Source organism: Erwinia typographi, assembly GCF_000773975.1.
In the GTDB taxonomy this organism is placed as follows: Bacteria; Pseudomonadota; Gammaproteobacteria; order Enterobacterales; family Enterobacteriaceae; genus Erwinia; species Erwinia typographi.
Genome location: NZ_JRUQ01000027.1, coordinates 229443 through 287113, shown reverse-complemented (window position 1 = coordinate 287113; position 57671 = coordinate 229443). Strand labels below are relative to the sequence as shown.

Here is a 57671-nt window from a genome sequence, read left to right as displayed (position 1 = left end):
AAGTCCTGGCCGCCCTTTTCATCCTGCTCAATCTGCTGGATCGAGTAACGCACCCCGTAGGTGCCGTCCGTCATGACTATCGGCGGAATACCCAGCCTCGCATTGGCTTCGGTTTTCCACATGCCGTGGCCGCTAAGGATGTCGCCCAATTCTTCTGGCGTCATGGCTTTGGCCAGAGATAAAAATTCCCCGTGCTGAAATAACGCAGTGCTCATGCCTTTAGTATTCCTGTCAGGTAGGTGCGGCGACCGGTGCGCCACAGAATTCGCTGGCATTCACTATGGACCCGGCGGAAACGGCGAGGAAAGAAGTAATTTTCTTGCCACTGGAGTTAAAAAAACTATGCAAGGCGGCAACAGCTCAATAATTAAGAGAGGCTACGCCAATGATCCCGGCGGTCGGACAACACGCACTGCAATAGCGCGCACGTCAGGGGAATCAGGCAATCATTGCACACTGAAAGGGCAGCGACGGGGTGTTAAAGAATCGTAACTGGGATTTTGCGCTGATTTTGCGTGGCATGGATATTGCTACTATTCCGCTACATCGCTTTTATATCGCCAAAGAAAGCTCTTGCCTAACCAAATACTAATCAGAGAGAGTCCCTGCACATGGCCCATTTCACCCTGAGACAGCTGAAATATTTTATCACCGTCGTCGAACATCGCAGCATTGCAGAGGCTTCGCGCCATTTGCATATTGCCCAGCCGTCGATTTCTACCGCGATAAAAAGCCTTGAAGAGAGCTTCGAGCAGCAGCTTTTTATTCGTCATCACGCTCAGGGCGTATCGCTGACGCCGGGGGGCCGCCGTTTTTATGACAAGGCCGCTGAGCTGCTAAGAATGTCGCGGCAGTTTGAGCAGAACGCCCGTGCGGACAACGATCTGGTGGCTGGCACGCTGTCGGTTGGCTGCTTTGAAACCGCCGCGCCGCTCTATATGCCCAAGCTGATTGCCGGCTTTAAAAAGCTCTACCCCAATATTGAGGTGCAGATTTACGACGGCGAGCAGCACGAGCTGACGGATGGCCTGCATCGCGGACGTTTTGATATGGCAATCCTCTACCGCCACGAGCTGGACAGCAGCATCCACGCCGAGCAGCTGAAAGCCCCGCAAAAACCCTACGCGCTGCTACCCGCCGATCATCCGCTGACCCTGCGCAGCAGCGTAAGTCTGGAAGAGCTGAGCAGGGAACCGATGATCCTGCTGGACGTGGTGCCAAGCCGGAACTATTTCCTCGATATCTTCAAAACGAAAGGGCTGAAGCCTAACGTTGCGTTCAGTTCGCCCTCGATTGAGATGGTGCGCTGTATGGTCGGCCAGGGATTCGGTTTTTCTCTACTGGTGACGCGCCCGTTCCCGGACTTTACCTATGACGGCAAGCGCGTTAAGCGGGTAACGATCCGCGATGAGATGGAAGGATCCTGTCTGGTGATGGCCCATCTGCGCCACGCCGAGCCAACGCGACCGACCCAGCTATTCATGGATTATTGCCGTAGCCAGGAACTGACGCCGGAGCATCTCAGCGAGGCCGAGATACACCCGCTGTCAGTGGCCTGAAAGGCCTTACGCCCGGAGCCAGCGGCACAGGCGTATTAAAAAATCATCGCACAGGGCAAGCTGATCGAGGCTGACAAACTCATCCGGCTTGTGTCCCTGAGCCATGGCTCCCGGACCGCACACCAGCGTGGGAATGCCGTGCTGTTGAAACAGGCCGCCCTCGGTGCCAAACGCTACGGTGCTTAGCGCTTCTGGCGGCGGCAGCAGGGTCAGCAATTGGTCAATGGTGGTTGTCGCGCAGGTTTCCAGCCCCGGATAGTGGCTTAGCGGGCTGAAGGTAATAGCACATACAGGCGAACGGCGTTGCATCTCCGGCAGCAGCTCGCGCTGGCACCACGCCTCCAGTTCAGCCATCATCGGCTGCACTTCCACGCCCGGCAGCATACGGATTTCAAAGTCGAACTGGCAATGAGCAGGCACGATGTTTAACGCCTCTCCCCCGCGGATAACCCCGGTCTGCAAGGTAGAATAAGGCGGATCGAAGGCCAGGTTTTGCTGTAGCCTGAGCTTTTCCGCCAGCGCCATCAGCCGCTGAATAATGCGAACCGCCACTTCAATGGCGTTGACGCCCTGCGGCGTATAGGCCGAGTGGCTGGCAAGACCGGTTACCGTACAGCGCAGTGCAATCTTACCTTTATGCCCAAGGATCGGACGCATCTCAGTTGGCTCGCCAACAATACAGGCGGCAGGACGCACCGGCAGGCTGTCGAGATGCTCAAGCAGCCCCGGCACGCCCTTGCAGCCGACCTCTTCGTCGTGGCTGAACGCCAGCCAGACGGGCAGGCGCAGAGGCTGGGCCACCAGCTGCGGCACCAGCGCCAGCACCGCCGCCAGCCAGCTTTTCATATCCGCCGCGCCGCGACCGTACAGCTTCCCTTCCCTCTCCTGCAACAGGAAAGGATCGCTTTGCCACTGCTGCCCGTCGACCGGCACCACGTCGGTGTGGCCGGAAAGCACGATACCAGGAATCTCCTGCGGGCCAATCACCGCCAGCAGGTTAGCCTTCTCTCCGCTGGCGTCAGGCAGCAGCTGGCTACTGACTCCGTAGCTGGCGAGGTAACGCTGTACCCAGTCCATTAGCGCCAGATTGCTGTGACGGCTGACGGTATCGAAGGCGATAAGATCCGCCAGGAGCTCGCGCGTCGTGGGATTATTCATCGCCGGGCACGCCATAGCTTGGGGCTTCCGCTGGGTTGATGGCGCGGGTCAGATAGGCTTCGCTCTGCGGCTGCCAGCGCTGCCAGTGGCTCGCCAGCTCGCCGATGGCATCCTGCTCATGCCAGTCAACCCGCAGGTCGGTCAATGGCCAACTCTCACTGCTGACGATCTTCATTCCGGCGGAGTAGATCGGGCCGGCCTCGCCGCCCGCCTGGAGCCCGGCCTGTAACGCGGCAATCAGACGGTTGCCAAGCGCCAGCGACGGGTCGGCGCAGAACTGGCTGACCATCGCCTCAATCACCTGCTTGCTCGCCAGCATATTGCCCGCCGCCACGCAGTTCAGCCCTTCGCGCTGATGGTTAATCCCTAACGAGCGCCCGCCGGAAAATACGGCGGTTTGCCCCTGATTATCCACCACCGTGACCTGACGCCAATCGGCGAAGGGCTCCTCGTTCATCACCGCTTTTAGCGCAGCAGCGGCACTTTCGCCCTGGCGCAGGCGCTCAAGAATTTTGGGGCCAAGGGCCGGTAAGGTGACATTCTGGCTGGAGACGGCGCCGACGCCGCTCATCAGCCACGGACAGCGGGCCGCCACGGCCATGCTGGATGAGCTGAGCGCAACGCCAAACTGGCCGCTGCGCGGGCAAAATCCGGCAATCGAGAAGGTCATGTTATGCCTCCGGGATCACGGCGATCACGTCGATCTCGACCAGCCACTGCGGTTGCGCCAGCCCGGAAACCACCAGTCCGGTGGAGATCGGGAACACGCCCTTTAGCCATTTGCCCACTTCCAGATAAACCGGCTCGCGATAGCGCGGATCGACAATGTAGGTGGTGGTTTTAACGATATGGCTGAGGTCGCTTCCGGCCTCTTCCAGCAGCTGTTTGATATTTTTCATCGCCTGTTCAGCCTGCAAACCTGCATCGCCCAGCCCCACTAACTTGCCATCAAAATCGGTTCCCACCTGACCACGAACATAAACCGTATTGCCCGCGCGAACGGCCTGGCAGAGATCGTTATTCAGCGCCTGATTAGGGTAGGTGTCTTTAGTATTAAACATGCGGATACGGGTATGGGTCGGTTGACTCATGGAAAGTTCCTTCAGTGGCAATGGGATGAACAGCGCCAGCCGGCTTTTTTCGCGCGCGACCAACTCAGGATAGCAGCCCTATTTTTGAAGCCTGGCGAAAAGAAAATAAATTAGGATTTTTATCGGTAAAGAATAAGGAAAAACTGGCCTTACCGAGGCTCGTTTTTTTGATGTCATAGCCTAAAAAAATACGCATTTATCTTTACCTGCCCGCATGGACATACTCAGGCTGACAAATTGAGGAGCTGGCTATGGCCCCCACGGTTCAGGAATTGCCATTAATGACGCGTAACGCCTTTATTCATGCGCTGGAAAGCGGCGTTACGGGCATAAATATTATTGCTACGGCGGGTTCGGCTGGCAGAGCAGGCGCCGTCGTCGACACCCTGACCTCGGTCTCTGCCGACCGCAAGCTGCTGATGATTTGCCTGCACCGCGATCATCCACTGTGCCCGATTATTGAAGAAAATCGCCGCTTCAGTATTAACGTGCTGTCTGAAATGCAAAAACCGATAGCCCAGGCATTTTCCGGGCCGGATGCGCAAAAGGAAGGCTTTGAGCGCGGCCACTGGACGGAAAGCGCAGCAGGGAATCTGCTGCTGCACGGCGCTATCGCCGGTTTTGACTGCCAGCTTTACCACCAGCTGGCGCTGGACAGCCACGTACTGCTGGTGGGCGAAGTGCAAACCGTCCATCGCCATCCCGGTATGCCGCTGGCAAAGCAGGCGCGCCACTATGTGCTGATCCAGCGCGACCAGCCCTGAGGCCAGTTTTTGCTACGGCCAGGCTCGGTTCTGGCCTGCTAATAAAAATAAACAACTCACTCATCAGAAGCTAAACACCTGCACCGGAGATTGATCATGACTGCAACACTGCGGATTAATAACATCGCGAAAGGTATTACTCTCACGCTGTCGCTGTTCTTAGCGGCCTATGCTCAGGCCAGCGTCATGACGCCGGGCAAACTCACCGTAGGTAGCGATATCACCTTCCCGCCTTATGAGTATCTGGATGGCAAAACGCCTGCCGGTTTCGATATTGAATTCATTAATGGCGTGGCGCAGGCAATGAAGCTGGAGCCGCATTATGTGGACACCCGCTTTACCAGCCTGATCCCTGGCCTACAGGCGAAGCGCTATGAGCTTATCGCCTCCGCGCTGTTTATCACGCCCGAGCGCAGCAAAGTGATCGATCTGATCCCCTACCTGAAAACCGGCGAATCGTTAATCACCCTCAGCAGCAGCACCTTTAAGCCGAAAAAGCCGGAGGAGCTGTGCGGCCACAAAGTCGGTTCGATGCAGGGCACTTACTGGCTGGAAAAACTTCACGCGCTGTCTACCGACTACTGCGCCAAACAGGGTCTGAAGCCGATTGTCGTCAGCGAGTTCTCGACCGATCCGCAGGTGACTCAGGCGATGCTTTCCCGTGCGGTAGAAGTGCAGATGACCGATGCCGCCGTTGCCAGCCAGGTGGTGGAGAAGATGAAGGGCCGCCTGACGCTAACCTCCGATACGCTGCTGTATCCGGTGCTGGTTGGCCTGGGAGTGAGCAAAACCAATACGGAATTCAGGCAGCAGCTCACCGACGGCATTGCCGCGTTTAAAGCCAGCGGTCAGTACGCCGCCCTGCTGAAGAAATATCATCTGGCTGAGCCGGAAGAGGCAGACATTCAGGCGCTTAAACAGTAACGGCGAGGGGCGGGAGCAAACGGATGACTTTTGACTGGAACTACTTACTGAGCCTGCTGAGCGATGCGGACTTCTGGCTGGCGACCTGGACCGTGGTCAAACTGAGCCTGGCAAGCTGGGCGATCGGTATAGTGCTGGGCTTTGTGCTGGCGCTGGGTAAGCAGGCTTCGCAGCCGTGGCTGTCGATCCCCGCCCGCCTGTACATCTGGCTGTTTCGCAGCCTGCCGCTGCTGGTGCTGCTGATTTTTGTCTTTAACCTGCCACAGGCGCTGCCCGCCACCTCCGCCCTGCTCAGCGATCCCTTCTGGGCAGGCCTGATCGCGCTGGTGCTGAGCGAGACGGCTTATATCGCTGAAATCCATCGCGGCGGTCTGCTGTCAGTCCCCAAAGGCCAGCGCGAGGCGGCGCGGGCGCTGGGGTTACGCTATGCGGGCATTCAGTGGCGAGTAGTGATCCCGCAGGCGCTACGCGTGGCGCTGCCCTCGCTGGCTAACGAATATATTTCTATCGTCAAGCTCAGCTCGCTGGTGTCGGTGATCTCGCTGACCGAAATCCTGATGGTCGGCCAGCGCCTCTACTCGCAGAACTTCCTGGTGATGGAAACCATGGCCGCCGTGGCATTTTACTATGTGTTTATCGTCACCCTGTTCGACTTTCTGCTCAAGCAGCTGGAGCGCTACCTCGACGTCACTCAGCGCAACACGGCGAAGACAGTCGATCCAATGCTGTTACAGCTAGCCAGCCAGCCGCTGCCCGAGGTCCCACGCCCGGCAAGAGTCGCTGGCGTTCCTGCCCTGCACGCCGCTAAGCTGCATAAGGCCTATAACAATGTTGAAGTGCTGGGCGCGGTCAATCTGCACATTCAGCCGGGTGAAGTGGTTTCGGTTATCGGCCCCTCGGGATCGGGGAAAACCACGCTGATCCGCCTGCTGAACGGCCTGGAGCAGATCGACAACGGCGAGATCCAGGTCAACGGCCAGCCGTTTATCCAGCTCAGCCAGCAGGGTTCACAGAAGCCGCGTTTTATTGAGCACGGCGAGCATCGCCTGAACATCGGCATGGTGTTCCAGAGCTTCAATCTGTTCCCGAACCTGACGGTAATGGACAACTTGCTGCTGGCACCGCGCTATCATCGGCTGGCGCCGCTGCGGGAGCTTAAGCACCATGCCTGCGTCCTGCTGCAAAAGGTCGGTATGCTGGAGCATGCGACGAAGTATCCTCACCAGCTTTCCGGCGGCCAGCAGCAGCGAGTGGCGATTGCCCGGGCGATGATGATGCGACCGCAAATCATGCTGTTTGACGAGCCGACTTCAGCGCTGGACCCTGAAAAAGTGAATGAAGTGTTGCAGGTGATTGAGGCGCTGGCGCAGGAAGGGATCACCATGATCATTGTGACCCACGAGATGAACTTTGCCTTTAAGGTTTCCCATCGTATTGTCTTTATGGAGAAAGGCCGCGTGGTTTGCGATGATTCACCAGACGAGCTGCGTCTGGGCCAGTATCCACGCATTAAGGCTTTTTTGAAGGACGTGAATTTTTCCGCCTGACCGATCAGCGAGCAGAGAACGATGAGAAAAATAATTTTCGATACCGATATCGGCGTAGACGATGCGTTTGCACTGGCCTACGCGGCTAAAACGCAAACTATCCTTGGTATTACCACGGTGTTTGGCAATGTGTCCGTCGGCCAGGCGGTCAAAAATGCCCGGCTGTTTTCGCAGCAGATCGGCCTGAAAGCGCCGGTGTTTCGCGGCTGCTCCCGTCCCGTGGGCTTAGCCCAGGTGACTAACAGCGCTTTGGTGCACGGCAGCGACGGGCTGGGCGACGCTCTGCACAATCCCTTTGATGAACAGGCGGATAACGCCATCAGCTTTATTATCGACACGGTAAAATCGCTGCCTGGCGAGGTAACGCTGGTGGCCATCGGGCCGCTGAGCAATATCGCCACCGCCATTAATCTGGCCCCGGAAATTATCCCGCTGATTAAAGAAGTGGTGATCATGGGCGGAGCGTTTGGCACCCATGGTCACGCCGGAAACGTCACGCCACAAAGCGAATTTAATATCTGGAAAGACCCGCACGCCGCCGATCTGGTGCTCTCTTCGGCGCTGCCAGTGGTGGTGTTGCCGCTGGACGTGACGCATGAAGTGCTGATTACCGGTGAGGATATTCGCCAGCTGAACGTGCCGGTTTTAACCCAAATTTCCAAAGGCTATTTGCAGTACAGCCTGGAGCGGGAAGGTTTTGAGGGCATGGCGCTGCACGACACGCTGACGATTTCGTGGCTGAATCACCCTGAATTTTTCACCACGGTGAAATCACCGGTACGGGTTGTGACTGAAGGGATCACCCTCGGGCAAACGCTGCGCAGGCTCACCCAACTGGCGTCCCGTTTTAATCCGTTTGCCAACTGCGCCGAGCAGACGCTGTGCCTGGAAGTTGATGCGCAGAAGGTGAAGCAAGCTTTCCTGACCAGCTTACAGAACTGAATCAGGACGGCGGGCGATAAAACCCGCCATTTATAACAACGGTTTGCTGGCGATCTGCTGGCTGAGGAAGTCGAGGAAACAGCTGATCCGCACCGACAGCGTCGCGCTGCGGTAATACACCGCGTGGATCGGATGATACATCTCCCGCGTCACCTCTTCCAGCACCGGCACCAGCCTGCCGCTGGCGCGATCTTCCCGGCTCAGGAAGTCCGAGAGCCGGGCAATTCCCTGCCCGTAGACCGCCATTTGCCGCAGCGTTTCTCCGCTAGAGGCGGAAAGCGTCGGCTTGATGTGCAGCGGTTCCCCTTCGCTTTGCCAGACCGGCCAGACGTTGTGACGATCCATCTGGCTGAAGCCCAGCAGGCGATGCCTGGACAGCTCAGCCACGCTTTTCGGCGTGCCGTGCTTCGCCAGATAGGCCGGGCTGGCCATCAGCCTGAGTCGACTACAGCCAAGGGAGCGCGCGTGAATGCTGGAATCGCTCAGTTCGCCAATGCGGATAGCGATATCCGTCTGCTGCTCCAGCAGGTCGATCACCACATCATCGGTATTCAGCTCCAGCTGGATCAGCGGATAGCGTGCTGAGAACTCATCCATCAGCGGCACAATAACGTGCAGCATAAATGGCGCGGCCGCATTAACCCGCAGGCGGCCCGACGGGATTTCGCGGCGCTGAGCAATCTGCTCTTCCGCCATCTCTACCGAACGCAGGATTTGCCGCGCATGTTCCAGGAAGATCTGCCCTTCCTCGGTCAGCGCAATGCGTCGGGTGGTGCGGTGCAGCAGCGTGGTTTGCAGCTTATTCTCAAGCCTGCTCAGGGCGCGGCTGATGCCGGAAGTGGTCTGGCTCAGCTGCCCGGCGGCAGCGGTGATCGAGCCTGTATCGACCACCACCACCCAGGCCCGCAGTTCTTCAAGGGTGATTTTCAAGGGTTACCTTAACGGTAGCGCGCATTGGCAGATTATATGGCAGATTCACCGCTGGCATTGTATAAACCGTTTAAAACGGCATCACACCTCGATTTCAGCGGTGTGACCATTCTCCTGGAGCCAGTTGCGACGGTCTTCAGAGCGCTTCTTCGCCAGCAGCATATCCATCACCGCCATCGTTTTATCCACTTCTTCATCGTCAACCGTCAGCTGAACCAGACGACGGGTATTTGGATCGAGGGTCGTTTCCCGCAGCTGTAGCGGGTTCATCTCGCCCAGTCCTTTGAATCGCTGGACGCCAGGCTTGCCCTTTTTGCGCTTCAGCTGGTCGAGAATGCCGGTCTTCTCTTCCTCATCCAGCGCGTAATAGACCTCTTTGCCTAAGTCGATACGGTAAAGCGGCGGCATGGCGACGTAGACGTGACCATTTTTTACCAGCGTGCGGAAGTGGCGAACAAACAGCGCGCACAGCAGCGTGGCAATGTGCAGACCATCGGAGTCCGCATCCGCAAGGATACAGATCTTGCCGTAGCGTAGCTGGCTGAGATCTTCGCTGTCGGGATCGATGCCGATCGCCACCGAGATATCATGCACTTCCTGCGAGGCTAACACCTCGTCGGAAGAGACTTCCCAGGTGTTCAGGATCTTACCCTTCAGCGGCATAATCGCCTGGTAATCACGGTCGCGCGCCTGCTTGGCGGAGCCGCCTGCAGAATCCCCTTCCACCAGGAACAGTTCGGTACGGTTAAGATCCTGAGCGCTACAGTCGGCCAGCTTGCCGGGCAGAGCCGGGCCGCTGGTCAGCTTTTTGCGCACCACTTTCTTCGCCGCGCGCATCCGGCGCTGGGCGCTGGAGATCGCCAGCTCGGCCAGCATCTCCGCCGCCTGAACGTTCTGGTTCAGCCACAGGCTGAAGGCATCTTTCACCACGCCGGACACGAAGGCCGCGCACTGGCGTGAAGAGAGACGCTCTTTGGTCTGACCGGCAAACTGCGGATCCTGCATTTTCACCGACAGCACGTAGGCGCAACGGTCCCAAATGTCCTCCGCAGAGAGCTTAACGCCGCGCGGCAGGATATTGCGGTATTCACAGAATTCACGCATCGCGTCCAGCAGGCCCTGACGCAGGCCGTTAACGTGCGTACCGCCCTGCATGGTCGGGATCAGGTTAACGTAGCTCTCCGTCAGCAGTTCGCCGCCTTCCGGCAGCCACAGCAGCGCCCAGTCCACCGCTTCCACATCCCCGGCGAAATTGCCGACAAAGGGTTGCTCAGGCAGCGTCGGCAGGCCGTTAACCGCTTCGCACAGGTAGTCAGTCAGGCCATCGGCGTAGCACCATCTCTGCTCGGTGTTATTTACGTGGTCTTTAAAGATAATTTCAACGCCGGGACAGAGCACCGCTTTGGCCTTGAGCAGGTGGCTAAGGCGGGAAACCGAAAAGCGCGGGCTGTCGAAGAACTTCACGTCCGGCCAGAAGCGGACGCGAGTGCCGGTATTGCGCTTGCCCACCGTACCGGTGACGTGCAAATCCTCCACCTTGTCGCCATTCTCGAAAGCCATTTCGTAGACTTCCGCATTGCGGCGAACGGTGACCTCCACGCGCGTGGAGAGGGCGTTGACCACCGAGATCCCCACGCCGTGCAGGCCGCCGGAGAACTGATAGTTTTTATTGGAGAACTTGCCGCCGGCATGCAGGCGACAGAAGATCAGCTCAACCGCCGGCACGCCTTCTTCCGGGTGAATATCCACCGGCATACCGCGCCCGTCGTCAATCACTTCTAACGACTGGTCAACATGCAGGATCACCTCGACGCATTTGGCATGGCCCGCCAGCGCTTCATCGACGCTGTTATCGATCACTTCCTGACCTAAGTGGTTAGGGCGTGACGTATCGGTGTACATTCCCGGACGACGGCGAACGGGTTCAAGGCCGCTGAGTACCTCAATGGAGTCAGCGTTATAGCTGGATTGAGTCATCGTATAAATCTGATTAGTGGCTAAAAATGATGGGCCAGCCTCCGCGACTCACTTCAGGCATCTCGCAAGCCCAGGAAGTCGAGGATCGGGGAGAAATGGCGTTCGAATCCGATAAAAGCATGATTGCCGCCCTCTTCAACCGTCTGGCGACAGGCGCTGTAGTAGTCCAGAGCCTGACGGTAGTCGAGCACTTCATCGCCCGTTTGTTGCAGCAGCCAGAGCAAATCCGGCGACGCCAACGGGTCAATCTGCATCACTTTCAGATCGTAAATGTGGCGTGACTCTAACACATATTGCTGGCCAGTGTATGGGTTCTCATTATTCCCCAGATAATCCGCCAGCAGTTCAAAAGGCCGTACCGCCGGATTGACCACCACCGCAGGCAGCCGAAAGCGCTGCGAAAGCCAGGTGGCGTAATAACCGCCCAGCGATGAGCCGACGATCCCTACCTGCTCGCCGGCCGAGGACATGACCCAGTTCTCCAGCATCAGCGCCGCTTCGCCGGGGAAAGCAGGAAGCTGAGGAACGTACATCTTGATCTGCGGGTGATGGGACGCCATCCACTCGCGAAACAGGGTCGCTTTTGCTGACCGCGGCGAGCTGTTAAAGCCATGCAGATACAGCAGCGTCGCCATAATCAGTATCCTTCCGAATCAGGGTCCGGGCTAAAGGCACGGGTATTCAGACGTTCGACCTGGGTTTCAACTCTGCCATCCGGCAGCAGATCCAGCCAGCGCCAGCCTGGCGCTTCCGAATCGATAGTGAAGCTGGTGCAGTGCGGCTTAAACTGAACGCAGGTGGAAGGCGTAGCCAGCAGCCGCCGCCCGTTCCAGTTCAGGTCGAGATCCTGATGAATATGTCCACAAATCAGCGTGGTCGCCAGAGGGAAGTTTTGCAATACCGCCTCCAGCATATGCGAATTACGCAGGCTGTGCTGGTCAAGCCAGGTGCAGCCGGACGGTAACGGATGATGGTGAAGCAGCACCAGCGTGTGGCGCCGGGGTTCAATCGCCAGCGTTTTTTCCAGCCATTCGAGCTGATAGTCGCTGAGCATCCCGTGCGGCACGCCGAAGACCTGGCTGTCCAGCAGCACGATTTGCCAGCTGTCGCCAATCAGGACGTGCTTTTCATCGGCAATCTTAGATTCCGCCAGCGTGCTGAACATCGCGGGCTGGAAGTCGTGATTGCCCGGCAGCCAGACGCAGGGAGCGGGTAGGCGCGCAATACCCTCAGCAAAATGCTGATAGGCCTCGACCGTATGATCCTGAGCCAGATCGCCGGTGGCGACGATCAAATCATAGTGACGAGGACTGGCCGAAATGGCCTGAAGTACCGCGTCAAAACTGGCCCAGGTGTTCACGCCCAGCAGCGTTTCGTCTTTACCTGCAAATAAGTGGGTATCCGTTATTTGTAAAATCCTGACCCTGGACCCACTCGCCGCAGGAAGTTTTAACAGGCTATCCAATCAAAATCCTTAGGGTTAACGCCATCTCAGATTGTATCTAACAAACCGGTACGGCCATCGCGCCATGCGCTAAACAGTAGCGCAACCAGTCAGCGAGGAACTGGTTTATCTGATGCTTTTCATCACGCTGATGGAGCTTTTTGTTAGGATAATCATAGCGCGCTTTGAAGCGATAGATCTGTTGCGTTGAACACACTTCCGCGACCATCGCATCATGGTACAGCCTGACGGACATCGCCGGGAGACTCCAGTAGCTGACGGCGGGGGCCGTTTGCTTCACCTCGACCAGCGTGGTGTAACGCGTCGACTCATGAATGGTTATGGAATAGTTGGCACCGTTCACCTGATAGGTCACTGACTCACCCGCCCGATCTTCTTTCGGCAGCAGGCGACGCAGCTGGGCGAAGTTGGTCTCGCACACCCGCATCATTTCAGGGAAATCAGGTACATAGCGCTTTATCATTCGGTTTTCCACTCGGCTCGTAATTTTTTATGGTGCAGCTCCAGCCATTGCAGGGCGATGACAGAGGCCGCATTGTCTATTTTCCCCTCTTCCACCCAGCGGTACGCCTGCTCGCGGCTGACCACATGGACAAGAATATCCTCATTCTCTTCCTCCAGACCGTGGTTTCCCTTCGCCACGCTGGCATCCACTTCCCCCACCAGAATAGCTAATCGCTCGCTGGTGCCGCCGGGGCTGGCCAGATAGCTTAACACTGGTTTCACTCGCGCAGGGGTAATTCCGGCCTCTTCCACGGCTTCACGCCGGACCACATCTTCGGGCGTTTCGCCAGGCTCGATCATCCCGGCGACTAATTCTAACAGCCAGGGGGTTTGGCTGCTGTCAAATGCGGGAATGCGGATTTGTTCGACCAGCACCACTTCATCCCGCACCGGGTCATAGGGTAGCAGCACCGCTGCGTGTCCGCGCTCAAAGACTTCTCTTTTTACTTCATCACTCATGCCGCCATTAAACAAGCGGTGACGGAAACGGTAGCGGGTGAGTGAAAAAAAACCGTTATAAAGTGTCTCTCGTGCAATAATTTCTACATCGTTTTTGGTGAAAGTCACTGGGTATTCTTTGCCGTTTTCCATTGAGACCGCTCCTTGCTTAACAGGTGCAAATACGAGAAAAGCAATCCCGAATCCGCTGAGAGTGTGGTTCTTAGTGAGTTATTTGAGTAAATTAAAGCAATATGGCACGTTCGGCCAACTTATCTCTTCCGTCGATTCTGCTAGAATCGGCGATAATTTTTTGGCTTACGTCAGCGCTACCATAGCAATTTTGCTGCACTACAAGGAATGCAAATGAAGAAACTGCTCCCCTTACTTATCGGCCTGAGCCTGGGCGGCTTCAGCGTCGCCAGTCAGGCTGAAAACCTGCTGCAGATTTATCAGCAGGCTCGTTTATCTAACCCAGATCTTCGCAGTTCTGCAGCCGATCGTGATGCAGCATTTGAGAAAATTAACGAAGCCCGCAGCCCGTTACTGCCGCAGCTGGGTCTGGGTGCTGATTATACCTATAACAACGGCTATCGCGACAGCAGTGGTCTGCATTCCAATACCACCAGCGGTTCGTTGCAGTTAACCCAGACCATTTTTGACATGTCAAAATGGCGCGCGCTAACGCTGCAGGAAAAAACGGCCGGTATCCAGGATGTCACCTATCAGACCGCGCAGCAAACGCTGATCCTGAACACCGCTACCGCTTATTTTAACGTGCTGAATGCCATTGATACGCTCTCCTACATCGAAGCGCAGAAGCAGTCGATTTATCGTCAGTTGGATCAGACCACCCAGCGCTTTAACGTCGGCCTGGTCGCCATCACCGACGTTCAGAACGCCCGCGCGCAGTATGACAGCGTGCTGGCCAACGAAGTGACGGCCCGCAACGCGCTGGATAATAACGTTGAGATCCTGCGTCAGGTGACCGGTAACTATTACCCGAGCCTGGCTTCGCTGAACGTTGACCGTTTCCAGACGGAAAAACCTCAGCCGGTTAACGCCCTGCTGAAAGAAGCGGAAAGTCGTAACCTGAGCCTGTTGTCCGCCCGCTTATCGCAGGATTTGGCGCGCGAAACCATTCGCTCTGCCGAAACGGGCCATATGCCGACGCTGGACCTGACCGCATCAACCGGTCTGTCTAACAGCAAGTACGGCGGTCGTCGTGCGAACCAAAGCGCCTCAACCGCCGACAGCATCAGCGGGACTAACCAGGTTGGGCTGAGCTTCTCTCTGCCGCTGTACAGCGGCGGCTCGGTTACCTCGCAGGTTAAGCAGGCGCAGTACTCTTACGTTGCGGCAAGCGAGCAGCTGGAAAGCGCGCATCGCTCCGCTATTCAGACCGTTCGCTCTTCGTTTAACAACGTGAACGCTTCCATCAGCAGCATCGAAGCTTATCGCCAGGCCGTGGTTTCTGCGCAAAGCTCCCTTGACGCAATGGAAGCCGGTTATCAGGTGGGTACCCGTACTATCGTCGATGTACTGGATGCGACCTCAACCCTGTACAGCGCTAAGCAGCAGCTCTCCGACGCGCGTTACAGCTACATGATCAATGAGCTGAACATCAAATCGGCGCTGGGTACGCTGAACGAGCAGGATTTGCAGGCGCTAAACGCCCGGTTGGGTAAAGATGTCTCCACTTCCCCGGAAGCGGTGGCACCTGAAACTCCGGCGCAAAATGCCTCGGCTGATAGCGGTCAGCCGGCGCCATCCCAAGTGCGCGCTACCCGCGCCGCACAAAGCTCGGCGCCCGTCAGTACCAGCCGTAATCCTTTCGCGAAGTGATTAACTCGGGGCAGAACCTTCTGCCCCTTCACAATCAAACGTATAGCTAAGTAAAGATCCCCGTTCCAGCGCCCCCCTTCGCTTCATTTTTCACCGCTATTACCCTATTCTATGCCCTACCTTTGGGCACAGGACAGAACGTGATGAAACGGACTAAACAGATCAATCATGCCTCCTTTCGCAAAAGCTGGAGCGCACGACATTTAACCCCGGTAGCCTTAGCGGTCACCGCGGTATTTATGCTTGCCGGTTGTGAACAATCGGATGAAACGGTTTCTCTGTATCAAAATGCCGATGACTGCTCCAGCGCCAACCCTGGCAAAAGCGAGCAGTGTACGACGGCGTTTAACAACGCCAAAAAAGAAGCGGAGAAAACCGCGCCGAAATACGCCACTCGCGAAGACTGCGTGGCGGAGTTTGGCGAAGGTCAGTGCCAGCAGGCGCCAGCTCAGGCAGGCGTGGGCACATCTAACGCAGAATCGCAGCAAAGCGGCAGCTTCTGGATGCCGCTGATGGCGGGCTACATGATGGGCCGGATGATGGGCGGCGGTTTTGGCGGTCAGCAGCAGCCGCTGTTTACCTCTCGTGCGCCAAACAGCCCGGCAAACGGCAAGTTTGTTGATGCCAGCGGCAAAAGTTTTGGCAGCGCGACCCCGGGTCGCACCATGAACGTGCCAAAAACCGCAATGGCGCCAAAGCCAGCCACTACCAGCACGGTAACCCGTGGCGGCTTTGGCGATAGCGTAGCGAAACAGGCCACAGCGCAGCGTAGTAGCGCAACTTCCGGTACCCGCCGCGCTTCAGGGGGCTAATCGCCATGAAGCGTCTTGCTATCGCTGAACGCCCGCACTGGCGTGAAAAGGCTACCGAATACGGTTTTCGCTTTCATACCATGCACGGTGAGCCTTACTGGTGCGAGGAAGCTTACTACCAGTTCACGCTCCAGCAGGTGGAAACGCTGGAAGATGTCACCAGCGAGCTGCACCAGATGTGTTTACAGGTGGTGGAAAAAGTGGTGAACAGCGAAGAGCTGCTCAGCAAATTTCGTATTCCCAAACACACCTGGGATTTTGTCCGCGCCTCGTGGAAAACCAGCCAGCCTTCGCTCTATTCACGTTTGGATCTGGCCTGGGATGGCCAGACCGACGCCAAACTGCTTGAAAACAATGCGGACACGCCAACGTCGCTGTACGAAGCCGCGTTCTTCCAGTGGATCTGGCTGGAAGATCAGCTCGCGGCGGGTAATCTGCCGGCGGGCAGCGATCAGTTCAACAGCCTGCAGGAGAAGCTGATTGAGCGCTTTGCGGCGCTGCATCAGCAGCATGGCTTTAGCTGGCTGCATTTTGCCTGCTGCCGCGATACGGATGAAGATCGCGGGACGGTACAGTATCTACAGGACTGCGCCACGGAGGCCGGGTTACCCAGCGAATTCCTGTTTATTGATGAAATCGGCCTTGGCGAAAAGGGACAGTTCACCGATGTGCATGACCAGGTGATTAGCAATCTGTTCAAGCTCTATCCGTGGGAATTTATGCTGCGAGAGGTGTTCTCGACCAAGCTGGAAGACGCTGGCGTCCGCTGGCTGGAGCCGGGATGGAAAAGCATCATTTCTAATAAAGCGCTGCTGCCGATGCTGTGGAAAATGTTCCCTAACCACCCTAACCTGCTGCCCGCGTATTTTGCAGAAGATGACGTGCCGCAGATGGATAAATACGTGGTTAAACCGCTGTTTTCCCGCGAAGGCGCTAACATTCGTATCGTCGAAAACGGCCGGGAAATCGCCAGCGCAGATGGCCCTTACGGTGAAGAAGGGATGATTGTTCAGCAGTTCCACCCGCTGCCAAAATTTGGCGACAGCTATACGCTGATCGGCAGCTGGTTGATTGACGATCGGCCTGCGGGCATTGGCCTGCGGGAAGATCGCGCGCTGATTACTCAGGATCTGTCGCGCTTCTATCCGCACACATTTATTGAATAAATTGTCTACCGCTCAGTCAGGCACTCTGCGCAGGCAGAGTGCCTGACTGATAAATCTGCGACTCACTCGTGCCCGAACTGCCTCTGACCTTCGATCTCACTGCTCCGGTCTGAACAGACATCTGTCAGCACCACCTTTTACAATAGCGGCCATCCATAAATCAATTACCCGCTCAAATCCTCTTACTCAGTTAACTATTTTTAATCTAAACCGGGCCGGATAGCGCTCCCGGTCACTCTTAGTGTATTAAGCTGTTCTCTTAATAAAAATTCGCTTAATTACGCAAAGACCTCAGGCGAACAAAAAAAATAAAGAAGAAATAACCTATTGAAAAGCATCATCACCATAAAAATAAAAACCCGATAAATTATACCTACAGGCATAACATTATTAAGTAACAAGAAAAGCCAACATTACAGAATTAGACTAAGAAATTGATCGTTATTACAGATCGATACGTCATAAATCAATTGGTACAAACGATTTCCATGCGCCACCCCCGACCTCTAGAATCATGAAAAATTGTAAAGGTTCGTTTGAAAAAACCTTTGATTCATACTTTACTTAGTAGCTTCATACTTTACTTAGTAAAGTAATGTGTTTTTATTCACCTTTAAAAAAACATTACTGCTCTTTATTTTGTTTTAACCCTGTCGCCAGGGCTGCTTCAGCTTCCACAAAACTCATGAAGAGTAGGGTCACTTGTCCCATTACACCGTCGGCTTTGATAGCCATAAGGATATGCAAAATGAAGTCTTCTCAGCTACTTTCTCTGGTTCTGATCTCATTCACTCTGTGCGCCTGTAGCTCCTCCCCCGGACAAAAGAGCGTGCCCAAAAAAACCGGTGATAGTCTGGTTGAGCAAAAGACGGAAGGTAAGAGGTGCGTAGACAACTTCGACATGCTGAAGGGGCTAAATTATGACGCATTTAATCAGTACCGGGCGCAGTTCGATAAAATCAACAACTCCCATGCTTATTTTAAAAGTCATGAGGGACTGATGGAACAGGACCCTAAAGAGCTGATGACGCTTACGCTGAATGACAAACTCAACATGGTCTGTGAGCAAGTAAAAAGCCAGGCATTCCTTGAAATACAAAAAAAAATGAAAGTGATCAGTCAGATTTAGTAAAACCTCTTTTTTCAACAGCAAATAACATCCCGAATTAGAAAAAACAGAAGTCCGCTTTAAAATTCTTGCCGCAGGTTCCATAACCTCCTCTCCGGGGTATGGAGCCTTCTTTTCAAGGAAGGAAAGACATGGAATTCAAATCTAAAAAAGCCGCCGCCCTATTTATTATTTTAAACCATTTATTTGTTTCAACCGCTCTCCCTCTTTTTTCTCCCATTGTCCAGGCAAACTCAGGCATCTCTGCCCTGAGCACCACTATGGAAGAACTTAAGGGCAGCGTTAACGATCTCGCCGATCGAAAACCGACGGATATTCCCCCCCCAACCTTTCAGCAAGATAACGCGCCGCCCACTTTTGCTTCGTCCCCTTTCCTGTCCACACCTTCCTCCCAGTTCAAGACCTCTGCTGATATCGGACCATTCGGAACCCATGAAGGTGACAAAACGGCAAGCAGCAGCGACATTATCGCTCAACTCCCTTCTCTGGAAGGCAGTAAAAACAGCTTATCAGAACAAAAATCCCTGTTTTTAGACGATGATATCAACCGGTCACGCGAAGCGGACAGCTCTCTGCGCCCGCTGGAAGGGGTAAAACAATTTTGGCAAGTCATGGGAACGGATAACCGGACCCAGGCAGGGTTAGGCGTTATTACCGGCATAGCCAACGATATGGCCAGCAATGCCCTGCGGGACTGGATGGGGCAGAGCGGCAACACGCGGCTCCAGTTCAACTCACAGGGTGAGGCCAGCGCGGATTTACTGGTCCCTTTCTGGGATGCGCCAGACACGCTGCTGTTCAGCCAGCAGGGCATTCGCGTCAATAAAGAAAGAACCACCTGGAATCTCGGATTAGGCGTTCGTCACTATGTCTCTGATGACTTTATGCTCGGCCTTAACAGCTTTTATGACCGTGATGTCACGGGCAATAATGCGCGATTTAGCGTAGGCGCCGAAGCCTGGACTCACTTCTTAAAGCTGAGCGCGAATAAATACCAGCGTCTCACTGACTGGCATCAGTCACCGCTTCAGGAGATGGAAGATTACGACGAACGCCCGGCCAATGGGTTTGATGTGGCCGCGGACGCCTGGCTGCCCTTCTATCCCCAGTTTGGCGCCTCGGTAAAATATGAAAAATACTTTGGCAAAGGGATTATCCTGGATAATTCATCCAGCCCCGGCAGTTTGCAAGACTCCCCATCCGCAGTAACCACCACGCTGAATTATACCCCCATTCCCCTGCTGACGTTTAAAGCGGGCCGTAAGTCAGGCAGCAGCTCCGATAGCTTCGTTGGTCTGGATATTAATTATCGATTAGGCGTGTCGTGGAACGAGCAGACGGATAAAGAGACCATCCGGGTCATGCGCAGCCTGCCCGGCGCACGCTACGATTTTGTCGATCGCAATTACAACATCGTTATGCAGTACCGTAAGCAAAACCTGATTTCGCTGTCGCTGCCCTCCTCGGTGACGGCCGAAGCCGCTGCAACTACGGTGATTGAGGCCAGCGTACGAGCAAAATATGGGTTAAAGAAAATTGACTGGCGTGCGCCAGAGCTGCTTGCCGCGGGAGGAACCCTCACGCAGAACTCGGCAACATCCTTAGCCGTCAGGCTGCCTAAGTACCTCCACGATGGGGTTAACAGTTACAAAGTTTCGGCCATCGCCACCGATAATCACGGCAACGAGTCACCGGAAAGTACAGTCATTATTAACCTGGTGCCTCACAGCACCATCATCACGCTGGACGTCAAGCCTGTGGATAACATTGTGGCTAACGGCGTTGACTTCGCGCATCTGCACGCCAAAGTCACCGGCAAGTCTGGTGAATTCATGAGTGACCACAACGTGCGTTTTGTGGTGTCTGGCATCAACGATAATTGTATTCTGAAAGGCAATAACGCCTGCGAAGCGCAGCATGTTACCGACACCTCAGGCATGGCTATCGTACCGCTGGCCTCCACCAAAGCCGGTAAAGTCACCATTTTCTCTCATCTGGATAATGGCAACCGCGACATCAAGACGCTGAACTTCATCGCCGACGGCAGCACCGCCGAGCTGGCTGAGCTGACGGTCGTAGTGAATAACGCCGTAGCCAATGGCAAGGCCGCTAACAAAGCGAAAGTTATTATCGCAGACTACTACGGTAACCCAATCAGCAATGCTGTCGTATCGTTCTCGGTTGATGGCGCCGCCACCCTTTCCAGTCAGTCCGTCGTTACTGACGACAACGGTTCAGCTACCGTTGACATCTCCAGCAAATTGGCCGGCAATAATACGCTGACGGCTTCAGCCAGCGGCATGAGCAAAAGCGCCGCGCTGACCTTTATTGCCGATATCCGCACGGCAAAAATTGACGATCTTTATGCCACCCCGGCGACAGAGCTAAAAGCCGATGGCGCTGACACCACTATTTTGACCGCCGTGGTGAAGGATGCTAACGGCAACATCGTCAGCGGTGCGAACGTGATCTTCAGCGCCTCTGACGGAGCCAAACTGAGCCAGAAGTCGGTCACCACCGACAGCGACGGCTTAGCCAGAGTGAACCTCACCAGCACCGTGGCAGGTAGCAGCACGGTCACCGCAGTCACTGCCGAAGATAAAATCGGTAAAAAAACCGCCATCCACTTTATCGGCGATATCACTACCGGGCAGGTAGACAGCTTCACCGCTTCACCCTCATCAGGGATGGCTGCGAATGACAACGACGCCTCGGAGCTTAAAGCCTGGGTGAAGGACGCTAACGGTAACGCCGTTAGCGGCGTGCTGGTTACGTTCAGCGTGAACGGTAAGGCCAGACTGAGCCAGGGTTCAGCCGTTTCTGGCATCGGCGGACTGGCTACCGTTAGCCTTACCAGCACCCGCGCCAGCAGCAGCACCGTCACCGCGTCAACGTCTTTTGACCCTGTGGGCAAGCAGGTTTCAGTGTCATTTGCTGCAGACCAGGCCACCGCGAGGGTAGTGAGCTTCGAGGCTTCCCCCGTAGACAATATTAAAGCCAACGGCATCGCCACATCGACCCTGACCGCAGTGGTGAAAGACGCCAACGACAACCTTGTCAGCGGGGCGACAGTGAAATTTGAAATATATAGCGTGTATAACAAAGGCAAACTAAGCCACTCCTCAGCCATTACTGACAGCAAGGGCGTCGTTACCATACAGACGAGCAGCACGGTGGCCGATTTCAACATAATACGGGCCTACACCGACTTCGAACCCAATAATTATACCAAAGAGGTTCTCGTCGACTTTATTGCCGACAGTGACACGGCACAAATCCACAGCCTTACTGCGGTGGAAAATTCGAATGTTAAGGCGAACGGTACTGAATACTCAGTGTTGACAGCCATAGTTAAAGATAACTATGGCAATATACTCAACGGGGCAACGGTGACTTTCCGCGTCAATGGCAGTGCTCAGCTGAGTGATACTTCGGTCGTCTCCGGCGTCTCCAGCGGCGGCGGAAAGGCAACGGTGAGACTGACCAGCAAACTGGCAGGGAGCAGCACGGTAACAGCGGTCACGTCATTCGACAAGGTCGGCAAGCAGACCGCCGTTTCCTTTGTTGCCGATGCCAGCACGGCCAGCATTGTCAGCCTGAGCGCCTCACCAGCCGCTGGCGTAACGGCGGACGGAACCTCGGCCTCGTTACTGAAGGCGCTGGTGAAAGACGTCAACGGCAACACTGTGAGCGGCGCGACGGTAACGTTCAGCGTATCCGGCAAAGCAAGCCTGAAGCAGACTTCGGTCATCACCGCCAGCGACGGCTATGCCGCAGTACAGCTGGTAAGCACCTCAGCAAGCAGCAGTACCGTAACCGCAGTGACGGCGCACGATAAAACCGGTAAACAGGCCACCGTTGGCTTCGTGGCGGATATCAGTACAGCGAAGGTATTTAGCCTGTCTGCGTCACCTGAGAGCGGAATAGCGGCCAGCGGCAACCCGGCATCTACCTTAACCACCGTAGTGAAAGATACCGGCGGCAACCTCGTCAGTGGCGTAAAAGTCACTTTCAAAGTCACCGGCATGGCCACGCTGAGTCAGGCTTCTGCCGTTACTGACGACAAAGGTCAGGCAACGGTGACAATTTCCAGCACCGCACCAGGCCGCAATACGGTGACCGCCAGCACTGACAACGACAGCGTCGGTAAACAGATCTCCGTCAGCTTTGTCCCCGATATCAGCTCGGCGAAGATAGATAGCTTTACTGCCTCGCCTGAAAAGGACGTCCTGGCAAACGGCCTTTTCGACTCAAGACTGACCGCTAAGGTGAAAGATGCCAATGGCAACAGCGTCGGCGGCGTGGAAGTGACCTTTAGCGTCAGTGGTAAAGCCAGCCTGAATAAGCCATCCGCAATCACCGATTTCTCAGGCACAGCGACGGTCCGCCTCACCAGCACGTCGGCCAGCAGCAGCACCGTCACCGCCGTCACTGATTTCGACAAAACCGGCAAGAAAGTCTCCGTCAGCTACATTGCTGACTATTACAGTGCGAGAATTGACAGCATTACCGCTACCCCGGCATCAAACATAACGGCCGATGGTTCAGCGATCTCGCTAATCAAAGTCCAGGTAAAAGACCCTCACGGCAACATCGTCAGCGGCGAAAACGTCACCTTCAGGGTGGAGGGTCAAGCGAAGCTGCTCAAGTCGTCAGCGATTACGGATAAGGATGGCTTTGCGACAGTGCAGCTCATCAGCACTACCGTAGGCAACAGCGCCGTTTCCGCCCTAATCAGCGGAAAAGACGAATCCCGCCGCAAGAAGGTCACTGTGACCTTTGTCGCCGACCTTGCCACGGCGAAAATCGACAGTCTTTACGCCTCGCCAACCTCTGGCGTGACGGCCAACGGGGTCGCCAGTTCCACTCTGACGGCGCAGGTAAAAGATGCCAATGGCAACCTTGTTAGCGGCGCGACGGTCACCTTCAGCGTGGACGGGAATGCCAGGCTGGATCAACCCTCAGCAAAAACCGGCAGCAACGGTGTGGCAACGGTCAGGCTGAGCAGTAGTTCCGCCAGTAGCTACACCGTCACCGCCACGACTTCCTTTGATAAAACGGGCAAGCAGGCTGCCGTCGCCTTTGTTGCGGATGCCAGCACGGCAAAAGTAGACAGTTTTAGCGCTTTCCCTTCCACGGCGCAGGCAAATGGTCGCTCCCAGGCCAGGTTGCAGGCCGTCATAAAGGATACTAACGGTAACCTGGTCAGGGGTGTATCCGTATCTTTCACCGCCAGCGGTGGGGCAAAGTTAAGCTCACAATCTGCCGTTACCAATGGCAACGGCGTGGCTAGCGTAGATCTGACCAATACAACCGCAGGCAACAGTACGGTGACCGCCACCACTCCCTCAGACAGAATGGGTAAAAGTACCGTCGTGACCTTTGTGGCCGACGCGGAAACGGCAAGCATTGATAGCCTCACCGCCTCACCCGCAACGGGCGTCAAGGCGAATGGTCTGGCAAGCTCCACCCTGACCGCCAGGGTGAAAGATGCTCACGGTAATATCGTCAGTAATGCCACGGTGGTCTTCAATGCAGGCGAAAAGGCGCGTTTAAGTCAGCCGTCGGCTAAAACAGACAGCAGCGGACTCGCGACGGTACAGGTGACTAATACTACAGCGGAAAGCAGCCTCATCACTGCCGTTACGGCTTATGATACCAATGGTAAGCGGGCTTCCGTTGGCTTCATCGCCGATATCAGTACGGCCGGAGTGGACAGTATTAATGCCGTACCTGCTGCGGATGTCACCGCCAACGGCACGGCGACTTCCCTGATCACGGCTCTCGTGAAAGATACCAATGGCAACCTCGTTAGCGGCGCGAAGGTCATGTTTAGCGTCGAGGGCAAAGCCGCTCTGAAGTCGGTGTCAGCGATATCAAACAGTGAAGGCAAAGCGACGGTCAGCCTCAGCAGCACCTCAGCCACCAGCAGTACCGTCACGGCGCTGACTGACTTTAACAAAACCGGCAAGAAGGTTTCAGTGAGCTTTAAAGCTGATATCGCAACCGCAACCGTAGACAGTCTGAAAGTGTCTAAAGCCTCGGGGATTATCGCCAATGGCAAAGACGCCTCGCTGCTGACGGCTGTAGTGAAAGATACGCATGGCAACACCGTGAGCGGCGCCAAAGTCACCTTCAGCGTTAACGGTAAGGCCGCTCTGAGTCAGCAATCGGCGATAACCAACGGCGAGGGTATCGCTACGGTAAGCCTTACCAGCCTTTCAGCCAGTCTGAGTACGGTGACAGCAAAAGCGGCGGAAGACGTCACCGGAAAACAGGCCTCCGTCGCCTTTATCGCAGACCTTAGCACGGCCAAAGTGGACAGCCTCGCTGCCTCGCCTTCTGCGGGATTAAAAGCTGACGGCACCACGTCGTCGGCCCTTACCGCGCTGGTGAAAGATGCTAACGGTAACCTTGTCAGCAACGCTACCGTAAACTTCAGCGTGAACGGCTCCGGCAAGCTTGACCACGCTTCGGCGACAACGGGCAGTAACGGTAACGCAACGGTCAATTTGACCAGTAAGTTTGCGGGTAACAGTACCGTTATTGCTACCATTACCGGAGACGACACCACTAAACAGGCTACCGTGACATTTATCGCGGACATTACAACGGCGAAAATAGACCGTCTGATCGCTTCACCAGATGCGGACGTTACCGCCAACGACAAAGCCACATCGGCCCTGACGGCTCTGGTTACCGATGCCAACGGTAACCTTGTCAGCAATGCGAAAGTAACCTTCAGCGTAAATGGCCTCGCCACGCTAAAAGAGTCTTCAGCAGTAACCGGCAGTGACGGCTCGGTAACCGTTAATCTGAGCAGTAAATTCGCTGGCGTTAACACGGTGACGGCGGTAACGGAGAGTGACAAAATCGGTAAAAAGGCCTCGGTCACTTTTGTTGCTGACCTGTCGACCTCGAAAATTGACAGCCTGACGGCTTCACCTGCTACCGGTATAGCGGCCAATGGGAAAGCTTTCTCGGTGCTGACCGCCGTAGTGAAGGATGCGAACGGCAACCTCGTCAGTAATGCCAATGTGCTGTTCAACCTGGGGGGTAATGGCAACCTGAGTGCAGTGCAGAAGGCGATGCCCGTCACGAAAGAAAACAGTGTCAACACGATGCAAGCGATAACCGGTAGCGACGGCACCGTTAAGGTATTCCTTACCAGCCCGGCCGCCAGCGTCAGCACCGTGACGGCCACAACGGTCTACGACAAAACGGGCAAGCAGGTTTCGGTGACCTTTATTGCCGATATCAGTACGGCAACCATAGACAGCCTCACCGCTACACCGGTCACGGACGTATTAACTGACGGCAAGGCAACGTCAATCCTGACCGCGCGGGTGAAAGACGCCAATGGCAATATTCTCAGCGGGGCAAAGATTAACTTCAGTCTCACCGGCAATGCCGAACTGAGCCAGCTTTCAGCGGTCAGCAACGGCGAAGGAACGGTTGAAATAAGCCTTTCCAGCAAATTTGCCGGTAACGTAGTAGTAAGCGCGGTCACTGACTATGACAAAGTCGGTAAAAAAGCGTTTGTTTCCTTTATCGCAAATAAAAATACGGCAGCGGTCATTGGTCTGACGGCCACTCCGGCAACCAATATCCCGGCCAACGGGGTAGCCCTCTCAACCATCACGGCGCTGGTGCAGGATGCTAACGCTAACCCAGTCAGCGGGGTAAAAGTCACCTTCAGCATTAACGGTAAAGCCACCCTCAATCAGCTGTCGGCGATTACCGACAGTAACGGTTTCGCTAAGGTGAACCTTACCAGTACCGTTGCGGGTAGCAGCACGGTAAGCGCGGTGACGGATTATGATAAAACTGTCCAGACGGTCTCGGTGATCTTTATCGCCGATCTCAACTCGGCCAGGGTGGACAACCTCACGGCGACGCCGGCACAGGGTATTGCGGCCAACGGCATCGCTTCCTCGACGCTGACTGCACTGGTAAAAGACGCTGACGATAATCCGGTTTCTGGCGCAACGGTGAATTTTACCATCACTGACAGTGCAAAAAATCAGAGCCAGTCAACGGCGATTACGGGTTACAACGGCATAGCCACCACGTTAGTCAACAGTACCGTTTCCGGGAACAGCACCGTCAGGGCGACCATCGAAAAATCTGACGATGTCGGTAAGACCGTGAGCGTCGGTTTCATCGGCGACAGCCAGACTGCCAGCGTGGAGAGTCTGACCGCCTCGCCAACTGAAGGCATTACCGCTGACGGTAAGTCCTCATCTACCCTGTCCGCCGTGGTTAAAGATGCTAAAGGCAACCTCGTTAACGGAGCCGTGGTTCTTTTCAAGGTGTCAGGTCAAGCCAGCCTCAGCCAGCCTTCGGCGAAAACCGGGCCTGACGGCATCGCAACGGTCAACCTCACCAGCACTCTTGAAGGAAGTAGCACCGTCACGGCCACTACCGGTTACGATAAAACCGGGAAACCCGTTACGGTCTCCTTTGTTGCCGGGGACGTCAGCGGCAGCACCTCAACGTTGCAGCTCAGTAAGACCATTCTGCCAGCCGATGCCAAATCCTCGCTGGTCCTGACGCTGACGGCGAAAGACCAGTTCGGCAATAAAACTCAGGGAGCCAATATTACGTTTAGCGTTACCAATGCTGAGGGCGTGAAAATAAGTGCAGTCACCGAGAAGGAAGGGGTCTATACAGCGACGCTGACCAGCGGGGACAAAGCCGCAATTGGCAAAATTTCGGTTCAGCAGAATAAGGCCGAAGTGAAAGATTTGGCTGCTGAGGTAGGGATTTACTCGACAACGTTAAAGCTGGTAGTTAACTAACTTACAGAGAAATTAACTGACCGCTTAAAATATCGGGCCGGTGCATAAAATGGGACGCACCAGCCCGATATTTCACATACTTTTTTATAACAAAGAGGGTGTGAAATAGCGCTTCCCAGCTGGTAAATTCATTGATGTAAAGGAATGACGATGAAATCAAAATGCTTAAAAGCCAATAAAGTCACGCCTGGAATAGCTCTGCTGTTCCTCTTTTTCTCATTTAACGCTGCCGCACTGGAGTGTTATAGTGGCGCGGTGGTCGATGAAGGAGAAGGAATAGGCAAACTTGTGCTGCTCTCCGGCACGCCAAATGGCAGCAGAGTTTGGGAATCAAAAGAATATGTTCGCGATATCACCTGTACCACAAGAATAAACGAGAACGTTTATTTTTACCCTTTTCCTAAAATAAGAAGCCAGCCTGTACCAAAAGGGGTAAAAATGGGGTTGATTTATAATGGAAAAGACCTCGGCACCTTTAATGAAAATTCAGGGGGCGGCAACCGAACTACCGCAATTGACACCGGCTGGAATCTTAACAGAACCACCGCCACCCGCTCATTTCGTATTAAGGCCTACCTGGTTAAAACAGGTGAAATCGATACCAGCATGAGCGTGGAGAAAATACACCTTTTCCAGCTTGATGGAAGAAATGGCTTGAATAATGGCGCTAATGCAAGGAACTATAAATTTAGTCTTTCACAGTGGAATCAAACGGGGATGGTTAATTGTACCAATTCATTTTCCGGCATGTCGTTTACCGTACCTTCTGTTGAAACGGATAAAGCCATTTCGGATACCAGTCGCCATACCATTACTCCCCCTGCCCTCAGTATTTCCTGTAACTCAGACACGGCCGGGCTTGCTAATCTTCTGACCAGCGTAACGGGAACCTTCTCTGTTACAGGCAACCAGATGAAGAACGCCAATAATTATTTCGCCACTGACAGAGAGTATTTTGGTTTTAACGTCGCGCATGATGGAACCGTTATGACGCCAGGCAAAGAAGTGCCGTTAACCCTGATGCTCTCCGGCGGCAAGGCAAAAAAATCGCTACCGTTGACACTTTCTCCACGGATCATGGAACTGAAATTTAATAGCCCCTCATGGCTCTTTATCGATGCAGAAAAAGAAGTGAAAAGTAAAATAACGCCGGTATTCACCCCGCTGTCGGTCAATACCAATTAACCCATTTAAACCGCTGAGAGCAATCTACGCGAAGCATCGGTAACCGCTGAGTAGAGCGATCTATTCAGCGGTCGGTGGGCCAGCTCAGCCCACCTGCACCGACAGCATACTCAGTGAAGCCATCACCAGGCCGTCAACCGGTATGGAAACAGACTCTCCCGGCAGTCGCGCACCCAGTACATACAGCAACGGCAGATAATGCTCCGGCGTGGGGTTAGACAGTTCAGCCCCGTCATGCTGCATAAAATTCACCAGCGGATGCTGCTCTGCTTCACCTTCCCAGCTCAGATTATCCCGCACGTACTCGTTGAAGGAGGAAGCCCACGCGTAAGGTTCCGCGTCGCCCTGCCAGCGCACCATCCGCAGGTTATGCACCACGTTCCCGCTAGCCACAATCATGATTCCCTGTTCCCGCAGCGCAGCAAGCTTGCGGCCCAGCTCAAAGTGAAAGGCGGGAGGTTTTGTCCCGTCGATGCTCAGCTGAACGACAGGAATGTCAGCCTCAGGATACATCTTGATCAATACGCCCCACGAGCCATGATCAAAGCCCCACTGCTGGTCCATCTGTACCTGCACCGGTGCCAACGCGTCTGCCACTTTACGGGCCAGGTCCGGCGATCCGGGAGCAGGATATTGCGTGTCGAACAGCGCCTGCGGGAAACCGCCAAAATCATGGATAGTTCCCGGCTTTTCCATCGCCGTCACCGCTGTTCCTCGCGTGTACCAGTGGGCAGATACCGCTACGATAGCTTTAGGGCGCGGTAAGGTTTTACCCAGCGCTCGCCAGGCTTCGGTATAGACATTCTCTTCCAGCACATTCATTGGGCTGCCATGACCAAGAAAAAGTGCGGGCATACGTGACTGACTCATAATAGTTCCCCTGAATGTGTCGGTTTGATAACGGCCAGATTACGCGCTTTTCCCCGGTGATGAACCCGGATAACCATGATGAAGATCATCAAGAAATTTGAACGGCAAAAGAAGAGAGTGTCTGAGGCTACTGCTGGCCTTTGCCTCAGAAGAGGAGGCGGAGGGGTTCGAAAAAAAGCCGGATACTCCGCACCAAAGACCAGACGACCTGCTGGCTTTGGGAGAGCACCCGGCTTTCTTTACCGTCGCGTTTAGCTTGCCTGACGAGCCTCGTGGCTACGACGCCAGGCAACCAGATCTTCGATAGTCACTACCGGCATGTTGTGCTGCTTAGCAAATACAATCGCTTCAGGCGCGTGCGCCATTGAGCCATCATCATTGGTCAACTCGCACAGCACGCCCGCAGGTTTAAAACCGGCCAGCGTCACCAGATCGATAGTCGCTTCAGTGTGACCACCGCGGCTCAGCACGCCGCCTTCGCGGGCGCGAAGCGGGAAAACGTGGCCGGGACGGTTGAGATCGGAAGGTTTAGCATCGTCGGCGATAGCGGCACGAATAGTGGTGACGCGATCTTTAGCAGAAACGCCGGTGGTCACGCCTTCGGCGGCTTCAATGGTCACGGTAAAACCGGTGCCGTATGAACTGGTGTTATGGTCGACCATCATCGGCAGCTCAAGCTGGCGGCGACGTTCTTCGGTCAGACACAGACAGACGATGCCGCTACCGTGGCGAATGGTCAGCGCCATCTGCTCCACGGTCATGGTTTCCGCTGCGAAGATCATATCGCCTTCGTTCTCGCGATCTTCATCGTCCAATACCATCACGCCGCGCCCGTCGCGCAGAGCTGCAATGGCCCGTTCTACACGCTGCTGGGGCGTGCCAAATTCAGAAAGTAGCGTCTGATTCATGGTAATAAAGCCTTATTGAATGTATGGGTTACCAGAATCAGGGCGTGCTTAGGAGTGTCATGCAGTGACAAAAAATAACGGCGAGGCGGGCGCAGGCCCGGCCAGATACGTTACTCTCTCCCATCCGGACTTTAACCGTCGGCCCCGGAATTACACCGGATCTGCTGACCTCCAGACCGGGAGGTCTGAAGCGCTCGCGGGCTTTCAGCCGAAGCTGATTTACCGCCGGTGGGGAATTTCACCCCGCCCTGAGAATAAGCCTGCTTACTATAACGCCGTTAAAAAATCAGGGCAACGAACAAAATGTGCGATTGGTTTGCCATTTAACGGCTTTGCTTATTTCAGGTTTATCCTTTCGGAATATCGCATTACACTTAAAGAAACTTTGCCGCTACCAGGAAGCCGCTATGATTGACCCCAAAAAAATTGAACAACTTGCCCGCCAGGTTCATGAATCCATGCCTAAAGGCATTCGTGAGTTCGGTGACGACGTTGAGAAAAAAATCCGTCAGACGCTACAGTCGCAGCTCACCCGTTTAGATTTGGTCAATCGCGAAGAGTTTGATGTGCAAACCCAGGTGTTATTACGCACCCGAGAGAAGCTGGCGGCGCTGGAACAGCGTATTGCCGAACTGGAAAGCCGCGGCGTTGAAACGGCAGCCCAGGAAGTGATTAAACCGGAAGACTTACAGTAGTTCTTCCGGTTTTCGCAGCAAAAAGGGGCGATCGCAGATCGCCCCTTTTTTGTATCGGGCCAAGGCCAGCAGATTAATCTCTGGACTTGATCGCCCTGATGATATTGCTGGTCGAGATGCCGTCTTCAAAATTCAGCACCAGAACCTCGCCGCCGTTTGCCCAGACTTCTTTGCTGCCGGCAATATCTTCCGGCTTGTAGTCACCGCCTTTTACCAGCAGATCCGGCAGCACGTCAGCAATCACCCGCTGCGGCGTATCCTCTTCAAAAGGAACAACCCAGTCAACCGCTTCCAGCGCGCCCAGCACGATCATCCGGTTTTCCAGCGGATTAATCGGACGGCTTTCGCCCTTCAGGCGTTTGGTTGAAGCATCGCTGTTGACCGCCACGATCAGCCTGTCGCCCAGCTTGCGCGCGTTGGCAAGATAGGAGACGTGGCCCGCGTGCAAAATATCAAAGCAGCCGTTGGTCATCACCACCTTCTCGCCACGGCGGCGAGCCAGCGCTACTGCTTCCTTCAGCTGCGCTTCGTCCATCACGCCAAAACCGGATTCCGGGCGGGCGCGAATGGCGTTTTCCAGCTCAACGGGAGAGACCGTAGACGTCCCCAGCTTGCCGACCACCACGCCAGCGGCGGCATTAGCCAGGAAACAGCTCTCTTCCAGCGTGTTGCCCGCGGCCAGAGCGGCGGCCAGCACGCCAATCACCGTATCTCCGGCGCCGGTCACGTCATACACTTCCTGCGCCTGGGTCGGCAGATGGAACGGTTTTTTACCCGGTTGCAGCAGCGTCATGCCGTTTTCTGAGCGGGTCACCAGCAGCGCCGACAGCTCAAAAGTCGCCATCAGCGCCATGCCGCGCTCAACAATTTCCGCTTCGTCTTTGCACTTGCCGACTACCGCTTCAAACTCAGACAGGTTTGGCGTCAGGATAGTCGCCCCGCGATAGCGTTCAAAATCCGTGCCTTTCGGATCGACCAGCACCGGTACTTTTGCCTCACGGGCAATCTGGATGATGGTCTCCACGCTGGCCAGCGCCCCTTTGGCATAGTCAGAAAGCACCAGCGCGCCGCTTGCTGGCAGCGCCTGGCGGATGCGCTGGTGCAGAGGCTCAGGGTCCACGCCCTCAAACCCCTCTTCGAAATCAAGACGGATCAGCTGCTGGTTGCGTGACAGGATACGCAGCTTGGTGATGGTAGGATGGGTGGATACCGCCACGAAATCACACTGAACGTTGACGCCGCTGAGGGTGGCATTCAGCGCACGCGCCGCATCATCTGCGCCCGTTAAGCCCACCAGACGGGAGCCAGCGCCCAGCGAGGCGATGTTCATGGCAACGTTGGCCGCGCCGCCCGGGCGCTCCTCAACGGTGTCGACCTTCACCACGGGAACCGGGGCTTCAGGGGAGATGCGGCTGGTTGGGCCGTACCAGTAGCGATCCAGCATCACGTCGCCAACCACCAGAACACCTGCACGGTTAAAATCGGGCAGAGTAATTTTCATTCCAGACACTCCAGGCTGAAGTCAAAAATATTGCGCGCGATGATAGCATAAGCAGACTATCCCGCACATTTCCCCCCGCGCCGCCAGACGGCCGCGGAGAGTATTTACTCGTCAAACCAGCGCTGCCAGCTGCTGTTGACTACCGACTGCTCGGCGCTGAACGCTTCAGGCGACACATGGCCCGGTAGCTCCTGCAACGCCAGATGATGCAGCTCATCGCGCAGCGTGGTATAGGCTACGGTCAGCGCCTGCGCCTCCTCTTCGGCCATACGACCACTGTTAGCCATCAGCGCCAGAATACGCACGTTATCGGACCAGCGCGTCAGTTTGGGTTCACTGGCCGCAAAGCGTAAGACCAGATACTGGGTGATGAATTCAATATCGGTAATCCCTCCACGGTCGGCTTTGAGATCCCAGCGACCTTTCTGCTTGTTGCCAAGGTGCGCCCGCATTTTGGCCCGCATTTCCCGCACCTCACTCTTCAATTTGTCCGCGTCGCGCGGCAGACAGAGGATCCCGCGGCGAATATCATCAAAACGCTGGCTCAGCGCAGGCTCGCCGAATACGATGCGGGCACGCACCAGCGCCTGGTGTTCCCAGGTCCAGGCTTCGTTGCGCTGATAGTCGTCAAAGGCTTCGAAAGTGCTGACCAGCATCCCGGCGGCGCCAGAGGGGCGCAGGCGAGCATCCACCTCATACAGAATGCCCGACGAGGTGCGCGTGCTGAACAGGTGCATAACCCGCTGTGCCAGCCGCAGGTAAAACTGCCTGCCGTCAATGCTTCGCTCGCCGTCGGTGACGGCATCTGCCGGACAATCATGCAGGAAGACCAGATCCAGATCGGAGCTATAGCCCAACTCCCAGCCGCCGAGCTTCCCGTAGCCCACTACGGCGAACCCGCGCTCCTGCTGCTGGCTGAGGTGCGAAGGTCGTCCGTAGCGCTGCACCATCATCTGCCACGCCTGCTGCACCACTTGCTCAACGATCGCTTCCGCCAGCCAGGTCAGATGGTCGCTGACCTTCATCACCGGCAGCGTCTCAGCGATATCTGCGGCGGCAATACGCAGATGCTGCGCCTGTTTAAACTGGCGCAGCGCTTCCAGCTGCTGCTCCTCATCCTCTTCAGGAATGCGCAGCAGATACTGCCGCAGCTCGTCGCGGTAGGCATCGGTCGCCGTAGGTTGATAGAGCGTGGCCGGGTCCAGCAGCTCGTCAAGCAGCAGCGGGTAACGGGCCAACTGGCTGGCCACCATCGGCGAAGCCGCACAGAGACGAATCAGATGCTTTAATGCGCCGTGGAACTCGGTCAGCAGTTCCAGGTAAGTGGTGCGGGTAACCACGCCGAGCAGCAGCGGCGTCAGCCGGCTTAATGCGACGGCGGCATCCGGCCTGGGGCACACTTCACTCAGCAACCGTGGCATCAGCTGGTCCAGCGCCTGGCGCCCTCGCGGCCCGATGGTGCGCTTATCCACATCCTGACGGAAATCCGTAATCGCCTGAAGCAGGCGCTGGCGCCCTTCGCTTTCAAGATGGGGAACCAGCGGCGCCAGCTCGGCCTCCTCCAGCCGATCCTGCCAGAGCACGCCATATTCATCGGCTTCTTTGCCGCCGCCGGTATCCGGCGTGTCGTCACCGATCAAGTCGTCAAAAATAGCGCGCACGGCCGCCATATGTGCTTCAAGCTGCCTGGTCAGCAGCGGCCAGCCGTCAACACCCATCGCCCAGGCAAGGCGTTCACGATTCAACTCATCCGCAGGCAGCGTTTGCGTCTGCTCATCGCCGATGCTTTGCAGCAGATTCTCCAGCCGACGCAGGTAGAGATAGGCCTCCCCCAACTGGCTCACCTGTCCGGCAGAGAGCAGATTCAGCTCGCCAATGGCCTGAAGGGTCGGCAGCAGAGAACGCAGCTGAAGCGAACGCTCGCGGCCACCGCGGATCAGCTGGAAAACCTGCACGATAAATTCCGTTTCGCGGATGCCGCCAGCCCCCAGCTTGATGTTATCGGTCAGGCCCCGCCGCCGGACTTCGCGAGCGATCATGCTTTTCATATTGCGCAGCGACTGAATCACGCTGAAATCGATATAGCGGCGGTAGATAAACGGTCGCAGCATCTGCTGTAGTTCCTGGCTCCAGCGGTCTCCGTCGCCGCCCATCAGCCGCGCTTTGACCATCGCGTAGCGCTCCCAGTCGCGCCCCTGCTCCTGATAGTAATCCTCCAGCGCGGCGAAGCTGAGAACCAGCGGCCCGCTATCGCCAAACGGCCTGAGGCGCATATCCACCCGATAGACGAAGCCGTCTACCGTGGGCTGATCGAGCACTTTAATCAGACGCTGCCCCAGCCGGGTGAAGAACTGGGCATTATCCAGCTCGCGGCGACCGCCGGTTGTGCAGCCGTTTTCCGGCCAGGTAAAAATCAGATCGATATCAGAGGAGAAGTTCAGCTCGCCGCCGCCCAGCTTGCCCATCCCGAGGATCAGCAAAGGCTGCGGCTCACCGGCAGCGTTCACCGGCGTACCGAATTCGCGGCAGCAGGCCTGCCACAACCAGTCACGCGCGGCGACAATCAGCGTTTCCGCCAGTACGCTCAGCTGCTGGAGTGATTGCCCGGTGGTACTGACGGCCAGCGTTTGCATCCAGGCGATGCGGGTCAGCATATATCGCCGGAACAGGCGCAGCTCGCGCATCAGGGCAGTTTCATCCGTCACGCCAGCCAGTTTATCCGTCAGCCAGCCAGCGTAGTGCTGCCACTCTCCCGGCTGAGGCGGCTCCTGCCGCAGCGCCTGCCACCATTCGGGATAACGCGTCAGGTTCTCATGTACAAAATCACTGAAAACCAGCACGCTCTGCTGTTCGGCACTCAACTCTCCCAGTTCAGGACTGAGCTGAGAGAGTTGAGCCGTCAGCGACGGCGGCAAAATCCGGGAAGGCGTTGGCAACATAAAAACTCCCTGTTTCAGGCGTTATTCACTTGGTTCTCTGAGAGCCCTGGCGCGGTGACCCTGCGCAGGTTCAGACATTACTATTTTTCCAGAACGCGGGCTGCTTCGCTGCCTGACGGCTGTAATTCTCCAGCCAGATTTCCTGCCTATTTTCAATAGCCTGCGCCAGCTGCTGCCAGCCCTGTAGCCACGCCTCAACGGCAGCGAAGTCATATGCGCCAGCCAACAAGCGCGCCGCCAGCAGCTGACGATGCAGCCGGGTCAGCTTGTCCTGATACTCATTCAGCTGGCGCACCTGGCTGAAAGTCTCTCTCAGATCCGCTGCAATCCTTCCCAGCATAATGTCGCAGAAGCGTTTAAACGATCCCTGAAGTTTGGCATCGGCCTTGGCATCGATAAACCCGCGCCAGCGCTCGGTGACAATCCAGTTAGTAAGCGCTAACTGGGTATGTAGAGAGAGCGGGCTGAAGCAGAGCGGCGCGGCCTGAACGTCATCGTCGAGCAGCGCTTCTTCCAGCCCGGTCAGCGAATGGCGCAGCGCGTGGCTGGCCTTGCGCGGCACCAGCGCCCCAAACAGCGAGAAGGCCTGGCGCAGCGTCTCCAGCGCCTGCTGAACCTCATGCTGAGCAGCGCCGTTACCCCGCAGCCAAAGCTCCTCGTGGTACTGCCACTGGTTTAACGCCAGGGTGAATGCGGCCTGCATCCCCTCTTCGACCGTCGCCTTCGGCTTCACTTTCATCACCGACAACGGGCGCAGCTCGCGCGGCGGGTTGCCTTTCGCCAGCGCATAGCCCCTGGCAGCCTTGCTCAGGCTGCCCAGCCGCAGGCCGCCCATGTTTGACAGTTCAGCGGCAAAGGCCAGCAGATCGTCCCGCTCACCGGTTTTCAGCTCCAGCTCGACCTCGCTCAGCGGCTCGCCTGAGTCACCTGCGCGCACTTCACCACTGTCAAATGCAACTTCGATCTCGCTTTTCAGGTAAGTAACCACCCACTTTTCACGCACAAAGTGGGTGCTGAACAGCGGATTAAGCCGCTGTTGCAGGGCGGCCACATCGCAGCCTTCCGGCCAGACCTCCGCCGGGAGCAGGTCAATAGCCAGCTCCGGCGAGTCCAGCGCCACGTTATACTCCGGCCGCTGGTGCAGGCCGCCGAGGGTTTGCCCCGCCGTCTTCAGGGTCATCTCATAGCTGTCGCCAAAGCCACGGATGCGCAGGCCCATATCCCAGCGGCGCAGTTGGCTATCCGCCGTCTCAAAATAGATGTTGGTCAGCCGGAGTGGCTCAGCATGTTTATTCGGCCAGTTTTCCAGCAGGGCCGGGAGTTTTTCAGCGGCATCCCGCGTGGCAATGAACTTTACTTCGATTTCGATGGTCATATTTTATTAATCAGATGATTAGCGGTACGTTAAGTGGAGCACCGGCGCGATTATGCTGCTCATTTTTCGCCATTTTTAGCTTTTATCAGTAAAATGACGCCGAAAAATGCGCTGCGCACTAGCCATATATGACGTGAAGAGTAATGCAGAATCGCCGTGGCTGTCTCGGCTTAATTATGCTTTTGCGGCACGCCTGGCACTGCCCTGAGACCAGGAAAGTTCTCATTTAGCTTTATACGAGCCAGCTCCAGACTGTTTCATTAATTTTTCCAGGACCCACGTAAAAAGATATCGAATGAAAAAAACTCATCTTATTGGCCTTACTTTACTGACATTTAGCGTAGCAGCTTCCGTTCATGCCGAAGAGAAACGCTATATTTCCGACGAGCTTTCCACCTGGGTCCGTAGCGGTCCCAGCGACAGTTACCGCCTTGTCGGCACCCTGAACGCCGGGGAAGAGGTTGAGCTGCTGCAAACCAACGACAGCACCCATTACGCGCAGATCCGCGATTCTAACGGTCGTACCATCTGGATCCCGCAGGCGCAGCTCAGCCAGCAGCCAAGCCTGCGGACCCGCGTGCCGCAGCTTGAGCAGCAGGTCAAAGACCTGACCGACAAGCTGGCCAATATCGATGGGAGCTGGAACCAGCGCACCGCCGAAATGCAGAAAAAGGTGGCGGGTAGCGACGGAGCGATCAACGGCCTGAAAGAAGAGAACCAGAAGCTGAAGAATGAGCTGATCGTCGCGCAGAAAAAAGTCAGCGCCGCTAACGTTCAGCTGGATGACAAACAGCGCACCATTATCATGCAGTGGTTTATGTACGGCGGCGGCGTGGCTGGCATAGGTTTACTGCTTGGCCTGCTGTTACCGCATATGATCCCAAGCCGTAAAAAGAAAGATCGCTGGATGAACTGATCCGGCGACGACCAGCAGCAGGGCATCCATTGATGCCCTGTTTTGCGTGCCCGCAGGATAGCCACTTCCCCGCAAAGGTGGGACAGGATCATCACTTCAAGTATGATGCCAGAAACGAATAGCTCAGGAGCGCGGTAGTGAAGACTTACCTTGTCGGTGGCGCGGTACGCGATGCACTGTTAAATCTGCCGGTCAAAGACCAGGACTGGGTGGTGGTCGGCGCTTCGCCAGAAGAGATGCTGAGCCAGGGCTATGAGCAGGTAGGCCGCGATTTTCCGGTGTTTCTGCATCCCGACACGCATCAGGAGTATGCGCTGGCGCGGACCGAACGCAAAAGCGGCAGCGGCTATACCGGGTTTGTCTGTTACTCCGCTCCGGACGTCACCCTTGAGCAGGATTTACAGCGCCGTGATTTGACCATCAATGCCATTGCTCAGGACCAACAGGGCCGTTTTTACGATCCCTATGGCGGACGGGCGGACTTGGACAAACGCCTGCTGCGCCACGTTTCAGTCGCTTTTAATGAGGACCCCCTGCGCGTTCTTCGCGTGGCGCGCTTTGCCGCGCGCTTTGCCCATCTGAATTTTGTCATCGCAGAAGAGACCCAGGCGCTGATGCGCTGGATGGCTGAAAGCGGCGAGCTGAATACGCTGACCGCCGAACGGGTGTGGAAAGAGACGGAAAAAGCGCTGGAAACCCGCAATCCACAGGTTTATTTCCAGGTGCTGCGGGACTGCGGCGCGTTGGCCGTGCTGTTCCCGGAGCTGGATAATCTTTATGGCGTGCCGGCACCGGCAAAATGGCACCCAGAGATCGACACTGGCGTGCATACGCTGATGACGCTGGCTATCGCTGCCCAACTCAGTCCTGATGTCGCTATCCGTTTTGCCACGCTGTTTCACGACGTCGGCAAGGCGCTGACGCCCCCTGAAAAATGGCCCAGCCATCATGGCCACGGCCCGGCGGGCGTGCCGCTGGTCGCAGCGCTGTGCCAGCGTCTGCGCGTGCCGAATGCCATCCGCGATCTGGCGCTGCTGGTCACCGAATTTCACGATCTTGTGCATACCGTACAGCGCCAGAGCCCGGAAACGCTGATCGCCCTGTTTGACCGCATCGATGCCTGGCGTAAACCCCAGCGCGTTGAGCAAATCGCGCTGACCAGCGAAGCCGATGCGCGCGGGCGTACAGGGTTCGAAAGCCATGCTTATCCGCAGGGCGATTTTCTGCGGGAAGCCTTTAAGATTGCCTCAGGCGTGCCGACCAAAGAGGTGGTCGCCAGCGGCTTTAAGGGCGTGGAAGTCAGAGAGGAATTAACCAGGAGAAGAATTGCGGCGATAGAACGCTGGAAAGAACGGCAGGCTTAAGGCTCCCGAAGCCAGCCCAGACAGGCCAGCTCCGGGAAAAGCGCCGGTTAGACGAAAATCATGTAGACCGCCGCCGCCACAATAAAGCGATAGATAGCAAACGGCACGAACGAGATGCGCTGAATCAGCTTCAGGAACACCTTGATGGCAATCAGCGCGACGATAAACGCCACGATAAAGCCAACGGCAAACATTGGGAAATCGGCCATCGTCAGGAAGCCGATGCTTTTATAGAGATCCAGCACCGTGGCGCCCATCATCATCGGTACGGCCAGAATGAACGAGAATTCTGAAGCGGCATAGCGGCTTACGCCAACCAGCATTCCCCCAGAGATGGTCGCGCCGGAGCGGGAAAAACCCGGCCAGAGCGCCAGACACTGAAAGCAGCCGATGATCAACGCCTGACGGTAGGTCATATCATCCACGCCAACGGCCTTAGGCTGTTTTGGCTTAAGGTATTCCGCGGCCAGCAGCAGCACGCCGCCCACCACCAGCGCGTACATGACGTTTATCGGGTTGAATAATTCTTTGATTTTGTCGTGAAAGATAAGGCCAATCACCACGGCAGGAACCATACCCAGCAGAATGTGGATCAGCGACAAATGGCCGCTCCCCGTCCCTTCATGCGGCACCTTGCCAAAATGGATGCCAATCAGGCTAAACAGCCGACGCCAGAACATCACTACCACGGCTAAAATTGAACCGAGCTGGATAACTACTTCAAAAGTATCTGCTTTGTCGCCTTCAAACCCTAACAGATGACCGACAATGATCATGTGCCCGGTGGAGGAAACAGGAAGAAACTCTGTTAACCCCTCAACAATGCCAAGTATTGCTGCCACCCATAGCTGATGAATATCTGCCATCCACTTTTCCCCTATCCGTATAAAAAACATTAAAAAGGCGGTTGCTTAACGCTCCCGCCAAATTGTGCCCACGCAGAGTTAGGCCAACCTTAAGACAGAGCATAATGTGGTTTGGTTTCACCGGGATGGCAATGCTATTGGATTTATTTCAGATTAGTCCCGCGCTCGATGACGACGCCCACCCGCGCGGCCTGGGCCACTGCACCGGGTTTGCTGAGCTTAATTCGCACCCAGGGCGAGTTGAATCGCGCCAGCAGCAGCGCCGCCACTTCTTCCGCCACCCGCTCCACCAGGGCAAATTTACCGTTTGCCACATGGTGAATAATCGCTTCCGACACATCGGCATAGCTCAGGCAGTCATTCACATCGTCACTGGCGGCCGCCTGGCGATTGTCCCAGGCCAGTTCGACATCGAACACCAGCTTCTGCTGAATGGTTTGTTCCCAGTCATAAACACCAATGGTGGTAATGACCGACAGTTGTTCAATAAATACAATATCCATGATGGGCGTCTCTGTTTTTGCGGTTGCCAGATACCACTTCCGGCGGATTATGCGTATTATCCACGGATGATGAGAACAAAACGACCCCTACAAGATGGAACGGTGTTATGAGTGTATTCGCGCTTGGTATGATTCTTTTCGCGTATCTGTGCGGCTCCATTTCCAGCGCGATCCTGGTTTGCCGACTGTTTAGATTACCGGACCCGCGTCAGAACGGATCCGGTAATCCAGGCGCGACCAACGTCCTGCGTATCGGCGGGAAAGTTCCGGCAGCGATGGTGCTGGTGTTTGACGTGCTCAAAGGAATGCTGCCGGTCTGGCTCGCTTATCACTATGGCGTATCGCCCCTCTATCTGGGCCTGGTCGCCATCGCCGCCTGCATAGGGCATATTTATCCGGTCTTCTTCCATTTCAAAGGTGGTAAAGGCGTTGCCACCGCGTTTGGCGCCATTGCGCCCATCGGCTGGGATTTAACCGGCCTGATGACCGGAACCTGGCTGCTGACCGTCCTTCTTAGCGGCTACTCGTCGCTGGGCGCGATTATCAGCGCGCTGATTGCCCCCTTCTATGTCTGGTGGTTTAAGCCCCAGTTCACCTTTCCGGTAGCCATGCTGTCCTGTCTGGTTTTGCTGCGTCATCACGACAATATTCAGCGCCTGTGGCGCGGGCAGGAAACAAAAATCTGGAAGAAGAAAAAGAAGAAGCCTTAACCTCAGGCCGGTAAATTTAGATAAATTGCGATATTTAGCCAGGAGGCGATTGTTTACACTTGTTTTGGAACATTATTCGTTCTGGTAACAATGTAAAATTTATAAGGATATAAGAATGAAAGAACTGAACAGCATTGAAATCATGCAGGTAAGCGGCGCTGGTATCATTGAAGATCTCTTTGGCAACGTGGGCGGTAACATCGGCAATGGCATCTTCAACATGATTTCCAACGTTACCGGTGGACTGGAAATTGAGATACCCCTACTGGGCAACGTGAGCCTCAGCCAGATATTCTCTGACTTTGGCAGAGATGCCGGCAGCAGGATTGGCGGCAACGTGGGCAGTACCATTGAAAATATGATCGGTGGCATTCCGGTTATCGGTGGTTTTCTGAACGGCCTGCTGGGTAACTAACCCCGCCCAACAAGGAGGAGCGGGTTCGGGCCCACGACCGCACCGCAAGGTGATGACGCGGACTCGTTTCTCTTTATTCCAGCCCCGGCAGCTCGGCCAGTGGCCAGCGCGGGCGCACCGTTACGCTTAACGCTGCCCGACTCCCCCCCTTCAGGCGAACCAGCCCGGCGTAGGCGATCATGGCGCCATTATCGGTGCAGAATTCCGGGCGCGCATAAAAGACTTCGCCGCCGCGCGCCTTCATCACTTCAGCCATTTTGCTACGCAGCGTACGGTTAGCGCTGACGCCGCCGGCAATCACCAGCCGCTTAAAGCCGGTCTGCTCCAGCGCGCGTTTGCACTTGATCGCCAGCGTATCAACCACCGCGTCCTCAAACGCCCGGGCGATGTCCGCACGGGTCTGCGGGTCTTCGCTGTTTTCACGGATCGTATTGGCGGCAAAGGTTTTCAGTCCTGAGAAGCTAAAGTCCAGCCCCGGCCGGTCGGTCATTGGGCGCGGAAAGACAAAGCGCTTTTCAACACCCTGCTGCGCCATTTTCGACAGCATCGGACCGCCAGGATAGTCGAGTCCGAGCAGCTTCGCCGTTTTATCAAACGCTTCTCCTGCGGCATCGTCAACGGACTCGCCCATCAGGGTATATTCCCCAATGCCGGTCACGCTGATGAGCTGGGTATGCCCGCCGGAGACCAGCAGCGCGACAAAAGGAAACGCGGGCGGGTTATCCTCCAGCATCGGCGCCAGCAGGTGGCCTTCCATATGATGGACGGGAATCGCCGGGACGTCCCACGCAAAGGCCAGAGAACGGCCAATGGTCGCGCCGACCAGCAGCGCGCCAACCAGCCCGGGCCCGGCGGTATAGGCGACGGCATCGATATCCTGAGCCTGAAGACCGGCCTCTTTTAGAGCGGCCTGGATTAGCGGTACGGTTTTTCGCACATGATCGCGCGAGGCCAGTTCTGGCACCACTCCGCCGTAATCGGCGTGCAGCTTGACCTGGCTATAAAGTTGGTTGGCGAGCAAACCGTTCGCCTCATCGTAAATGGCGATTCCGGTTTCATCGCAGGATGTTTCAATTCCGAGCACACGCATGACTTTTCACCTCATTCTTGCGGCGCGCAGTGTAGCATGAAGGCCCCACGGCGAGCGGCAATTTTGCAGCGACAGGCCTGACTTACTGATAAGTCAGGAGAAAATATTTTCGCCGCCGCGCGCGCATTGATGTATACTCCTCGCCCTGAAAAAAACCGGCAGTGGCACAGGCGCATCTGTTGGTGACATTATGCTATGGTGCTTTACAACGCGGCCTGTGTTGGAGTAAAATTCCGCACCATTTTGAAACAAGCTGGCACTGACGTCAGCAACAAAACCGAATTTATCGAGGTGAGAGTTACATGCCGGTAATTAAAGTACGTGAAAACGAGCCATTTGACGTAGCACTGCGTCGCTTCAAGCGTTCTTGCGAGAAAGCAGGCGTTCTGGCTGAAGTTCGTCGTCGTGAGTTTTATGAAAAACCTACTACCGAACGTAAGCGCGCCAAAGCGTCTGCCGTTAAACGCCACGCGAAGAAACTGGCTCGCGAAAACGCACGCCGCACTCGTCTGTACTAATCTGCGGAGGGGTTTCCCTCACGCTACGCAGACAAGTAAGTAGTTAAGAAGGCCGTGCTTTCCGAAAGGAATGCGCGGCTTGTTCTCGTTTATGAGCTGATAAACCGGGGCTTATGGCTGGACGAATTCCACGCGTATTTATCAATGACTTGTTGGCACGCACGGACATCGTGGATCTTATCGATGCGCGCGTAAAGCTGAAAAAGCAGGGCAAGAATTACCACGCGTGCTGTCCTTTCCATAATGAAAAAACCCCCTCTTTCACCGTGAACGGTGAAAAACAGTTTTACCACTGCTTCGGCTGTGGCGCTCACGGCAACGCCGTCGACTTTCTGATGAATTACGATCGTCTGGAGTTTGTCGAAAGCATTGAAGAGCTGGCGACGCTGTACGGGCTTGAAGTGCCCTATGAGAGCGGAACCGGCCCCAGCCAGCTTGAGCGTCATCAGCGTCAAAGCCTCTACCAGCTGATGGGCGGCCTGAGCGAGTTTTACCAGCAGGCGCTTTCTCAGAGTCAGGCTTCAGGCGCGCGCGACTATCTCGCGAAACGCGGTCTGAGCGATGCGGTTATCAAGCATTTCTCTATCGGCTATGCGCCTGCCGGCTGGGACAACGCCCTGAAGCGCTTTGGCCGTAATCAGGACGATCGCCAGTCGCTGATTGATGCAGGAATGCTGGTGACGAACGACCAGGGCCGCAGTTACGATCGCTTTCGCGACCGGGTGATGTTCCCGATCCACGACAAGCGCGGAAGAGTCATAGGCTTTGGCGGTCGCGTTTTAGGCGACGCAGTGCCGAAGTACCTGAACTCGCCGGAAACCGATATTTTTCATAAAGGTCGCCAGCTGTACGGCCTGTTTGAAGCGCAAAAGAATCATCCAGAACCGTCGAAGCTGCTGGTCGTTGAAGGGTATATGGATGTGGTGGCGCTGGCGCAGTTCGGCATTGATTATGCCGTCGCGTCGCTGGGCACCTCCACCACGCCAGAGCATATTCAACTTCTTTTCCGCACCACCGATAGCGTGATTTGTTGCTATGACGGCGACAGAGCGGGCCGCGAAGCCGCATGGCGAGCGCTGGAAACCGCATTGCCTTACATGAATGACGGTCGTCAGCTACGCTTTATGTTTCTGCCTGACGGCGAAGACCCGGATACGCTGGTGCGTAAAGAGGGCAAAGAGGCGTTTGAAGCCCGGATGGAGCAGGCAATGCCGCTCTCCGCGTTCCTGTTTGACTCTTTGCTGCCGCAGGTTGATTTGCGCTCGCCGGACGGACGCGCTCAGCTCAGCACGCTGGCTTTGCCGTTGATTAGCCAGGTTCCCGGCGAAACGCTGCGTATCTATTTACGTCAGGAGCTGGGGAATAAGCTGGGGATTCTGGATGACAGCCAGTTGGAAAAGCTGATGCCTAAGCAGGGTGAGAATGCAAAACCACCCCAGCAGCCTCAGCTAAAACGCACAACCATGCGTATACTGATTGGGTTACTGATTCAGAATCCTGCGCTGGCTAATATGGTTCCGCCGCTGGACGGGCTACAGGCTTCAGAGCTGGCGGGGTTTCCGCTATTTGTTGAGTTAGTGAACACTTGCGTAGCTCACCCTGGCCTGACCACCGGACAGTTACTAGAGTTATACCGCGGAACAAAATTTAGCCAGAGCCTTGAAAATCTGGCCACCTGGAACCACATGATCGTAGAAGATGAAGTGGAAACCATGTTTAAAGATTCGCTGGCCAGCATGTATGACGCTGCGCTGGAACGTCGGCTTGAAGAGCTGATTGCGCGTGACCGCACGCATGTGCTGAACGCGGAAGAACGTCGCGAGTTCTGGACGCTGAGCCAGGCCTTAGCAAAGAAATAATACCGCGGCCGATGCGATCGCCGTTGACCAATTTAAGAAGCGAAGCTCCTCGCAGTCAGATTGATTGCAGCAAACGCAGCGTACCAGGGTACGTGGGGACTGACGAGTTTGCCAGCCAGTACAGGGCAGCAACGCGGCTTCGAATACCGAACACTGCGGCTTAAGTGCCGATTATGCGCCAGGTTGAGCCTGGCAGCCGCTTCGATGGGCAGCGGCAAAAATCCAACGCCCTCACTGTTATTGTTGGCTGCATAGCCACCGACACCAATCTAATTTAACAGAAGTGTGGATACCGTCTTATGGAGCAAAACCCGCAGTCACAGCTGAAGCTTCTTGTCACCCGTGGTAAAGAGCAAGGCTACCTGACCTATGCCGAGGTCAATGACCATCTGCCGGAAGATATCGTCGACTCCGATCAGATTGAAGACATCATCCAGATGATCAACGACATGGGCATACAGGTTGTAGAAGAAGCGCCTGATGCCGACGATCTGATGCTGAACGAAAACAGCAGCGACACCGACGAAGATGCTGCTGAAGCAGCGGCTCAAGTGCTGTCCAGCGTTGAATCTGAGATCGGACGCACCACCGACCCGGTGCGCATGTACATGCGCGAAATGGGTACCGTTGAGCTCCTGACGCGCGAAGGCGAAATTGACATCGCTAAACGCATCGAAGACGGTATCAACCAGGTACAGTGCTCCGTTGCTGAATACCCTGAAGCCATCACCTATCTGCTGGAACAGTACGATCGCGTTGAGGCGGGTGAAGCACGCCTGTCAGACATGATCACCGGCTTTGTCGATCCGAATGCTGAAGAAGATATTGCCCCTACCGCTACTCACGTAGGGTCTGAGCTGTCTCAGGAAGAGCGCGACGACGACGACGATGAAGACGAAGATGATGACGACAGTTCCGACGATGACAACAGCATCGATCCAGAGCTGGCGCGCGAGAAGTTTAACGACCTGCGCGTTCAGTATGAAAAAGCCCGTACCGTTATCAAAGCCAAAGGCCGCAGCCATGCTGATGCCGTGACTGAAATTCAGAACCTGTCCGACGTATTTAAGCAGTTCCGCCTGGTGCCGAAGCAGTTCGACTTCCTGGTGAACAACATGCGTACCATGATGGATCGCGTTCGCACTCAGGAACGCCTGATCATGAAGCTCTGCGTTGAAATCTGCAAAATGCCGAAGAAGAACTTCATCACGCTGTTCACCGGCAATGAAACCAGCGAAACCTGGTTCAAAGCGGCGCTGGCAATGAACAAACCCTGGTCTGAGAAGCTGAAAGAAGTCAATGACGACGTGCAGCGCGGCCTGATGAAGCTGGGACAGATCGAAGAAGAGACTGGCCTGACGATTGAACAGGTGAAAGATATTAACCGTCGCATGTCGATCGGTGAAGCGAAAGCGCGCCGTGCGAAGAAAGAGATGGTTGAAGCGAACTTACGTCTGGTTATCTCGATCGCCAAAAAGTACACCAACCGGGGTCTGCAATTCCTCGATCTGATTCAGGAAGGGAATATCGGCCTGATGAAAGCGGTAGATAAGTTTGAATATCGCCGTGGTTATAAGTTCTCAACCTATGCGACCTGGTGGATCCGACAGGCTATTACCCGCTCTATCGCTGATCAGGCGCGCACCATCCGTATTCCGGTGCATATGATTGAGACCATCAACAAGCTCAACCGTATTTCCCGCCAGATGCTTCAGGAGATGGGGCGCGAGCCGACGCCGGAAGAGCTGGCCGAGCGGATGCTGATGCCGGAAGATAAAATCCGCAAGGTGCTGAAAATTGCTAAAGAGCCGATCTCTATGGAGACGCCGATTGGTGATGATGAAGATTCACATCTGGGCGATTTTATCGAAGACACCACGCTGGAGCTGCCGCTGGACTCCGCCACTTCCGAAAGCCTGCGCTCAGCCACCCACGACGTGCTGGCTGGCCTGACGGCCCGTGAAGCGAAAGTGCTGCGTATGCGTTTCGGTATCGATATGAATACCGACCACACGCTGGAAGAGGTCGGCAAGCAGTTTGACGTAACGCGTGAGCGTATTCGTCAGATTGAGGCGAAAGCGCTGCGTAAGCTGCGCCACCCAAGCCGCTCTGAAGTTCTGCGTAGCTTCCTGGACGACTAAACCTTCGGGTAAGAAATGTCCCGCTAAACAGCCCCTGCTTGCAGGGGCTTTTTTTTGTCGCGATAAAAGCGCGCCTGCGGCTTCAGCGTCCCCGTTCGGCCAGCGCGGTGTCCAGCTCGCGGTAAGCCGCCGACAGGTCATCCTGCGAAGCCCGGTTCAGGCCGCTGGGATTGGGCAGCACCCAGATTTCCGTCTCGCCAACGGTTTGCGGCTGCCTGCCCCACTCTACCTTGCTGACCCGAAATGCCTGTTTATAAGCCTGCTTACCGAGTACGGCAAGCGCATAGGGCTGATAGCGCTGGATTTTCTCAATCAGCGCCTTGCCGCCATCGCGCAGCTCCATGCCCGAAAGCTCGGTAGCCTCTTTGGTTGGCCGCTCCACCAGCATGGTGATGCCGCAGCCCGTGTCCAGCAGCAGTTGCTCCTCTTCCGGCCTCAGCTGTCTGGCCGTAAAGCCAGCCTGCCAGATTGTTTTCCAGAACCGGTTGCCCTTGTGGGCAAAATGAAAGCCCGTATGGGCGGAGGATTTCCCCGGATTGATGCCGCAAAAAACTACCCGCAGGCCCGGTGCCAGAATATCCGTAATGCCGTGTTGGTCAGTCTCACTCACTTTTGTCTTCTCGTTACAGCGTTGTTATCCAGCCAGCATAGAACAGGGATACTTGCCAGCATAATTGAGGGTCAATTTATCATAAAATACAAATTTATCAGGCCGCTTCGATCGCCCGTTCAGACCGGCTGAAAAGCCTCCCGCAGCCAGTGGATAAAGCCGCTGACGGCGCGGGGAACCTGAGCAGACCACGGGCGGACCACGTACAGCGTCTCGGCGAAGGCGCCCACCGTTTGCCACTCCGGCAGTACCTCCACTAGTCGTCCGTCTCCCAGCGCCGCCCGCGCGCTGAAGTCAGGCAATAGCGCGATGCCAAGCCCGTCGAGGGCGGCATCCCGGATGGATTCGCTGTTATTGGTGGCAAAGGGGCCAGTCACGTTAACCGTGACCGGTTCCCGCCCCGTCAGCCGCGCAACAAACGTCCAGCTGGGCGTTTCGGTTCCTCGCGGATAATAAAGGCACTGATGCCCGCTCAGCGCCTGCGGCGTCTCAGGCATACCGTACCGTGCCAGATAAGTGGGCGAAGCGACAACCTGAGCACGGGTGGCGCAGAGCGGCAGCGCAACGTGCGTTTCTGGCAACGTATCGCTGTGGCGAATAGCGAGATCGAACCCTTCACTCGCCAGGGAAATCAGCCGGTCCGAAACCTCAAGCTGCACGCGCACCTGCGGATGCTCGCGCAGAAAAGCGGTAATGTGCGGCACCAGCTGCTGGCGGGCGAAGGCCACGGGCGCCGTCACCCGAACCAACCCTCGCAGCGGTCCGGACGAGTCGCGCACGCTGAAAAAACTCTGTTCAATTTGCGCAAAGGGCTGCCGCAGCTCTTCCACCAGCTTCTCTCCGGCGCTGGTCAGCCGCACGCTGCGGGTGGTGCGCGTCACCAGCGGAAGGCCAGCCACATGCTCCAGCTCCTTAATTTTCTGGCTCATCGCCGCCTTGCTGACCTCCAGCCGATCGGCGGCGCGGGTAAAGCTGCCCTGCTCCGCCAGCACCGTCAGCCAGTGAAGGTGGCTCCACAACGCATCGCTCTTTACGTCCTTCATTTTTATTGTTCACAATAGTAAATAATCAGTTCAAGTATAGCGCTTTTTCCCTGGCAAAGATCGCCGTAAAGTATCCGACAGGTCAGCGACAGACAGCCCGTTGTTCTGTCGGCTAATTTTACTCTTTTGAGGGGAATAACCGATGCCTTTACTACAATTTGACGTGATTCAGGGCCGCCCGGAATCGGAGCTGAAAACAATGCTGGATGCGGCGCACCGCGCGGTGCTGGCCGCCTTTAACGTGCCTGAACGCGACCGTTACCAAATTGTTCACGAGAACAAAAGATATCAGATGGTTTTTGAAGATACCGGCCTGGGCCTGACCCGTACCGACAACCTGGTGATGGTGCGGGTCTTTACCAGCCCGCGCAGCGATGAGCAGAAGCAGTTTTTTATGGCTGAACTCTGCCGGGAGCTGAAAGAGAGCTGCGGCATTTTGGGCAGCGATCTGATCATCAGCTTTATTACCAACGCGAAAGGTGACTGGAGCTTCGGCAACGGCGTGGCGCAGTACCTGACCGGCGATCTTTAAACGCGGCGCGCTACCCTTTACTCCCAGCCGCCGGGATGGTGATGCCAGGCCACGGCGGCTTCCAGACGGTACGCCATCGCCAGCAGCTGCGGCTCGTGGTGATAAGCCGCCACCAGCTGAGCGCCTATCGGCATCCCCCCGGCAGAGAGCCCAACCGGCAGCGTGATCGCGCAGCCGTCGAGGTAGTTCACCGCCCGCGTCAGCAGCGCCAGCGTAGCCTGGCGTTCATCCACCGCCTCCAGCGGACAAGCCGTCACGGCCAGCGTCGGCATCAGCAGAATATCCCACTCGCTCATCACTTCGCGAAACAGCGCTATATGCTGCTCCCGCTCTCTCAGCAACCCTTCAAAGCTCTCTTTGCCGATCGCCGAGCCGTGCAGCAGCTTTTCGGCGGTTGAGGGATTATAAAGATCGCGATGGTTGGTCATCATCTCGCGATGCCAGGCCCAGGCTTCCGCCGCGATAATTTCTCCGCTGCGGGCACTGAGTCCAGTCCACGAGAAAGGAAGCTTGATCCGCGTCACCGCTACCCCGGCCTCGCTGAGCAGACGCTGCGTCGTCTCCAGCGCCGCGACAATATCAGCATCAATGTCCGCTCCCAGCGTGGCCGGTTCGATATACGCCACCCGCAGAGTGTCGGCGTTAGCCAGCCTGAAGGTATCACCGCTCATACAGCGATAAAGCAGCTCGGCGTCGGCCACGCTGTGCGTCAGCGGCCCGATGGAGTCCAGCGTGATGGAGAGGGGAATACAGCCCTCACGACTGATGCGATTTTGCGTGGGCTTCAGCCCCACCAGGCCATTCATCGCCGCCGGAATGCGTACCGAGCCTCCGGTATCGGTGCCGATAGCGGCAGGAACCAGCCCGGCGGCAACCGCCACGGCCGAACCGCTGGACGAACCGCCAGGCACCCGATGCACCTCACAATCCCAGGGATTCCACGGCGTGCCTGCCGCCTGATTGATTCCCCAGCCGCCAAAGGCGAACTCCACCAGCTGGGTTTTCCCGGCCAGCACCGCGCCATGTTGCAGCAGCCGCGTCAGGACTGGAGACGTCTGCGTCGAGCGGCTGTCGGCAAGCTGACGCGAGCTGGCGCTACAGGGTGTGCCCTGCCAGTGCAGCAGATCTTTAATCCCCAGCGGGATCCCCTGAAGCGGCCCCAGATCCACGCCAGCCTTGCGCAGCAGATCCTGTCCCTGTGCCGCCGTAACCAGCGTCCCGCTAAAAACGGTGACAAACGCGTTGAGCCGCTGGTCATGGCGGGCGATCCGCGCAAGGTAAAAGCCAGCAATCTCTTCACAGGTCAGCTCGCCGCGACGCAGCGCGGCAGCCAGTTCAGTCACCGTAATAAACGGACTCGTCATTCTTACTCCCTGCCAACGGGCGGCTGCTGCAAATGGAAGGTCGTCCGCTGCTGGTAATGGTGGGCAATCTGCAACAGCCGCTGCTCGCTGCCGTCCGGCCCCATCAGCTGCATACCCACAGGCAGCCGCTGACGATCGAATCCCGCAGGGAAGCTCAGCGCTGGCATCGCCGTCAGGCTGGGAATACAGGTAAAGCGCATATTCCCGGTCAGCACGCTCTCCTCGCCGTCGCCAATCATCAGCGTCTCCTGCCCGACCAGCGGCGCGGTGAAAGGCAGCATCGGCATAACGATCGCATCGACCTTGCGAAATAGCTGGTTAAACTGCTCGCGCAGCAGCGTGCGGTAACGTTGCGCCTGCAAATATTCCACGGCGGTAAAGCTGCCGCCCGCCAGCAGCAGCGCGCGAACGTCTTCGCCATAATTCTCCGGCTGGCGCTGAAGCCACGGCCAGTGGATGGCGCTCGGTTCTGCGGCATCAACAATCACCTGCGCATCAACGGCTCTTTCCAGCCCGTCAATCTCCACCTCAAACAGCGTGGCGCCCATCCGTTGAAGCTCGGCGAGCATCTCCTCGAAGGCCAGAGCGATATCAGGCTGGAGACCTCCCCGGCTGTAATCGCTGATGATGCCCACGCGCAGGGCGTGGGGCAGCTCGTCCATCGGCAGCAGCGCTTCGCCGCTCAGTACGCTATAGAGCAGAGCACAGTCTTCACTGGACGGGGCCAGCGGCCCAACGGTATCCATACTCCAGGCCAGAGGGAACACGCCGTCGGTGGGGATGCGTCCTACGCCGGGGCGCAGCCCGGTTATGCCATTCATTGAGGCCGGTAAGCGTACCGAACCGCCAGTGTCCGTCCCCAGCGTCGCAAAGGCGCTGCGCACCGCAGCGGCAACGCCGGAACCGCCGCTTGAACCAGCAGGAATCCGCGCGCTATCCCAGGGGTTAAAACAGGCGCCGTGATGCGGATTATTGGTGGTTCCGCCCCAGGCGAATTCATGCATATTGGTGCAGCCCAGGATAATCGCTCCGGCCTGCTTCAGGCGCTGGCTGACGGTCGCATCCTGAGAAGCCACGTTGCCCTTCAGCAGCTTGCTGCCAGCGTGCATCTCCCGGCCTGCGATGGCGATATTGGCCTTCAGGCCTAGCGGAATACCGTGCAGCGGTCCCAGATCGACCCCGTTATCCAGCAGCGTCTGATAGCCAGCGGCCAGCGCCAGCGCCTGTCCGGCATACAGTTCGCTCCACGCGTTCAGCCCACGCGTTTGCCGCTCGCGGTCCAGGCAGGCCTGCACCAGCGCCACAAAACCGGTCTGCCCGGCGCGCACCTGTCTGCCAGCCTCGGCGATCGACAGAGTGAGAAGATCTGACATAGGCGTTCCTTACTGAGGGTCAACCGGTTTGAGGGGAGTGATGCGCACGGTGATCGGCAGCGTGCTGGCCGTGGCGTGGCTTGCAACCCACGCGCTGAGCGCAGCTGCCCGGGCCGTCCAGTCTTCCACAATCGGGGTGACTTCCTGAAGATGCTGTTCGCTAAGCGGGCCCAGCAGCGCCAGGCGGTGAACCAGTGTTGAAGCCATAAAGCCCTCTTAAACTGAGAGGTGCCGACCGCAGCCGGCACGCGATGAGGATTATTTCTCTGCGTCGACCACTTCTTTGGCCTTAGTCGCCAGAGCCGTATTGACGTTGTTCTCATACGAAGTCGCGTCGGACGGGTAAGCCTTAATGTTCTTCGCGTAAAGGGAGATATTCATGTTGTTATCCCAGGCCTTTTTAGAGATCAGCACGTTTTCAGGGTAGCCTTTAGCCTCTATCTCGCGCTGCACGGCGCTGCGCACGATATCCTTCGGCACGTTAGGGAAGTACTTGCTGGCGATCTCTACCGAGCGATCGACGTTTTTGTAGATAAAGCGTGAAGCCTGCTCAAACGCCGTCACCACACCCTGAGCCGCTTTGGGATTTTTGCTGATGTAATCCTGGGTGGTGGTCAGGCTGGAGAAGGCAAACGGGAACCAGTCCTGGTTGGCGGAGAAGGAGTAAACCACATGCAGGCCATTCTGTTTTTCGGCTACCGAGGTCTGCGGCTCAACGGCCAGCGCATAGTCGGCACGATCGGCCATCACGGCGGGAGTTTCGTTACCGATCGCTACGTGAACCAGCTTCACGTCCTTCAGCTGCTGCTGCTTGATCAGGTAGCTCATAAACGCCCAGGTGGTATCCGGCTGCGGGCTGGTGACCACGCGCTTCCCGGAGAGGAACTTCAGGTTATTCTGCAACGGCGTGGCGTCTTTACCGAAAATAAACACCGTGGGGCCGTTCTGCACGCCCGCCACCACCACGCCGCCACCGCCGTTCTCATGGGATTTCGGCACGAACACCGGGTCCTGAATGGAGAAATCGGCCGAGCCGCCAATCACCGCCGCCCACGACTGCGCGCCGCCGCCGCCGGTGCTGATTTTTACCGCAACCCCCTGCTGTTTAAAAAAGCCCTGCTCCTGCGCCACGTACAGCGGCAGATACAGCAAGGACTGGAAAGCCTGATTAATGCGAACCGGCGTGTCTTCAGCCAGCGCCTGACCAGCGACGCCCAGTGCCAGTGCCAGCGTAATGCCTCGTACCAATGCAATCTGTTTCATCTTTATGCCCTTTCCCAGGAGAGGATTAATCGTTCGAGTAATGCCACTAAGCCGTTAAAAACCAACATCATCATCATCACTAACACCACGCCGGCCAGCACGATATTCATACCGAAGTTGGAGCTGCCCAGCAGGATCATATGGCCAACGCCCGCGTCGGAAGAGATGTACTCACCGACAATGGCCCCCACCAGCGCGAAGCCCACGTTAAGGCGCAGGCCGGACACCACCCACAGCATTGCGGAGGGAACCACCAGCTTGAAGAAGATCACCGAGCGTGAGGCGTCGAACGATCTCAGCAGATTGATCAGATCGGGGTCGGTGCGGGTAGCGCCCTTGTAGGAAGTGGTCAGGGAAACCACCACACACGAGAAGGCGACGATCATCACCTTGGAAGTCATCTCGGTGCCGAACCAGATAATGGTCATCGGCGCGATGGCGAGCACCGGGATGGCGCCAATCGCGGCGATAAACGGCGCGGCCAGGTCGGAGATAAATTTTGAGTACCACAGCAGCAGGCCGAGAATCGATCCGCCGACGGCGCCCACGGCAAAGCCAATCAGCGTCTCCTGCGCAGTAATCCAGATATCGCTGGCCAGCTCGCCGGAGTTGAAGCGCTCAACCAGCACTTCCCAGACCATGCCTGGGCTGGCGAAGAGAAACTTGCTGATGCTGCCGGCGCGTACGCCAATTTCCCAACCGCCGAGCAGCACGACCACAATCGCCAGCTGAAGAAACAGCAAAATATAGCGTCGGGCCGAGGCCGAACGGAAAAAGGCATCGTGGCGACGCAGCGGCGGCGCGCTGCTGCTGACCTGTTGAGTCACACTGTTCATGGCACGTCCCTCCGTCAAAGCGTCACTGGCGCAGCGCCAATGCTGCGCCAGATCAGTTCGTAATAGTCGTTAAAACGTGGCGACATACGGCGCTCAGGGATCAGCCTGCTGTCCGTTTCGAGGTCGACGTTGATTTCGTGAATAATTTCGCCCGGACGCGCCTTCATCACATACACCCGGTCGGAGAGCGTCACCGCCTCTTCGATATCGTGCGTGATAAAAATGACGGTCTTTTTCTGCTCCTTCACCACGCTGAGCAGCTCGCTTTCCAGCGAGATTTTCAGCGGGTAATCAAGGGCTTTATAGGCTTCATCCATCAGAATGATTTCTGGCTCGGTGACCATCGTTCGCATCAGCGCCACGCGCTGCTTCATGCCGCCGGAGAGCTGGGAAGGGTATTTATTTTCATAGCCCTCCAGGTGATAGGTTTTAAACAGGCTGGCGGCGCGATCCCGGGCGACGCTCTTATTTACCCCGCGCACTTCCAGACCGAGAATCACATTCTGCATCACCGTTCGCCACGGAAAGAGCAGATCCTTTTGCAGCACGTAGCCCAAATTTTCCGACGGGCTGCCGGTGGTTTCACGATCTTTAATCAGAATGCTGCCCTCGTCGGGCGCTAATAATCCGGTAATAATATTAAATAATGTCGACTTACCGCAGCCGCTGGGGCCAACGAAGGAAACAAATTCATTGGCATTGGCGTGAAAATTCATCTGCTTCAGCACGCTTATCTGGCCGCTGGCCGAATCGTAGCTTTTTGAAATATTAATTGCTTCCAGGGCGAAGGCCATCATTATTCTCCTGAGGTTTTAACGTGGTGCTGACGCACGGTTAACAGCGAAGGTGGCGCGCTAACCGGCACGTAATCTTTCAGAAAGTGGTAGCCAATATAATCCACGCTGCGGGCGGCGATAATTTCCGCCGTCACGTTAACTCTGGCCGTAGCTATTCCGGCAGCAAACCCGGTACAGGCGATAATTTTTCCCAGCGGATTAATAATGCGACTGTGCCCGTGATAGTGGAGGTTGCCATGCTGACCAAACAGGTTGGATTCTACCATCCAGCACTGGTTCTCCAGCGCCCGCACTCGTCCAAACAGCGTGTAGCTGTCGACCATGCTATCCCGTTCCGGATCGTCATTGTCGCCTGCCAGCGCCCACGCCGTAGGCATAATCAGGATATCTGCCCCTTTGAGCGCCAGCTCGCGGGTACTTTCCGGGAAGACCTTGTCATAGCAGATCAGCATACCGATACGGCCAATTGCGGTATCAAAGACTGGAAAATCATCGCCAGGATAGTAAACATGCTTCTCATCGCCGGGCTGATGCACTTTGCGGTAGCGCCCCACTTCCCCTTCCGGCCCCAGCAGCACCACGGTGTTAAACAGCACCTCCTCGCGCTGGGCATGGCGTTCGGTCATGCCGATAACCGCATAAACGCCCAGCGACCGCACCGCTTCACGGATTTGGCTGATGCCCTCGCCGCTCTCAACCACCTCGGCATGAGCAAACTGCCAGCGGACATTCTCGACATTAAATGACAGCGTATCGGTCAAATATCCCTGCATAATTTGCTCAGGGAAAACCACTAAATCTGCGCCCTGTTCTGCCGCCAGGCTCAGCTGTTGCAAAATATTTTCCACGTTGCGCTTTTTGTCATAAAAAGCCTGTAGTGCAACCGTGGCAATAGTGATTTCTTTCATCGCGGTGTCTCCAGGTAAAGCGAAGCCTTTCCGCTGATTGCTCAGCGGAATGAATAAGCGGCTCTTATAGAATGTGGCTAAGAAAATTAACTCACATTTTTTATCCGGCCTTTTTCATTATCTGTCTCGTTACCTCAATCTGAATAAATAATGCAATATCCGATCCATTTTTTATAAAAACTGACCGCGAGCGTCTATATTCATGATATCCGCCGCACCATCATTATTTCTCAGAACAAAATGATTAAATGATGCCATCACTGCGCACGAATGGTTGGGAAACAGGCGCAATATACTGCCCACTTCCGGCTTATTGCCACAATGTGGAATAAATCCATGCTCTTCGGATAATTTTTCAATGCGATATTGCGCGCCGCTCAGGGTATTTACCGCCAGACCGAAATCGGCTGCACCAGTTCCGTGCGGCCCTTTGTCAGAACTGAGCGCTTTTGATCCGGCATCGACAATCGCATAGCGATCGTTAACCGCCACCACCCTGGCGACAAGAGTCAGCGCCACGTCATCCAGCGTGCACAACCCCAGCCTGACCGCCGCCAGATCCAGCAGAGAGTAGTTACCGGGGCGGATCTCGTCAAAACCCTGCGGGAGCGGCGCGCCGAGGATCGATGGCGTTGATCCTACCGAAACACGACATTCCGGGAAGCCGGCCTTCTGCAAACGCTGCTGCAATCCCAACATGCGGGTAGCTTCGTCCTGCACTATTTGCGCCACCTGCTGAAGGTTCTGTGCGCCATAAGCATGACCGGCATGAGAAAGCAGACCGGCAAAGCGCAGGCCGCCAAGCCGCAGTGCCTGCGCCAGCTGTAGCGCGCCCTCGCCTTCCGGGCTGACGCCGACCCTTCCCAGCCCGACATCCACTTTGATCCAGACAGAGAGATCCAGCGAGCCTGAATCCACGGCGGCTTTAGCCACGGCGGCCACGCCCTCCAGCCCGGCTACGATAACGCCAAGGCGGGTGCCGGTGCGCATCGCTGCGGCAAACAATTCCCTGAGCGTCTCCGCCCGGACAACCGGATAAGCCAGCAGCACGTCGCGCACGCCGCCTTCAATAAACACCACGCCTTCGCTCGGTTTGGAGACGGTAATGCCCACCGCGCCCAGTTCAATCTGGCGACGCGCAAGGGCCACGCTTTTATGGGTTTTGGCATGTGGACGCAGCTGCACCCCGCCCACCAGAGCCCGACGCTGCATCTGCTGTAAATTCCTCTCCAGCCGCTGCGCGTCGATTTCGATATAAGGCGTCAGCCGATCGTCATAAAAGGGACGCTCGCTTCCTTCACCTGCCGGTGACCCGGCCTTTAATTGATTCACACATCCTCCACTGCAATAAAATGCCCAGGCGCGATTTGTTTCATCTGCTGAGGCCGTCCCGGATAATCAAGCGCACGAATCGGGCTTTTCAGCTCGGTCGTATCGCGGAAAAACTGTTGGCGCTGGTGCGTCGGATCGGCCACCGGTACCGCAGCCATCAGGCGCTGCGTGTAAGGATGGCCGGGCCGGGAGAAGACCGACGCTTTCGGGCCAATCTCGACGATTCGTCCCATCTGCATCACCGCCACGCGGTGCGCCACCCGCTCGACCACCGCCATATCATGAGAAATAAACAGCCAGGCAATCCCCAGCTGCGCCTGGAGTTCCAGCATCAGGTTAACCACCTGCGCCTGAATGGAGACGTCCAGCGCCGACACGGCCTCGTCGGCGACAATCAGCTTCGGCTCCAGAGACAGCGCTCTGGCGATGCACAGCCGCTGGCGCTGCCCGCCGGAAAACTCATGGGGGAAGCGATGGCGCATCTCCGGCGACAGGCCTACCCGCTCAAAGAGCTCGGCCACTTTACGGTCGCGCGTCTCATGGTTGCCCACCTCATGAATGTCCATTGGCTCCCGCACCTGGCTGCCCGCATCCAGCCGGGGATTCAGCGAGGCAAAAGGGTCCTGAAACACCATCTGCACGATTTTGCGCACCGGCCGCATCGCATGACGATTCAGACGATGAACTTCATAGCCATCCAGCAGGA

Annotated in this window: 49 protein-coding genes and 1 riboswitch (2 of these 50 cut by a window edge); of the genes, 20 read left to right on the top strand and 29 right to left on the bottom strand. The window is 56.2% G+C overall.

Features of this window, described 5'->3' with window-relative positions; translation table 11 throughout:
• A protein-coding gene (locus NG99_RS08580; protein WP_034890858.1) for a glycoside hydrolase family 3 C-terminal domain-containing protein crosses the window boundary here: on the bottom strand, nucleotides 1-215 show its start. 2155 nt of this gene lie to the left of the window's left edge; the window shows 215 of its 2370 coding nt (coding positions 1-215); its start codon is at nucleotides 213-215; its stop codon lies off the left edge, out of view.
• A gap of 396 nt (nucleotides 216-611) precedes the next feature.
• Here NG99_RS08580 and NG99_RS08575 point away from each other — a divergent pair, with 396 nt between their 5' ends.
• A complete protein-coding gene (locus NG99_RS08575; protein ID WP_034890855.1) occupies nucleotides 612-1559 on the top strand; it encodes a LysR family transcriptional regulator in 948 nt (315 codons plus the stop codon).
• 6 nt (nucleotides 1560-1565) lie between these two features.
• On the opposite strand, the gene argE is transcribed toward NG99_RS08575, so the two are convergent.
• The 3 genes from argE to NG99_RS08560 are packed head-to-tail and all read right to left on the bottom strand — an operon-like array spanning nucleotide 1566 to nucleotide 3808.
• Nucleotides 1566-2717, bottom strand: coding sequence for an acetylornithine deacetylase (gene argE, locus NG99_RS08570; RefSeq protein WP_157032590.1), 1152 nt, complete (start codon nucleotides 2715-2717; stop codon nucleotides 1566-1568).
• Nucleotides 2710-3387, bottom strand: coding sequence for a DUF1028 domain-containing protein (locus NG99_RS08565; RefSeq protein WP_034890850.1), 678 nt, complete (start codon nucleotides 3385-3387; stop codon nucleotides 2710-2712). Before NG99_RS08565 ends, argE begins: the two co-directional genes overlap by 8 nt.
• A 1-nt stretch (nucleotide 3388) precedes the next feature.
• Nucleotides 3389-3808, bottom strand: a complete 420-nt coding sequence (locus NG99_RS08560; protein ID WP_034891099.1) for a RidA family protein — start codon at nucleotides 3806-3808, stop codon at nucleotides 3389-3391.
• A 251-nt stretch (nucleotides 3809-4059) separates the two neighbouring features.
• Between NG99_RS08560 and NG99_RS08555 the strand changes: the two genes are divergently transcribed.
• The 4 genes from NG99_RS08555 to NG99_RS08540 all read left to right on the top strand — a co-directional run bounded on the left by NG99_RS08555 (nucleotide 4060) and on the right by NG99_RS08540 (nucleotide 7985).
• Nucleotides 4060-4572 carry a flavin reductase family protein gene (locus NG99_RS08555; RefSeq protein WP_084110460.1) on the top strand — a complete coding sequence of 171 codons (513 nt, stop codon included), beginning with the start codon at nucleotides 4060-4062 and terminating at the stop codon, nucleotides 4570-4572.
• A 96-nt stretch (nucleotides 4573-4668) separates the two neighbouring features.
• The gene (locus tag NG99_RS08550) at nucleotides 4669-5496 is read left to right on the top strand and encodes an ABC transporter substrate-binding protein (RefSeq protein ID WP_052130624.1); all 828 of its coding nucleotides are present in this window, start codon (nucleotides 4669-4671) and stop codon (nucleotides 5494-5496) included.
• A gap of 23 nt (nucleotides 5497-5519) precedes the next feature.
• Complete coding sequence (locus NG99_RS08545) at nucleotides 5520-7043, top strand: amino acid ABC transporter permease/ATP-binding protein (protein WP_034890846.1); 1524 nt, start codon at nucleotides 5520-5522, stop codon at nucleotides 7041-7043.
• Nucleotides 7044-7064: 21 nt separating this feature from the next.
• Nucleotides 7065-7985 carry a nucleoside hydrolase gene (locus NG99_RS08540; RefSeq protein ID WP_034890843.1) on the top strand — a complete coding sequence of 307 codons (921 nt, stop codon included), beginning with the start codon at nucleotides 7065-7067 and terminating at the stop codon, nucleotides 7983-7985.
• Between the two features lie 30 nt (nucleotides 7986-8015).
• On the opposite strand, the gene NG99_RS08535 is transcribed toward NG99_RS08540, so the two are convergent.
• The 6 genes from NG99_RS08535 to nudF form a co-directional block, all read right to left on the bottom strand.
• A complete protein-coding gene (locus NG99_RS08535; RefSeq protein ID WP_034890840.1) occupies nucleotides 8016-8915 on the bottom strand; it encodes a LysR family transcriptional regulator in 900 nt (299 codons plus the stop codon).
• A gap of 81 nt (nucleotides 8916-8996) precedes the next feature.
• Complete coding sequence (gene parE / locus NG99_RS08530; RefSeq protein WP_034890837.1) at nucleotides 8997-10892, bottom strand: DNA topoisomerase IV subunit B; 1896 nt, start codon at nucleotides 10890-10892, stop codon at nucleotides 8997-8999.
• Nucleotides 10893-10945: 53 nt separating this feature from the next.
• On the bottom strand, nucleotides 10946-11527 hold the full coding sequence (gene yqiA / locus NG99_RS08525) for an esterase YqiA (RefSeq protein WP_034890834.1): 582 nt from the start codon (nucleotides 11525-11527) through the stop codon (nucleotides 10946-10948).
• A 2-nt stretch (nucleotides 11528-11529) separates the two neighbouring features.
• On the bottom strand, nucleotides 11530-12357 hold the full coding sequence (cpdA, locus tag NG99_RS08520; RefSeq protein ID WP_034890831.1) for a 3',5'-cyclic-AMP phosphodiesterase: 828 nt from the start codon (nucleotides 12355-12357) through the stop codon (nucleotides 11530-11532).
• Nucleotides 12358-12394: 37 nt separating this feature from the next.
• Nucleotides 12395-12820, bottom strand: coding sequence for a DUF1249 family protein (locus tag NG99_RS08515; RefSeq protein ID WP_034890828.1), 426 nt, complete (start codon nucleotides 12818-12820; stop codon nucleotides 12395-12397).
• Nucleotides 12817-13452 carry an ADP-ribose diphosphatase gene (gene nudF / locus NG99_RS08510; protein ID WP_034890825.1) on the bottom strand — a complete coding sequence of 212 codons (636 nt, stop codon included), beginning with the start codon at nucleotides 13450-13452 and terminating at the stop codon, nucleotides 12817-12819. The genes NG99_RS08515 and nudF overlap by 4 nt, the downstream gene beginning before the upstream one ends.
• 213 nt (nucleotides 13453-13665) lie before the next feature.
• Between nudF and tolC the strand changes: the two genes are divergently transcribed.
• From tolC to NG99_RS08480, 6 genes are all read left to right on the top strand, one after another.
• Nucleotides 13666-15144, top strand: coding sequence for an outer membrane channel protein TolC (gene tolC / locus NG99_RS08505; protein ID WP_034890822.1), 1479 nt, complete (start codon nucleotides 13666-13668; stop codon nucleotides 15142-15144).
• Between the two features lie 143 nt (nucleotides 15145-15287).
• Nucleotides 15288-15956, top strand: coding sequence for a DUF1190 family protein (locus tag NG99_RS08500; protein ID WP_034890818.1), 669 nt, complete (start codon nucleotides 15288-15290; stop codon nucleotides 15954-15956).
• A gap of 5 nt (nucleotides 15957-15961) precedes the next feature.
• On the top strand, nucleotides 15962-17122 hold the full coding sequence (locus NG99_RS08495; protein WP_034890815.1) for a glutathionylspermidine synthase family protein: 1161 nt from the start codon (nucleotides 15962-15964) through the stop codon (nucleotides 17120-17122).
• Nucleotides 17123-17870: 748 nt separating this feature from the next.
• Nucleotides 17871-18251 (top strand): hypothetical protein, encoded by a 381-nt coding sequence (locus NG99_RS29905; RefSeq protein ID WP_052130623.1) that lies wholly within the window; start codon nucleotides 17871-17873, stop codon nucleotides 18249-18251.
• 260 nt (nucleotides 18252-18511) lie between these two features.
• Nucleotides 18512-27052, top strand: coding sequence for an Ig-like domain-containing protein (locus tag NG99_RS29195; RefSeq protein WP_198138748.1), 8541 nt, complete (start codon nucleotides 18512-18514; stop codon nucleotides 27050-27052).
• A 150-nt stretch (nucleotides 27053-27202) separates the two neighbouring features.
• Entirely contained in the window at nucleotides 27203-28237 is a 1035-nt protein-coding gene (locus NG99_RS08480; RefSeq protein WP_034890810.1) for a hypothetical protein, read from the top strand.
• 84 nt (nucleotides 28238-28321) lie between these two features.
• On the opposite strand, the gene ygiD is transcribed toward NG99_RS08480, so the two are convergent.
• Together ygiD and ribB are read right to left on the bottom strand one after the other, a co-directional pair.
• Nucleotides 28322-29107: a 4,5-DOPA-extradiol-dioxygenase gene (gene ygiD / locus NG99_RS08475; RefSeq protein ID WP_034890807.1), complete on the bottom strand. Its 786-nt coding sequence runs from the start codon at nucleotides 29105-29107 to the stop codon at nucleotides 28322-28324.
• Nucleotides 29108-29358: 251 nt separating this feature from the next.
• Nucleotides 29359-30015 (bottom strand): 3,4-dihydroxy-2-butanone-4-phosphate synthase, encoded by a 657-nt coding sequence (ribB, locus tag NG99_RS08470; RefSeq protein WP_034890805.1) that lies wholly within the window; start codon nucleotides 30013-30015, stop codon nucleotides 29359-29361.
• Between the two features lie 108 nt (nucleotides 30016-30123).
• Nucleotides 30124-30275: riboswitch (FMN riboswitch) on the bottom strand.
• Nucleotides 30276-30422: 147 nt separating this feature from the next.
• Here ribB and ubiK point away from each other — a divergent pair.
• Complete coding sequence (gene ubiK, locus NG99_RS08465) at nucleotides 30423-30710, top strand: ubiquinone biosynthesis accessory factor UbiK (RefSeq protein ID WP_034890804.1); 288 nt, start codon at nucleotides 30423-30425, stop codon at nucleotides 30708-30710.
• Nucleotides 30711-30783: 73 nt separating this feature from the next.
• On the opposite strand, the gene hldE is transcribed toward ubiK, so the two are convergent.
• The 3 genes from hldE to NG99_RS08450 all read right to left on the bottom strand — a co-directional run bounded on the left by hldE (nucleotide 30784) and on the right by NG99_RS08450 (nucleotide 36525).
• Nucleotides 30784-32211: a bifunctional D-glycero-beta-D-manno-heptose-7-phosphate kinase/D-glycero-beta-D-manno-heptose 1-phosphate adenylyltransferase HldE gene (hldE, locus tag NG99_RS08460; protein ID WP_034890802.1), complete on the bottom strand. Its 1428-nt coding sequence runs from the start codon at nucleotides 32209-32211 to the stop codon at nucleotides 30784-30786.
• A gap of 104 nt (nucleotides 32212-32315) precedes the next feature.
• Entirely contained in the window at nucleotides 32316-35150 is a 2835-nt protein-coding gene (gene glnE / locus NG99_RS08455; RefSeq protein ID WP_034890800.1) for a bifunctional [glutamate--ammonia ligase]-adenylyl-L-tyrosine phosphorylase/[glutamate--ammonia-ligase] adenylyltransferase, read from the bottom strand.
• A 70-nt stretch (nucleotides 35151-35220) separates the two neighbouring features.
• Nucleotides 35221-36525, bottom strand: a complete 1305-nt coding sequence (locus NG99_RS08450) for a CYTH domain-containing protein (RefSeq protein WP_034890798.1) — start codon at nucleotides 36523-36525, stop codon at nucleotides 35221-35223.
• A gap of 295 nt (nucleotides 36526-36820) precedes the next feature.
• Here NG99_RS08450 and NG99_RS08445 point away from each other — a divergent pair, with 295 nt between their 5' ends.
• Nucleotides 36821-37441, top strand: a complete 621-nt coding sequence (locus tag NG99_RS08445; RefSeq protein ID WP_034890796.1) for a TIGR04211 family SH3 domain-containing protein — start codon at nucleotides 36821-36823, stop codon at nucleotides 37439-37441.
• A 137-nt stretch (nucleotides 37442-37578) separates the two neighbouring features.
• Nucleotides 37579-38805: a multifunctional CCA addition/repair protein gene (locus NG99_RS08440; protein ID WP_034890795.1), complete on the top strand. Its 1227-nt coding sequence runs from the start codon at nucleotides 37579-37581 to the stop codon at nucleotides 38803-38805.
• Nucleotides 38806-38852: 47 nt separating this feature from the next.
• On the opposite strand, the gene bacA is transcribed toward NG99_RS08440, so the two are convergent.
• Together bacA and folB are read right to left on the bottom strand one after the other, a co-directional pair.
• Nucleotides 38853-39701 carry an undecaprenyl-diphosphate phosphatase gene (gene bacA, locus NG99_RS08435; protein WP_198138747.1) on the bottom strand — a complete coding sequence of 283 codons (849 nt, stop codon included), beginning with the start codon at nucleotides 39699-39701 and terminating at the stop codon, nucleotides 38853-38855.
• 113 nt (nucleotides 39702-39814) lie between these two features.
• Nucleotides 39815-40174 carry a bifunctional dihydroneopterin aldolase/7,8-dihydroneopterin epimerase gene (folB, locus tag NG99_RS08430; protein WP_034890792.1) on the bottom strand — a complete coding sequence of 120 codons (360 nt, stop codon included), beginning with the start codon at nucleotides 40172-40174 and terminating at the stop codon, nucleotides 39815-39817.
• 107 nt (nucleotides 40175-40281) lie between these two features.
• Between folB and plsY the strand changes: the two genes are divergently transcribed.
• Both plsY and NG99_RS08420 read left to right on the top strand, forming a co-directional pair.
• Complete coding sequence (plsY, locus tag NG99_RS08425) at nucleotides 40282-40884, top strand: glycerol-3-phosphate 1-O-acyltransferase PlsY (protein ID WP_034890790.1); 603 nt, start codon at nucleotides 40282-40284, stop codon at nucleotides 40882-40884.
• Between the two features lie 115 nt (nucleotides 40885-40999).
• On the top strand, nucleotides 41000-41299 hold the full coding sequence (locus NG99_RS08420; RefSeq protein ID WP_034890788.1) for a hypothetical protein: 300 nt from the start codon (nucleotides 41000-41002) through the stop codon (nucleotides 41297-41299).
• Nucleotides 41300-41372: 73 nt separating this feature from the next.
• Here the strand turns inward: NG99_RS08420 and tsaD are convergent, their stop codons facing one another.
• Nucleotides 41373-42389: a tRNA (adenosine(37)-N6)-threonylcarbamoyltransferase complex transferase subunit TsaD gene (gene tsaD, locus NG99_RS08415; protein WP_034890786.1), complete on the bottom strand. Its 1017-nt coding sequence runs from the start codon at nucleotides 42387-42389 to the stop codon at nucleotides 41373-41375.
• Nucleotides 42390-42691: 302 nt separating this feature from the next.
• Between tsaD and rpsU the strand changes: the two genes are divergently transcribed.
• The 3 genes from rpsU (at nucleotide 42692) to rpoD (ending at nucleotide 46907) form a co-directional block, all read left to right on the top strand.
• The gene (gene rpsU / locus NG99_RS08410) at nucleotides 42692-42907 is read left to right on the top strand and encodes a 30S ribosomal protein S21 (RefSeq protein WP_001144069.1); all 216 of its coding nucleotides are present in this window, start codon (nucleotides 42692-42694) and stop codon (nucleotides 42905-42907) included.
• Nucleotides 42908-43020: 113 nt separating this feature from the next.
• Entirely contained in the window at nucleotides 43021-44766 is a 1746-nt protein-coding gene (dnaG, locus tag NG99_RS08405) for a DNA primase (protein WP_034890767.1), read from the top strand.
• Nucleotides 44767-45065: 299 nt separating this feature from the next.
• Nucleotides 45066-46907, top strand: coding sequence for an RNA polymerase sigma factor RpoD (gene rpoD, locus NG99_RS08400; protein WP_034890766.1), 1842 nt, complete (start codon nucleotides 45066-45068; stop codon nucleotides 46905-46907).
• An 82-nt stretch (nucleotides 46908-46989) separates the two neighbouring features.
• Here rpoD and mug read toward each other — a convergent pair whose 3' ends face one another.
• Nucleotides 46990-47517 (bottom strand): G/U mismatch-specific DNA glycosylase, encoded by a 528-nt coding sequence (gene mug / locus NG99_RS08395; RefSeq protein WP_034890764.1) that lies wholly within the window; start codon nucleotides 47515-47517, stop codon nucleotides 46990-46992.
• A gap of 119 nt (nucleotides 47518-47636) precedes the next feature.
• On the bottom strand, nucleotides 47637-48560 hold the full coding sequence (locus tag NG99_RS08390; protein WP_034890762.1) for a LysR substrate-binding domain-containing protein: 924 nt from the start codon (nucleotides 48558-48560) through the stop codon (nucleotides 47637-47639).
• A 142-nt stretch (nucleotides 48561-48702) separates the two neighbouring features.
• Here NG99_RS08390 and NG99_RS08385 point away from each other — a divergent pair, with 142 nt between their 5' ends.
• Nucleotides 48703-49092 (top strand): tautomerase family protein, encoded by a 390-nt coding sequence (locus NG99_RS08385; RefSeq protein WP_034890759.1) that lies wholly within the window; start codon nucleotides 48703-48705, stop codon nucleotides 49090-49092.
• Nucleotides 49093-49109: 17 nt separating this feature from the next.
• Here the strand turns inward: NG99_RS08385 and NG99_RS08380 are convergent, their stop codons facing one another.
• The 9 genes from NG99_RS08380 to NG99_RS08340 all read right to left on the bottom strand — a co-directional run.
• Nucleotides 49110-50456 (bottom strand): amidase, encoded by a 1347-nt coding sequence (locus NG99_RS08380; protein WP_034890756.1) that lies wholly within the window; start codon nucleotides 50454-50456, stop codon nucleotides 49110-49112.
• Nucleotides 50457-50458: 2 nt separating this feature from the next.
• Nucleotides 50459-51829, bottom strand: coding sequence for an amidase (locus NG99_RS08375; protein ID WP_034890754.1), 1371 nt, complete (start codon nucleotides 51827-51829; stop codon nucleotides 50459-50461).
• A 9-nt stretch (nucleotides 51830-51838) separates the two neighbouring features.
• A complete protein-coding gene (locus NG99_RS08370; protein WP_034890751.1) occupies nucleotides 51839-52036 on the bottom strand; it encodes a hypothetical protein in 198 nt (65 codons plus the stop codon).
• Between the two features lie 51 nt (nucleotides 52037-52087).
• Nucleotides 52088-53092: an ABC transporter substrate-binding protein gene (locus NG99_RS08365; RefSeq protein ID WP_034890748.1), complete on the bottom strand. Its 1005-nt coding sequence runs from the start codon at nucleotides 53090-53092 to the stop codon at nucleotides 52088-52090.
• A 2-nt stretch (nucleotides 53093-53094) separates the two neighbouring features.
• Complete coding sequence (locus tag NG99_RS08360; protein WP_034890746.1) at nucleotides 53095-53928, bottom strand: ABC transporter permease; 834 nt, start codon at nucleotides 53926-53928, stop codon at nucleotides 53095-53097.
• A gap of 14 nt (nucleotides 53929-53942) precedes the next feature.
• A complete protein-coding gene (locus NG99_RS08355) occupies nucleotides 53943-54725 on the bottom strand; it encodes an ABC transporter ATP-binding protein (protein WP_232298238.1) in 783 nt (260 codons plus the stop codon).
• On the bottom strand, nucleotides 54725-55633 hold the full coding sequence (locus NG99_RS08350; protein WP_034890741.1) for a carbon-nitrogen hydrolase family protein: 909 nt from the start codon (nucleotides 55631-55633) through the stop codon (nucleotides 54725-54727). The genes NG99_RS08355 and NG99_RS08350 overlap by 1 nt, the downstream gene beginning before the upstream one ends.
• A 171-nt stretch (nucleotides 55634-55804) precedes the next feature.
• Complete coding sequence (locus NG99_RS08345; RefSeq protein WP_034890738.1) at nucleotides 55805-56965, bottom strand: alanine racemase; 1161 nt, start codon at nucleotides 56963-56965, stop codon at nucleotides 55805-55807.
• Nucleotides 56962-57671, bottom strand: the final stretch of a protein-coding gene (locus NG99_RS08340; RefSeq protein WP_034890735.1) for an ABC transporter ATP-binding protein. The gene runs 1111 nt beyond the window's last position; only the last 710 of its 1821 coding nucleotides appear in the window; the start codon falls outside the window, past its right edge; its stop codon occupies nucleotides 56962-56964. The genes NG99_RS08345 and NG99_RS08340 overlap by 4 nt, the downstream gene beginning before the upstream one ends.

Coding starts and splice junctions, on each gene's coding strand:
- NG99_RS08515 (WP_034890828.1), bottom strand. CDS start 12,820: ATGATAAAGCGCTATGTACCTGATTTCCCTGAAATGATGCGGGTGTGC.
- NG99_RS08550 (WP_052130624.1), top strand. CDS start 4,669: ATGACTGCAACACTGCGGATTAATAACATCGCGAAAGGTATTACTCTC.
- nudF (WP_034890825.1), bottom strand. CDS start 13,452: ATGGAAAACGGCAAAGAATACCCAGTGACTTTCACCAAAAACGATGTA.
- NG99_RS08385 (WP_034890759.1), top strand. CDS start 48,703: ATGCCTTTACTACAATTTGACGTGATTCAGGGCCGCCCGGAATCGGAG.
- NG99_RS08480 (WP_034890810.1), top strand. CDS start 27,203: ATGAAATCAAAATGCTTAAAAGCCAATAAAGTCACGCCTGGAATAGCT.
- NG99_RS08365 (WP_034890748.1), bottom strand. CDS start 53,092: ATGAAACAGATTGCATTGGTACGAGGCATTACGCTGGCACTGGCACTG.
- plsY (WP_034890790.1), top strand. CDS start 40,282: ATGAGTGTATTCGCGCTTGGTATGATTCTTTTCGCGTATCTGTGCGGC.
- argE (WP_157032590.1), bottom strand. CDS start 2,717: ATGAATAATCCCACGACGCGCGAGCTCCTGGCGGATCTTATCGCCTTC.
- ygiD (WP_034890807.1), bottom strand. CDS start 29,107: ATGAGTCAGTCACGTATGCCCGCACTTTTTCTTGGTCATGGCAGCCCA.
- NG99_RS08450 (WP_034890798.1), bottom strand. CDS start 36,525: ATGACCATCGAAATCGAAGTAAAGTTCATTGCCACGCGGGATGCCGCT.
- NG99_RS08360 (WP_034890746.1), bottom strand. CDS start 53,928: ATGAACAGTGTGACTCAACAGGTCAGCAGCAGCGCGCCGCCGCTGCGT.
- folB (WP_034890792.1), bottom strand. CDS start 40,174: ATGGATATTGTATTTATTGAACAACTGTCGGTCATTACCACCATTGGT.
- NG99_RS08380 (WP_034890756.1), bottom strand. CDS start 50,456: ATGACGAGTCCGTTTATTACGGTGACTGAACTGGCTGCCGCGCTGCGT.
- tsaD (WP_034890786.1), bottom strand. CDS start 42,389: ATGCGTGTGCTCGGAATTGAAACATCCTGCGATGAAACCGGAATCGCC.
- NG99_RS08575 (WP_034890855.1), top strand. CDS start 612: ATGGCCCATTTCACCCTGAGACAGCTGAAATATTTTATCACCGTCGTC.
- rpsU (WP_001144069.1), top strand. CDS start 42,692: ATGCCGGTAATTAAAGTACGTGAAAACGAGCCATTTGACGTAGCACTG.
- NG99_RS08445 (WP_034890796.1), top strand. CDS start 36,821: ATGAAAAAAACTCATCTTATTGGCCTTACTTTACTGACATTTAGCGTA.
- NG99_RS08500 (WP_034890818.1), top strand. CDS start 15,288: ATGAAACGGACTAAACAGATCAATCATGCCTCCTTTCGCAAAAGCTGG.
- NG99_RS08540 (WP_034890843.1), top strand. CDS start 7,065: ATGAGAAAAATAATTTTCGATACCGATATCGGCGTAGACGATGCGTTT.
- NG99_RS29905 (WP_052130623.1), top strand. CDS start 17,871: ATGAAGTCTTCTCAGCTACTTTCTCTGGTTCTGATCTCATTCACTCTG.
- hldE (WP_034890802.1), bottom strand. CDS start 32,211: ATGAAAATTACTCTGCCCGATTTTAACCGTGCAGGTGTTCTGGTGGTT.
- NG99_RS08350 (WP_034890741.1), bottom strand. CDS start 55,633: ATGAAAGAAATCACTATTGCCACGGTTGCACTACAGGCTTTTTATGAC.
- NG99_RS08355 (WP_232298238.1), bottom strand. CDS start 54,725: ATGATGGCCTTCGCCCTGGAAGCAATTAATATTTCAAAAAGCTACGAT.
- glnE (WP_034890800.1), bottom strand. CDS start 35,150: ATGTTGCCAACGCCTTCCCGGATTTTGCCGCCGTCGCTGACGGCTCAA.
- parE (WP_034890837.1), bottom strand. CDS start 10,892: ATGACTCAATCCAGCTATAACGCTGACTCCATTGAGGTACTCAGCGGC.
- ribB (WP_034890805.1), bottom strand. CDS start 30,015: ATGAATCAGACGCTACTTTCTGAATTTGGCACGCCCCAGCAGCGTGTA.
- rpoD (WP_034890766.1), top strand. CDS start 45,066: ATGGAGCAAAACCCGCAGTCACAGCTGAAGCTTCTTGTCACCCGTGGT.
- ubiK (WP_034890804.1), top strand. CDS start 30,423: ATGATTGACCCCAAAAAAATTGAACAACTTGCCCGCCAGGTTCATGAA.
- NG99_RS29195 (WP_198138748.1), top strand. CDS start 18,512: ATGGAAGAACTTAAGGGCAGCGTTAACGATCTCGCCGATCGAAAACCG.
- NG99_RS08495 (WP_034890815.1), top strand. CDS start 15,962: ATGAAGCGTCTTGCTATCGCTGAACGCCCGCACTGGCGTGAAAAGGCT.
- NG99_RS08545 (WP_034890846.1), top strand. CDS start 5,520: ATGACTTTTGACTGGAACTACTTACTGAGCCTGCTGAGCGATGCGGAC.
- NG99_RS08560 (WP_034891099.1), bottom strand. CDS start 3,808: ATGAGTCAACCGACCCATACCCGTATCCGCATGTTTAATACTAAAGAC.
- dnaG (WP_034890767.1), top strand. CDS start 43,021: ATGGCTGGACGAATTCCACGCGTATTTATCAATGACTTGTTGGCACGC.
- NG99_RS08555 (WP_084110460.1), top strand. CDS start 4,060: ATGGCCCCCACGGTTCAGGAATTGCCATTAATGACGCGTAACGCCTTT.
- tolC (WP_034890822.1), top strand. CDS start 13,666: ATGAAGAAACTGCTCCCCTTACTTATCGGCCTGAGCCTGGGCGGCTTC.
- NG99_RS08565 (WP_034890850.1), bottom strand. CDS start 3,387: ATGACCTTCTCGATTGCCGGATTTTGCCCGCGCAGCGGCCAGTTTGGC.
- NG99_RS08390 (WP_034890762.1), bottom strand. CDS start 48,560: ATGAAGGACGTAAAGAGCGATGCGTTGTGGAGCCACCTTCACTGGCTG.
- NG99_RS08420 (WP_034890788.1), top strand. CDS start 41,000: ATGAAAGAACTGAACAGCATTGAAATCATGCAGGTAAGCGGCGCTGGT.
- NG99_RS08375 (WP_034890754.1), bottom strand. CDS start 51,829: ATGTCAGATCTTCTCACTCTGTCGATCGCCGAGGCTGGCAGACAGGTG.
- yqiA (WP_034890834.1), bottom strand. CDS start 11,527: ATGGCGACGCTGCTGTATCTGCATGGCTTTAACAGCTCGCCGCGGTCA.
- NG99_RS08370 (WP_034890751.1), bottom strand. CDS start 52,036: ATGGCTTCAACACTGGTTCACCGCCTGGCGCTGCTGGGCCCGCTTAGC.
- bacA (WP_198138747.1), bottom strand. CDS start 39,701: ATGTTTTTTATACGGATAGGGGAAAAGTGGATGGCAGATATTCATCAG.